This window comes from Xanthomonas arboricola (genome assembly GCF_003353015.1).
In the GTDB taxonomy this organism is placed as follows: domain Bacteria; phylum Pseudomonadota; class Gammaproteobacteria; order Xanthomonadales; family Xanthomonadaceae; genus Xanthomonas; species Xanthomonas arboricola_E.
The window spans coordinates 1-57,671 of the sequence record NZ_QREM01000011.1 but is presented as its reverse complement, the minus strand read 5'-3'; the positions used below and the strand labels follow the sequence as shown (position 1 = coordinate 57,671).

At 66.4% G+C, this 57,671-nt stretch carries 36 protein-coding genes and 2 pseudogenes (1 of these 38 running past the window's edge); 15 read left to right on the top strand and 23 right to left on the bottom strand.

Annotated features, from left to right (window positions below; translation table 11 throughout):
* The 4 genes from C0541_RS20450 to C0541_RS20435 all read right to left on the bottom strand — a co-directional run.
* Positions 1-1,442 carry the 5' portion of a tryptophan halogenase family protein gene (locus C0541_RS20450; RefSeq protein WP_115051240.1) on the bottom strand. The gene continues 79 nt to the left of window position 1, outside the view, so the window shows 1,442 of its 1,521 coding nt (coding positions 1-1,442); it begins with the start codon at positions 1,440-1,442; its stop codon lies beyond the left edge, outside the window.
* A gap of 110 nt (positions 1,443-1,552) precedes the next feature.
* Entirely contained in the window at positions 1,553-4,585 is a 3,033-nt protein-coding gene (locus C0541_RS20445) for a TonB-dependent receptor (protein ID WP_115051222.1), read from the bottom strand.
* A gap of 327 nt (positions 4,586-4,912) precedes the next feature.
* Entirely contained in the window at positions 4,913-7,948 is a 3,036-nt protein-coding gene (locus C0541_RS20440) for a TonB-dependent receptor (RefSeq protein ID WP_115051221.1), read from the bottom strand.
* Positions 7,949-8,114: 166 nt separating this feature from the next.
* Positions 8,115-9,167 carry a LacI family DNA-binding transcriptional regulator gene (locus C0541_RS20435; RefSeq protein ID WP_115051220.1) on the bottom strand — a complete coding sequence of 351 codons (1,053 nt, stop codon included), beginning with the start codon at positions 9,165-9,167 and terminating at the stop codon, positions 8,115-8,117.
* A 405-nt stretch (positions 9,168-9,572) separates the two neighbouring features.
* On the opposite strand from C0541_RS20435, the gene C0541_RS20430 reads away from it, so the two are divergent.
* The 3 genes from C0541_RS20430 (at position 9,573) to C0541_RS20420 (ending at position 15,100) form a co-directional block, all read left to right on the top strand.
* Positions 9,573-10,550, top strand: a complete 978-nt coding sequence (locus tag C0541_RS20430; RefSeq protein WP_161960197.1) for a hypothetical protein — start codon at positions 9,573-9,575, stop codon at positions 10,548-10,550.
* Positions 10,550-13,219: a glycerol-3-phosphate 1-O-acyltransferase PlsB gene (plsB, locus tag C0541_RS20425; RefSeq protein ID WP_115051218.1), complete on the top strand. Its 2,670-nt coding sequence runs from the start codon at positions 10,550-10,552 to the stop codon at positions 13,217-13,219. Before C0541_RS20430 ends, plsB begins: the two co-directional genes overlap by 1 nt.
* Positions 13,220-14,119: 900 nt before the next feature.
* Positions 14,120-15,100, top strand: a complete 981-nt coding sequence (locus tag C0541_RS20420; RefSeq protein ID WP_115051239.1) for a zinc-binding dehydrogenase — start codon at positions 14,120-14,122, stop codon at positions 15,098-15,100.
* A gap of 412 nt (positions 15,101-15,512) precedes the next feature.
* On the opposite strand, the gene C0541_RS20415 is transcribed toward C0541_RS20420, so the two are convergent.
* Positions 15,513-15,716 carry a YdcH family protein gene (locus C0541_RS20415; RefSeq protein WP_164738977.1) on the bottom strand — a complete coding sequence of 68 codons (204 nt, stop codon included), beginning with the start codon at positions 15,714-15,716 and terminating at the stop codon, positions 15,513-15,515.
* Between the two features lie 156 nt (positions 15,717-15,872).
* On the opposite strand from C0541_RS20415, the gene C0541_RS20410 reads away from it, so the two are divergent.
* Positions 15,873-16,445, top strand: coding sequence for a hypothetical protein (locus tag C0541_RS20410; RefSeq protein ID WP_115051217.1), 573 nt, complete (start codon positions 15,873-15,875; stop codon positions 16,443-16,445).
* A gap of 320 nt (positions 16,446-16,765) precedes the next feature.
* On the opposite strand, the pseudogene C0541_RS21155 reads toward C0541_RS20410, so the two are convergent.
* Positions 16,766-17,450: pseudogene (locus tag C0541_RS21155) on the bottom strand (transposase); the annotation flags it as partial.
* A gap of 461 nt (positions 17,451-17,911) precedes the next feature.
* On the opposite strand from C0541_RS21155, the gene xopAE reads away from it, so the two are divergent.
* Complete coding sequence (gene xopAE, locus C0541_RS20395; protein ID WP_238601382.1) at positions 17,912-19,546, top strand: type III secretion system effector XopAE; 1,635 nt, start codon at positions 17,912-17,914, stop codon at positions 19,544-19,546.
* 399 nt (positions 19,547-19,945) lie between these two features.
* Positions 19,946-20,299 (top strand): ribonuclease E inhibitor RraB, encoded by a 354-nt coding sequence (locus C0541_RS20390; protein WP_115051216.1) that lies wholly within the window; start codon positions 19,946-19,948, stop codon positions 20,297-20,299.
* 81 nt (positions 20,300-20,380) lie between these two features.
* On the opposite strand, the gene C0541_RS20385 is transcribed toward C0541_RS20390, so the two are convergent.
* The 4 genes from C0541_RS20385 to C0541_RS20370 all read right to left on the bottom strand — a co-directional run bounded on the left by C0541_RS20385 (position 20,381) and on the right by C0541_RS20370 (position 27,000).
* Complete coding sequence (locus C0541_RS20385) at positions 20,381-20,914, bottom strand: lipocalin family protein (protein ID WP_115051215.1); 534 nt, start codon at positions 20,912-20,914, stop codon at positions 20,381-20,383.
* A gap of 346 nt (positions 20,915-21,260) precedes the next feature.
* Positions 21,261-22,295: a glycoside hydrolase family 43 protein gene (locus C0541_RS20380; protein ID WP_115051214.1), complete on the bottom strand. Its 1,035-nt coding sequence runs from the start codon at positions 22,293-22,295 to the stop codon at positions 21,261-21,263.
* A gap of 33 nt (positions 22,296-22,328) precedes the next feature.
* On the bottom strand, positions 22,329-23,816 hold the full coding sequence (locus C0541_RS20375) for an MFS transporter (protein WP_115051237.1): 1,488 nt from the start codon (positions 23,814-23,816) through the stop codon (positions 22,329-22,331).
* Between the two features lie 241 nt (positions 23,817-24,057).
* Complete coding sequence (locus C0541_RS20370) at positions 24,058-27,000, bottom strand: TonB-dependent receptor (protein ID WP_161960196.1); 2,943 nt, start codon at positions 26,998-27,000, stop codon at positions 24,058-24,060.
* 465 nt (positions 27,001-27,465) lie between these two features.
* Here C0541_RS20370 and C0541_RS20365 point away from each other — a divergent pair, with 465 nt between their 5' ends.
* From C0541_RS20365 to C0541_RS20340, 6 genes are all read left to right on the top strand, one after another.
* A complete protein-coding gene (locus tag C0541_RS20365) occupies positions 27,466-28,791 on the top strand; it encodes an MFS transporter (RefSeq protein ID WP_161960195.1) in 1,326 nt (441 codons plus the stop codon).
* 10 nt (positions 28,792-28,801) lie between these two features.
* Positions 28,802-29,794 (top strand): endo-1,4-beta-xylanase, encoded by a 993-nt coding sequence (locus tag C0541_RS20360; RefSeq protein WP_115051235.1) that lies wholly within the window; start codon positions 28,802-28,804, stop codon positions 29,792-29,794.
* Positions 29,795-29,845: 51 nt separating this feature from the next.
* Positions 29,846-31,267 carry a glucuronate isomerase gene (gene uxaC / locus C0541_RS20355; protein WP_115051212.1) on the top strand — a complete coding sequence of 474 codons (1,422 nt, stop codon included), beginning with the start codon at positions 29,846-29,848 and terminating at the stop codon, positions 31,265-31,267.
* Positions 31,268-31,428: 161 nt separating this feature from the next.
* Positions 31,429-34,128 (top strand): beta-galactosidase GalB, encoded by a 2,700-nt coding sequence (galB, locus tag C0541_RS20350; protein ID WP_238601381.1) that lies wholly within the window; start codon positions 31,429-31,431, stop codon positions 34,126-34,128.
* A 239-nt stretch (positions 34,129-34,367) separates the two neighbouring features.
* Positions 34,368-35,552 carry an endo-1,4-beta-xylanase gene (locus C0541_RS20345; protein ID WP_115051211.1) on the top strand — a complete coding sequence of 395 codons (1,185 nt, stop codon included), beginning with the start codon at positions 34,368-34,370 and terminating at the stop codon, positions 35,550-35,552.
* 76 nt (positions 35,553-35,628) lie between these two features.
* Positions 35,629-36,666, top strand: a complete 1,038-nt coding sequence (locus C0541_RS20340) for an SMP-30/gluconolactonase/LRE family protein (protein ID WP_115051210.1) — start codon at positions 35,629-35,631, stop codon at positions 36,664-36,666.
* 145 nt (positions 36,667-36,811) lie between these two features.
* Here C0541_RS20340 and C0541_RS20335 read toward each other — a convergent pair whose 3' ends face one another.
* Both C0541_RS20335 and C0541_RS20325 read right to left on the bottom strand, forming a co-directional pair.
* Complete coding sequence (locus C0541_RS20335) at positions 36,812-37,858, bottom strand: Kelch repeat-containing protein (protein ID WP_115051209.1); 1,047 nt, start codon at positions 37,856-37,858, stop codon at positions 36,812-36,814.
* 559 nt (positions 37,859-38,417) lie between these two features.
* Positions 38,418-39,098 carry a hypothetical protein gene (locus C0541_RS20325; protein ID WP_238601380.1) on the bottom strand — a complete coding sequence of 227 codons (681 nt, stop codon included), beginning with the start codon at positions 39,096-39,098 and terminating at the stop codon, positions 38,418-38,420.
* 582 nt (positions 39,099-39,680) lie between these two features.
* Between C0541_RS20325 and C0541_RS20320 the strand changes: the two genes are divergently transcribed.
* Entirely contained in the window at positions 39,681-40,103 is a 423-nt protein-coding gene (locus C0541_RS20320; protein ID WP_115051208.1) for a hypothetical protein, read from the top strand.
* Positions 40,104-40,169: 66 nt separating this feature from the next.
* On the opposite strand, the gene C0541_RS20315 is transcribed toward C0541_RS20320, so the two are convergent.
* The 4 genes from C0541_RS20315 to C0541_RS20300 all read right to left on the bottom strand — a co-directional run bounded on the left by C0541_RS20315 (position 40,170) and on the right by C0541_RS20300 (position 43,843).
* A complete protein-coding gene (locus C0541_RS20315) occupies positions 40,170-41,792 on the bottom strand; it encodes an L-lactate permease (protein WP_115051207.1) in 1,623 nt (540 codons plus the stop codon).
* A gap of 38 nt (positions 41,793-41,830) precedes the next feature.
* Complete coding sequence (locus C0541_RS20310; protein WP_115051206.1) at positions 41,831-42,835, bottom strand: 2-hydroxyacid dehydrogenase; 1,005 nt, start codon at positions 42,833-42,835, stop codon at positions 41,831-41,833.
* A gap of 225 nt (positions 42,836-43,060) precedes the next feature.
* Positions 43,061-43,219 carry a DUF2256 domain-containing protein gene (locus C0541_RS20305; protein ID WP_115051232.1) on the bottom strand — a complete coding sequence of 53 codons (159 nt, stop codon included), beginning with the start codon at positions 43,217-43,219 and terminating at the stop codon, positions 43,061-43,063.
* Positions 43,220-43,543: 324 nt separating this feature from the next.
* A complete protein-coding gene (locus C0541_RS20300; protein WP_238601379.1) occupies positions 43,544-43,843 on the bottom strand; it encodes a SymE family type I addiction module toxin in 300 nt (99 codons plus the stop codon).
* Between the two features lie 461 nt (positions 43,844-44,304).
* Between C0541_RS20300 and C0541_RS20295 the strand changes: the two genes are divergently transcribed.
* Positions 44,305-44,691, top strand: coding sequence for a bleomycin resistance protein (locus tag C0541_RS20295; protein WP_115051204.1), 387 nt, complete (start codon positions 44,305-44,307; stop codon positions 44,689-44,691).
* A 160-nt stretch (positions 44,692-44,851) separates the two neighbouring features.
* Here the strand turns inward: C0541_RS20295 and C0541_RS20290 are convergent, their stop codons facing one another.
* The 6 genes from C0541_RS20290 to C0541_RS20265 all read right to left on the bottom strand — a co-directional run bounded on the left by C0541_RS20290 (position 44,852) and on the right by C0541_RS20265 (position 55,024).
* Complete coding sequence (locus C0541_RS20290; RefSeq protein ID WP_115051203.1) at positions 44,852-46,315, bottom strand: mannitol dehydrogenase family protein; 1,464 nt, start codon at positions 46,313-46,315, stop codon at positions 44,852-44,854.
* A gap of 109 nt (positions 46,316-46,424) precedes the next feature.
* A complete protein-coding gene (locus C0541_RS20285) occupies positions 46,425-49,064 on the bottom strand; it encodes a glycoside hydrolase family 3 protein (RefSeq protein WP_193725983.1) in 2,640 nt (879 codons plus the stop codon).
* Positions 49,065-49,261: 197 nt separating this feature from the next.
* A complete protein-coding gene (locus tag C0541_RS20945) occupies positions 49,262-49,423 on the bottom strand; it encodes a hypothetical protein (RefSeq protein ID WP_161960194.1) in 162 nt (53 codons plus the stop codon).
* A gap of 170 nt (positions 49,424-49,593) precedes the next feature.
* The gene (gene manD / locus C0541_RS20275) at positions 49,594-50,853 is read right to left on the bottom strand and encodes a D-mannonate dehydratase ManD (RefSeq protein WP_115051231.1); all 1,260 of its coding nucleotides are present in this window, start codon (positions 50,851-50,853) and stop codon (positions 49,594-49,596) included.
* Between the two features lie 11 nt (positions 50,854-50,864).
* On the bottom strand, positions 50,865-52,817 hold the full coding sequence (locus C0541_RS20270) for a sialate O-acetylesterase (protein ID WP_115051200.1): 1,953 nt from the start codon (positions 52,815-52,817) through the stop codon (positions 50,865-50,867).
* Entirely contained in the window at positions 52,814-55,024 is a 2,211-nt protein-coding gene (locus C0541_RS20265; RefSeq protein ID WP_115051199.1) for an alpha-glucuronidase family glycosyl hydrolase, read from the bottom strand. Before C0541_RS20265 ends, C0541_RS20270 begins: the two co-directional genes overlap by 4 nt.
* A 161-nt stretch (positions 55,025-55,185) precedes the next feature.
* Between C0541_RS20265 and C0541_RS20260 the strand changes: the two genes are divergently transcribed.
* Positions 55,186-56,259: a LacI family DNA-binding transcriptional regulator gene (locus tag C0541_RS20260; protein WP_161960193.1), complete on the top strand. Its 1,074-nt coding sequence runs from the start codon at positions 55,186-55,188 to the stop codon at positions 56,257-56,259.
* A 69-nt stretch (positions 56,260-56,328) separates the two neighbouring features.
* Here the strand turns inward: C0541_RS20260 and C0541_RS20255 are convergent.
* A pseudogene (locus C0541_RS20255) lies at positions 56,329-57,671 on the bottom strand (hypothetical protein); the annotation flags it as partial.

The following is a 57,671-nucleotide window of genomic DNA, read 5'->3' as shown; positions in this document are numbered from 1 at the left end:
GTCTGCGCCACGCTGGCCAGGAAGCCCTCGGCATCGCGGTCGGGCACCTGGTCCACCAACGGGTGGTAACCCTGCGGCAGGATGCCCTGGCCCACCATCACCTGCACCCAGCTGATCTCGGCGAACATCTCCTCGGCATTGCGGTAGAAGCGCCCGCTGTCGCGGAACAAATCCAGGGTGGTCTGCAGCTCCGGGGTGATCGGCATGGTGCGGCAGTGCCGCCAGAACGCGCTGTCGTCGCGTTCGGTGGCGTGGTAGTGCAACAGCAGGAAATCGCGGATGCGGTCGAACTCGAACGCCAGCCGGTCGTTGTAGCGCTGCACCAGCACCGGGCTGATGCCCTCGCGTGGGAACAGCTCCAGCAACCTGGAAATGCCGGACTGGATCAGATGGATGCTGGTCGATTCAAGCGGCTCCAGGAATCCGCTGGCCAGCCCCAGCGCGACCACGTTGCGATTCCAGAACTGCTTGCGCCGCCCGGTGGTGAAGCGCAGCGGGCGGGGGTCGCCCAAGGGCTTGCCATCCAGGTTGGCGAGCAGGCTGGCGGCGGCTTCGTCGTCGCTGATGTGCGCGCTGGAATACACATAGCCATTGCCGGTGCGGTGCTGCAGCGGGATGCGCCATTGCCAGCCGGCCGCGCACGCAGTGGAGCGCGTATACGGCGTGGGCGGGCCGATTTTTTCGCAGGGCACCGCCAGGGCGCGGTCGCACGGCAGCCAGTGGGTGAAGTCGTGGTAGCCGGTGTGCAAGGCTTCTTCGATCAACAGCCCGCGGAAGCCCGAGCAATCGATGAACAGATCGCCGCTGACGACCTGTCCGGAGGCCAGCTGCAGCGATTGCACGTGGCCGGTATGTGCATCCAGCTGCACCTGTTCGACCAGGCCCTCGATGCGGGTGACGCCGCGCTGTTCGGAGTAAGTGCGCAAGAAGCGCGCGTACAGCGAGGCATCGAAGTGATACGCGTAGGCGATGTTGGCCAGCGGCGAGTTGGCCGGCACATCGCCGGCCGAGGTCATGAACTTGCCGCGCGCGGCGGCCACGGTATTGAGCGTGTAGGCGCCCAGCGGCTGCGCCTTGCCGCGCGCGTGCTGCTTGATCCAGTACTGGTGGAATGGCAGCAGCCCGAGCGGGTGGCCGATCTGGGTGCCGAAGCCATGGATGTAGGAGGTGCCCGGGCGCTGCCAGTCGACGAACGCGATGCCGAGCTTGAAGCTGCCCTGGGTCTGGCGCACGAACTCGGCTTCATCGATGCCGAGCAGGTTATTGAAGGCCTTGATATGCGGCACGGTGGCCTCGCCGACGCCGACGGTGCCGAGCTGTTCGGACTCGATCAGCTGCACGTTGAAGGTGGGGCCAAGCACGCGCGCGAGGGCGGCGGCCGCCATCCAGCCAGCGGTACCGCCGCCGACGATGACGATGTTGCGGAGTGGAGCGGGGATCATGCGGCGTTCGATCCTGTACAAACGTGGAAACCGCCAACAAGCGGACGGGGCCTGCTGGCCCCGTCCGGGTCATCTGCCTGCACAGCGCAGTCAGATGGCGTTGGGCTGCATCAGAACTTGGCGCCCACTTCCAGCACGACACTGCGTGGCACGTAGCTGATTTCGCCGTTGTCGACCACGGTGATGTCGGGCTGCAGGCGTCCATCGCTGCCGAAGCTGTTGTACTGGTACTGGGTGAAGTTCTTGAAGTTGAAGGCGTTGAGCACGTTGATGCGCGCATTGAGCTTGAAATCGCCCACCACCGTGAACTCCTTGTTGGCCTGCAGGTCCACGGTGCGGTAGCCCCAGATCTTGCCACCGAGCAGGAACTTGCCATTGCCCGGCGGGGTCACGCCCACGGCCTGGCAGGTGCCGCCATCGGGATCGGTAAAGCCGTAGCAGGCGATCGTGTTGATCGGCTCGGGCGTGGCCAGCACCAGCTTGGCGCCGAAGGTCACGCCCCACGGGCCATCGATCGAGCCGGATGCAACAAAACGATGCGCCGAGACGGCATCGGACTTCACGAACGGGTAGTCGCGAATGGTCGCCTTGTCGAACGCGAACGGCTCGTCGATGGTGCGGTTCTGGCGCGCGCTGGTGTGGGTGTAGGACAGGTTCAAGCCCCATCCCGATTCCTTGGTATAGGGCTTCTCTGCCGACAGCAGCACCTGGCTGCTGCGTTGCTCAAGACCGTTGTACCCCAGGATGGTGTTGCGATACCCCGGCACCGGCTCGCCCCACGGCACGCTGCCGGTGGCATCGAAGTACGCACCGTTTGGATAACGGTTGACCAGGCTCATCACCAGGCCGTCATAGGCCAGCACGCGCTGGAAGGTGACGTCGGTCAGCCAGTCGCCCACCTGGTTGCTGATACCGATGCTGTACTGGTCGCTGTACGGAGTCTTGAGCTTGTTCTTGAACATGAAAAGCTCGGAGCTGTCGCTGGTGCCATCGATCGTATTGAGCTGATCGATGCCGGTGAAATATGCCGGGTTCCACGCCGTGCACGCGCGGTCGTCGCGGAAGCAGGGCTGTCCGCTGGCGGCATCGCTGAAATACACCACCACCGGCGACAGCGCCGCCTTGACCGATTCCAGTGCGAGCTGCTCGAACAGGTTGCGATCGTAGGAGCGACCGGCGCCGCCATGCAGCACCGCGCGCTCGTCGCCGAAGAAGTCATACGAGAAGCCGAAGCGCGGTGCCCAGGCATCCTTGAAGTTCTTGCGGTTGTTGCCGGTGCTGATGTAATCGGCCACGTTGATGCCGCTGGGCAGCAGGCGGTTGGCCCACGGCTGACCCGGGTTGTCGGGGTCGTCCGAGTACAGCGCATTGATGAACGGCTGCGAGGTCACGAAGTCGGTGTAGGCCGGGGTGTCCTCATAGTCGTAACGCACGCCGATGTTGAGCATCAGCTTGTCGTTCACTGCCCAGTCGTCCTGCAGGTAGATGCCGTACTGCTTGGACGGCGATTCCACCACCGGCACCTGACCGGGATTGTCGAACGCACGGATATAGCGCACCTGGAATGGAACCGGCGCAACACCGTTCTGACCGACTTCATAGCTGAACTGCGGGTTGAGCGAACTGGACTCACGCGAGGTCAGCTTGATGTCGCGATAGGTCACACCGGTCTTGATGGTGTGCTCGCCATGCCACTGCAGTGCGTTGAAGGTCAGATCGTTCTGGAACGACCAGCCCTTCTGGCTACGTAGCTTGAAGTCTTCGCCGCTGGCGGCGCCGGTGTTGAGGAAGACCCACTGGCGCGGATCGGCCTGCGTCCGGTCGATGTAGGTATAGATGGAGCCGTTGCCGGTACCGCGTGGTGTCGGCACGTTGCGCGAATCCTCGGTGGTGAGGATGGCTTCGTTGAACCAGCTGTCGGCGCTGTGCTGCCAACGCAGGCTGGTGCGCTTGTCCTTGTTGATCTTGTCCACGGCGCGGACGGGCGCATTCTGGCCGCCGACGTTGCTGACCTGGGTTTCGTCGCGGTACTGCGTGGCCAGCTCGATGCGGTCGTTATCGGTCGGTTCGAAGTCGATCTTGCCGAAGTACAGGTCTTCGGTGAACGGCATGTTGGACGCACCGTACTGGTCGCGCAGGTTGGACGGCAGCAGGCCAATGAACGGCGCGGCCTCGGCGCTGGGCTGCACGCTCTTGGGCGCCACGTTGTCCTTGCCTTCATAGGCGAAGAAGAAATGCATGCGGTCCTGGATCAGCGGGCCGCCGATCGCAACGCCGTACTCCTTGGTCTGCGAGTCCACCTTTCCATCTTCTTCGTCCGGACGCTTCTCACGCAGATCCTGATTGGTGAAGCGATAGAACGCCTCGCCATGGAACTCGTTGGTGCCGGACTTGGTGGCCGCAGTGATCGCCGCGCCGCTGATCTGGCCGTACTCGGCCTTGTAATTGGAGGTGATCACCTTGTACTCGCCGATGGCGAGCTGCGGGAATGGATTGCCCTGGGTCTCGTCCTGCCCGGCAATACCACCGCCGGAAACGTAGCTCTTCTGGCTCACGCCGTCGATGTACAGATTGCTGGAGCTGGCATTGGAAGCGCCACCGCGCAACTTGGTGTTGCCATCCTGGTCGATCGTGAACACCATGCCCGGCACGGTATCGGCGAACTCAAGGAAGTTACGCGTCGCCTGCGGCAGCTGTTGGATCTGACGCAGAGAGACCGTGTTGCCCACCTCCGAGGTCTTGACGTCGCGAATCATCGGCGCGCTGACCGTCACGGTGTCCAGCGTGGTCGCATCGCCGGCGGGCGCGGCCGCCGTCTCCGTGCCGAGATCGACGGTGGCGCTGGAGGCCACCGACAAGGTCACCGTGCGGCTGACGCCGTTGGATTCGACGGTGTAGGTGCCCGGCTGCAGACCGACGATGGTGTAGTTGCCGTTCGCATTGACCGGTGCGCGTCGCACCGAGCCGGTGGCGACATTGGTGACGACCACTTCGCTGCCACTCTGCGCGGAAGCGACCTGGCCACGCAAGGTGGCGTTGCTGGACTGGGCCATGGCCGGAGTGGTGGCGAACAACGAGGCGGCCAGGGCGCAGCACAACAGGCTGCGCGCCGGCAGGGTGGAGACGGTGCGGTGGGTCTTCATGACTTTCCCCCTCCCAGGGGTAAAGCGCGACGCAGTGGAGTGACTGGCGCGTTGGGTTGGTGCTTTTTGGGGTGGAACACGGAACGGCAGGCAACAACAGCCGCAAGGGCTGCAAGCACGACAAAGGTCTGCGGTGACGGGCGGCTGCTCCTTCAGGCACGGGTCGAGACGGGTAAACAATGGCGGCGCGTGGCCGATGCAGCGCATCGGCGGTCACCGGGCAATGCACACGCTGGCGATGCGCCAGCGCGCGTTCCATGTGGGCTGCCAGCACGGGCGCTTGCCGGTTGCTGGCGTCGTAGGCCGAGCTGGCGTTTCCTTATCGCCTTACCAGATGATGCGCGCGCTCAGGAACAGCGTGCGCGGCGGCGTGGACAGCGCGCCGTACTGGTTGATGCTGGCGCGCGGGTTGAACCCCCCGCCGTTGCCCCAGTCGATGGCGTACTGATCATAGTTGCGGAAGTTCAGCGCATTGATCAGATCCCCGCGCACCTGCACGGTGAGCGCATCGGTGACGTGCATGTCCTTGGACAGCGACAGATCCAGCTGGCGCGTGCCGAAGATGTCGCCACCGGCCAGGAACTTGCCGCCCGGTGCATCCACCGAGACGATGCGGATGTTGTCCGACGGCGGGCCACCGTATTGATCGAAGGAGACCGCTTCGTTGCGCGGCGGCACCGTGGCCAGGGTCAGCTTGGCCGAGGCGCTGATGCCCCAGAACAGGTCGTAGATGCCGGTCAGCACCAGGCGATGGCGCGGCACCGAATTCAGGTCCAGGAACGGATAGCTTGCGATGGTGGCCGCATCGAACCCGTACTGTTCGTCGTTGCCGCGGTTGCCGCGCGCGCGCGAGAACGTATAGGCCGCGGTCAGGCCCCAGCCGCTTTCCTTGGTGTAGGCCTTGTCGGTGGAGAGCAGCAGTTGCGCGGTCTTGGTCTCCACACCGTTGTTGCCGATGATCAGCGAGCCGAATCCCGGCGGCGGCTGGGTCCACGGCTGTGCGCCGACCTGGAAGAAGTCGCCATTGGGATAGCGGTTGCCCAGGGTGAGGATCAAGCCGTCCTTGCTGTGGATATACGACACCGTGGCCGAGTTGCTCCATTCGCCCACCCGCGTGCGCAAGCCCAGCGAATACTGGTCCGAATACGGGGTCTTCAGATCGTTGTTGAGCAGGTCGATCTCGCCATTGCGCACGCGCGCATTGACCAGCCCGCCCAGGCTGTCCGGGTTGCTGAGATAAGCCGGGTTGAAGTTGGTGCAGGTGCCTGGCGCCGGCGTGCAGTCGAAGGATTCGGCAAAGCGGATGGTGTACTGCGACAGCGCCGACTTGACCTGTTCCAGGCCCATGATGTCGAACAGGTTGCGGTCGTAGCTGCGCCCGGCTCCGCCGAACAGCACCAGCGATTCGTCCCCGCGGAAATCGTAGGAGAAGCCCAGGCGCGGCGCGAAATTGTTGTTGTCCTGTTTGCGGTTGCGGCCGTTGCTGATGTAGTCGTTGATGTCGACCCCGCCCTTGGCCAGTTGCTCGGCGTAGGTGGCGCTCACGGCCGGGTCGGTGCCCGGGCCGTTCAAGGCGGCGATCACTTCCGGCGGCGTCACGTTGTCCAGGTAGGACGGGATCTTTTCGCCATCCCAGCGCACGCCCAGGTTCAACTGCAGCTTGTCGTTGACGTCCCAGTCGTCCTGGATGTACAGGCCCAGCTGCTTGCTGGTGGTGGTCACCGACGGCGCGGCACCGGCAAACGGCAGGTTGAAGCGCACCTGGTAGGGAATCGCTGCGGTGCCCTGTCCATCGCCGACCGCATAGTAGAACGAGGGATTGGCCGCCGAGTTCTCGCTCTGGGTCAGCTCCACTTCCTTGTACTTCACGCCCATCTTGATGACGTGGCTGCCGTGCCAGTCGATACTGTTGAAGGTCAGGTCGTTCTGGAAGCTCGGACCTTTCTGGCCCTTGCGCTGGATCGCCAGGCCGCTGGTGGCGTCGTCGTTGAGCAGGACGTCGTCTTCGGCGATACCGCGCGTGTACACCGTCTGGCTGCCGATCGTGTAGGCGGTGGGGTTGAACAACACGTCCTCGTACGACAGCCGCGCTTCGTTGATGTAGTTCTCGCCGAAGTGCTGCCAACGCAGGTCGTAGCGTTCTTCGGAATTGAGGTTGATCTTGGCGGCGATGGCGGTGTTCTGGTCGCCCACGCTATCGCGGCTTTCTTCGTCGCGGACCTTGGCGGTGAACTCCAGGCGATCGTTGTCGCCGATATCCCAGTCGATCTTGCCGAAGTACAGGTCTTCCTTGAACGGACGGGTGACCGAGCCCAGCCGGCTCTGCACGCCGGCCGGCAGGTCGTCGCTGAGGCTGCTGAACCGGTCCGGCACCGCGACCGGGTTGGCCGACACCTCGAAGCCCTTGCCTTCGTAGCTGAAGAAGAAGTGCGCCTTGTCCTTGACGATCGGCCCGCTGAAGGCCATGCCGTACTCGTCCTGGTGGGTCTGGCGCTTGTTGCCATCGGCATTGGGCGCACCGGCGCGCTCGTCGGCCTGGCGCGCACGGAAATCGGTATTGGTGGTACGCCCGAAGATCTCGCCGTGGAACTCGTTGCCGCCGGACTTGGTGGATGCCACGATCGCCGCCGACCCGACCTGGTCGAACTCGGCCTTGTAGTTGGAGGTGATGACCTTGTACTCACCGATCGCCAGCTGCGGGAACGGGTTGCCCGCGCTCTGCTGCTGGCCGGACACGCCGCCGAACAGATAGCTCTTCTGGCCCACGCCGTCGATGTAGACGTTGACGGCCGAGCTGGCCTGCGCGCCGCCGCGGATGCGGCTGTTGCCGTTCGAGTCGGTCTCGAACTGCATGCCCGGCACGGTATCGGCAAACTCCAGGAAGTTGCGCGTCAGCTGCGGCACGGTGTTGATCTGCTTCAGCGAGATATTGGTGCCCACCTCGGAGGTCTTGACCTCCTGCAGCGTGGTGGCGGTGACCTGCACCGCGTCCAGCGTTGTCGCCTCACCCGCCGGTGCCGTGGCCGTCGTGCCGCCGCCGCCCAGGTCCAGGCTCACCGACGAGGCCACCGACAGGGTCACCGTCTTTTCCGTGCCCGGACCTGCATCCACCTTGTAGGTACCGGGCGGCAGGCCGACCAGGGCATAGCTGCCGTCCGCCCCGGTGGCCACGCGTCGGGTGGCGCCGGTGGCGACATTGGTGGCGGTCACGGTGGTGCCGGTCTGCGCGGCAGCGACCTGGCCTCGCAGGGTGGCGTTGCTGGACTGGGCCATGGCCGGGGCCGACGCCAGCAGGGAAGCGGCAAGGGCACAGCACAGCAGGCTGCGCGCCGGCAAGGTGGAGACGGTACGGTAGATCTTCATGACTTCCCCCTCCCAGGGGTAGGGCGCGTACCGGCGGAGTGGTCGGCATGGCGCAGGTGGTGCGTTGTTTCAAGGACGGCAGGACAGCGGCAGGCAAACGGCAGACGTTATAAAAAACACAAGAAACCGCAAAGAATTCGTGAAGGCCGGGCGCGGCGCATGCATGTCACCCCTGCGCCGCCGCACGCGGCGCGCTGGATGCGCGCACGATCAGTTCGGGCACCATTTCTGAAAACGCCGGGGGGGCGGCATCGGCGGGCGGGGCAGGCGCATCGGCCAGCTGCTGGCCCAGCAGCAACTGCAAGGCGCGCGCGCCCAGCCCGGCGATATCCACCCGCATGGTGGTCAGTGCCGGCAGCACGTAGCGCGCCATCGGCACGTCGTCGAAGCCGGCCAGCGCGATGTCCTGCGGCACCTTCAGCCCGGCATGGCCGAGCGCGAACAGGCAGCCCAGCGCCATCATGTCGTTGGCCGCGAACACCGCATCCGGGCGCGTGTCCTGCGCCAGCGCCTGGCCGGCGCGGTAGCCGGACTCTTCGTCGAAGTTGCCCGGCAGCACCCACGGCTGCGCGTCGGCATCCAGCGCCAGCTCGTCGCGGTAGCCGCGCAGACGCTCGTGCGCATCGAAGTTGTCGGCCGGCCCGGCGATGAAGGCGATGCGGCGGTGGCCGCTGTCGCGCAGATGCCGCGTCATCATCCGCGCGCCGCCGTAGTTGTCCACGTTGAGCACCGGGCGCTGGCTGGCGGTGCCGGCGCAGTTGAGCAGCACCGCCGGCAGGCCGCCGGGCAGGGCGTCCTCGTGCACGCCGGAGTCGCCCAGCGAGGGCGACATCACCACCACCCCGTCCACCCGCCCGGGCAGGCGTTCCAGCGCCTTGCGCTGCGCCTGCGGGTCGCCGTGCGAGCTGGACACCAGCAGGTGGTAGCCCTGCTCGCGTGCCACCTGGTCGATGCCGCGGATCAGCTCGGAAAAGAACTCGCCATGCAGGTCCGGCAGCACCACCCCGATGGTGTGGGTGCGCCGGCTGCTGAGGCTGCGTGCGGCGTGGTGCGGGATGTAGTGCAGCGCCCGGGCCACCTGCAGCACGCGTTCGCGCACCGATTCGGCCACGTGCTGATGCCCGTTCATGGTGCGCGAGACGGTCGCCACCGACACCTGCGCTTCGCGCGCGACGTCCTTGATGGTGACGCTGCCGCCTTCGGAGCGTGGCCGACTCATGGCAAAACCTCCAGGACAATGCGGTTGCCGGCGCGCGCCGGGGAGGGGCGCACGGTCCGCTGGCGCAGAACGTTCGTGTCACACATGCACATGAATGACATCGGCCCCAACCGATGGCGACCTCGGAGCGAGATGGCGCGCACGCTAGCAGGATCTGCAAGCGCTTACATGATGCGCTGCACCATTGGGCCAAACGCAGCTGGCACAAGGACTTGGCGGCATCGCCTGGACAAGTTTGTCCGGAAGGGACAACGACAGTCAATGTCGGACACCGGACGACATCATGCATGGAACTACGAAAACATAACGTTCTGGACCGTACTCGGGCGCACGGTTGTTGCGCGCCTTGCCGCCAGTGCATTCAGACAGCAAGATGCGCCGATCGATCAGGGGAACAGCGTGCGCATGTCGCCATCCACCGTCCGCGCCGGCCGGTTCCAGTCCATCGCGTGGGTGCTGCTGGCAGCGCTGTGCGTCAGCAGCTGCCAGCGTACGGACAAGACCGCCGCATTGCCGGGCGCCAGCGCCGAGCCGGCCGCGGCGATGCAGTCGATGACCCTGCCCTTGCGGCGCAACGATCTGGTTGCCTATGCGCGGATCCGGGTCACCCCTGCGCAATACACCCGGCTGGAAGCGGCCTGGCGCAGCGGTGCCAGCCGTTGGCCGCTGACCGAGCTGCCGCTGCCCAACGAGGTCGGCAGCCTGCTCGGGACTTTGTCGGCGCCCGGCGCCGAACGCCAGCTGCAGCAGGCCTTCGATGCACAGCTGGCTGGCCAGTCGCAGGGCATCCGCCAGGCCGCGCAGTCGCTGGGCCAGTTCGGCGTGCAATACCTGCGCAGCCGCAGCGACTACCAGCCCGAGCAGCGCGCCCATTACGTGCAGCTGGTCGATGCCCTGAGCGCCTGGGCCGCCACCGCGCCGCTGGCCGATCGCGCGCGCGCCAAGGCCAGCATCACCGACCTGGTGAGTGCCGCCCGCGCCACCGGCATCGGCTCGGACGCCGACCTGCAGCGGCTGGGGATGGAAGAGAGCCTGCGCCGGCTGGGGCCGTTCTGGGCCGCGGCCAAGCAGGTGCTGGCGCGTTACGGCCTGTCGCTGGACAGCAGCCTGGATGCACTGCGCACCGGCCTGATCAGGCAGGACGGCGACCGCGCCCAGGTGCGGTTGCGCTATCCGCTGGCCGCGCACGACATCGACCTGAGCATCGCCCTGATCAAGCGCGACGGCCACTGGTACCAGCAGCAGACCCAGGACGAGATACAGGCGCTGCTCGACGCCGCGCCGCCGGCCGTGCCCGTACCCGATGCCGCGGCAACGCCTGACACCCCGGCGGCCGCGCCCGCCACGCCCGCCGCCACCGGGCAGCGCCCGGCTGGGCGATAATGACCGTGATGCCAGACCAGAATCCCCTGCCGTTCCCGGACGGCCAGCCCGCCCCGCCCAGCGCTGCCGCCGCCGATCTCGGTGCCACGGCCGCCGCATTGCCGACCGCCACACCGGTTCCGCCGGAGGTTGCGCCGTCGATCGCGCCCGCCGTCGCCGCCGCCCGCAACGCCAAGCGCCCGTGGTGGGCGCGCCTGCTCGGCCGCCTGGCCGACCCCTGGCTGAGCCTGACCATCGAACCGGACCAACCCAGCCGCTACGACGACGGCACGCCGGTGGTCTACGTGCTGGAGGACTACGGCCTGTCCAGCGCGCTGATCCTGGACAAGGCCTGCCGCGAGGCCGGGCTGCCCTCGCCGCTGGTGCCGCTGCCGGGCGACCCGCTGCAGCGCAAGCGCGCCTACCTGGCGCTGTCGCGGCGCAGCAGCAGCAACTCGCTGATCCCCGAGCAGCGCGGCGGCAAGACCCATTCCGATTCGCTGGCCAAGCTGCTGCAGGCGCACCGCGTGCGCGCCGACCTGGACGTGCACCTGGTGCCGGTGTCGATCTTCGTCGGCCGCGCGCCGGACAAGCAGAGCGGCTGGTTCGCGGTGCTGTTCTCGGAAAACTGGGCGCTGGTCGGCCGCTTCCGGCGCCTGCTGGCGGTGCTGCTCAACGGCCGCACCACCATCGTGCGCTTTGCCCCGCCGATCTCGCTGCGCCAGACCATGGCCGAGGGCCTGCCGCCTGAGCGCACCCTGCGCAAGCTGCAGCGCGTGCTGCGCACCCATTTCCGGCGCATCCGCGAGGCGGTGATCGGGCCGGACCTGTCCACCCGCCGCCTGCTGGTGGACCAGGTGCTGGCCGCCGACTCGGTGCGCGAGGCCATCGCCACCCAGGCCAGGCGCGACAACTCCAAGCCGGTCGATGCCTGGCGCAAGGCGCATGCCTACGCCTGGGAAATTGCCGCTGACTATTCCAGCCCGGTGGTGCGCTCGGCCAGCTTCCTGCTCACCCACGTGTGGAACCGCATCTACGCCGGCGTGCTGGTGCACCACCTGGACAAGCTCAAGCAGGCCGCGCCCGGGCACGAAGTGGTCTACGTGCCCAGCCACCGCAGCCACATGGATTACCTGCTGCTGAGCTACCTGCTGTACGAACGCGGCATCGTGCCGCCGCACATCGTGGCCGGCATCAACCTCAACCTGCCGGTGGTGGGCACGCTGCTGCGCAAGGGCGGGGCGTTCTTCATCCGCCGCTCGATCAAGGGCAACGCGCTGTATTCGGCGGTGCTGAGCGAATATGTCGCCCAGTTGGTGGCCGGCGGCTACTCGATCGAATACTTCGTCGAAGGCGGGCGCTCGCGCACCGGGCGCCTGCTGCAGCCCAAGGGCGGCATGATCGCGATGACGCTGCGCGCCTACCTGCGCCAGCCGCGCAAGCCGGTGCTGTTCCAGCCGGTCTACATCGGCTACGAGAAGCTGATGGAAGGCAACAGCTACCTGGACGAGCTCACCGGCCGGCCGAAGGAAAAGGAATCCATCTGGGGCCTGCTGTGGTCCATCCCCAAGGTGCTCAAGCAGAACTACGGCCAGGTGGTGGTGAACTTCGGCGAGCCGATCGCGCTCAACGACGTGCTGGCCAGGCACGCGCCCGACTGGGACGGCCAACCGCTGCCCGACGACGAAAAACCCACCTGGCTGGCACCGGCGGTGGACACGCTGTCCACCCAGATCCAGACCCGCATCAACTGCGCTGCCGACGTCAATCCGATCAACCTGCTGGCGCTGGCGCTGCTGTCCACGCCCAAGCATGCGATGGGCGAGGCCGACCTGATCGCGCAGATCGAGTTGTGCAAGAAGCTGCTGGCGGAAATGCCGTACTCGGACCGCGTCACCGTCACCCCGCACACCCCGGCGCGCATCATCACCCACGCCGAAGAAATCAACGTGCTCACGCGCGTGTCGCATCCGCTGGGCGATGTGCTGAGCGTCAGCGGTGACACCGCGGTGTTGCTGAGCTACTTCCGCAACAACGTGCTGCACCTGTTCACCGCGTCCTCGTGGGTGGCCTGCTGCTTCCAGAACAACCGCCGCATGAGCCGCACCGGCCTGATCCGCCTGGGCCGCACGGTGTACCCGTTCCTGCAGGCCGAACTGTTCCTGCCGTGGAGCGAGGACCGCTTTGCCGAACGCATCGAACAGACCATCGAGATGTTCGTGCGCGAAGGCCTGCTGCTCAACGTCACCGACGACGATGGCGGCATCCTGGCGCGCAATACCGGGCAGACCGATGAAGTGTTCCGCCTGCGGGCGATCGGCCATTCGCTGCAGCAGGCCTTCGAGCGCTATTACATCGCCATTTCGGTGCTGGTGAAGAACGGCCCCGGCGTGCTCGGTGCCGGCGAGCTGGAAAGCCTGTGCCAGCAGGCCGCGCAACGCCTGAGCCTGTTGTACGCCCCGGCCGCCCCGGAGTTCTTCGACAAGACCCTGTTCCGCAGCTTCATCCAGAAACTGCGCGAGCTGCGCCTGGTGTGGCCGGACGAGAACAGCAAGCTGCTGTTCGACGAGCGCCTGGATGCCTGGGCCAAGGACGCCAAGTTCATCCTCGGCCGCGAACTGCGCCACACCATCGAGCGGGTCAGCCCCGAAGCGGTCAAGCCGGATGTGGTGCTGCCGCCGGCCGAGTAAGACGGCGGCGCGACGGCGGGACAGCAGGGCTGGGCACAGAGGTGCTCCCCATGCCGACGACGCCTTCCTTCTCCCTTTGGGAGAAGGTGCCCGAAGGGCGGATGAGGGCCAGTCAGCGAGNACGCCTTCCTTCTCCCTTTGGGAGAAGGTGCCCGAAGGGCGGATGAGGGCCAGTCAGCGAGCAACAACGTGATGCTGCCGCCGGCTGCGTAAGACGGCGGCGCGATGGCGGAGCAGCAGGACCGGGCACAGAGGTGCTCCCCATGCCGACGACGCCTTCCTTCTCCCTTTGGGAGAAGGTGCCCGAAGGGCGGATGAGGGCCAGTCAGCGAGCAACAACGTGATGCTGCCGCCGGCTGCGCAAGACGGCGGCGCGATGGCGGCGCAGCAGGACCGGGCACAGAGGTGCTCCCCATGCCGACGACGCCTTCCTTCTCCCTTTGGGAGAAGGTGCCCGAAGGGCGGATGAGGGCNGCAGCAGGACCGGGCACAGAGGTGCTCCCCATGCCGACGACGCCTTCCTTCTCCCTTTGGGAGAAGGTGCCCGAAGGGCGGATGAGGGCCAGTCAGCAAGCAACAATGTGATGCTGCCGCCGGCTGCGCAAGACGGCGGCGCGATGGCGGAGCAGTGGCAGGGCAGAGCGGCGATCGCCGACACCGACGCCGCTCCCTTCTCCCCCGGGAGAAGCTGCCCGATGGACGAATGAGGGCGGTCAGCACGCAGGTCATCCAGCCTCGCAGCCAACCGAATTGCTGCCGGCGCGATCCAAGCGCCACCGCAGCTTCACACAACAGTTCCGCCCGTTTCATCCCCCGCTTGCGGCCCTGCCGCTAGCATCGCACCACCTTTCATTACGATCGGGTGCGTTGGACCACACGCGTGCCCGCCAGGAGATCCTGATGCGCGCAGCCATCCACACCCAATTCGGCGACCCCGCCAAGGTGCTCGAACTCGGCGAGCGGCCCACCCCGCAGCCCGGCAAGGGCCAGGTGCGCATCGCGATGCGTCGCTCGCCGATCCACAACCACGACCTGTGGACGGTGCGCGGCAATTATGGCTACAAGCCGGAGCTTCCCGCCATCGGCGGCAGCGAAGCGGCCGGCGTGATCGATGCCCTCGGCGAAGGCGTCCAAGGCCTGCAGACAGGCCAGCGCGTGGTCGCCGCCGGCGTGCACGAAAGCTGGGCGGAGTACTTCCTCGCCGACGCCTCCGGCGTGGTCCCGCTGCCCGACGCGCTGGACGACGACCGCGGTTGCCAGTTGATCGCCATGCCGCTGAGCGCGCTGATGCTGATCGAGTTCCTGCAGGTCGAAAAAGGCGACTGGATCGTGCAGAACACCGCCAACGGTGCGGTCGGCAAGACCGTCGCCATGCTCGCCGCCGCGCGCGGCATCAACGTGATCAACCTGGTGCGCCGCGATGCCGGCGTGGACGAGTTGAAAGCGCTGGGCATCGGCAATGCAATCTCCACCGCGCAGGAAGGCTGGCAGGACACCGCGCGCGCGCTGGCCGGCGACGCACCCATCGTGCGCGCGATCGACTCGGTCGCCGGCAGCGCGGCCGGCGAACTGATGGGGCTGCTGGCCGAAGGCGGCGAGCTGGTCTCGTTCGGCTCCATGACCGGCGAGCCGCTGCAGATCTCCAGCGGCGATGTGATCTTCAAGCAGGCCAGCGTGCGCGGCTTCTGGGGCAGCAAGGTCATGGCCGCCACCAAGCCCGAAGACAAACGCCGCATGATCGGCGAACTGCTCAAGGCCGCCGTCGATGGCAGCCTGGCCCTGCCGGTGGAAGCGGTGTTCGACCTGGAAGATGCCGCCAAGGCCGCCGCGGCCAGCGCCGAGCCGGGCCGCCGCGGCAAGATCCTGCTGCGCGCAGGCTGAGCGCTGCACACAGGAGTCTGATTGTGTCGCCTTGGCGCTTCCTTCTCCCGCTTGCGGGGGGGAGGTGCGCGAAGGGCGCATGCGGGAAACGCAGCGACAGTTGCCCAACGTCTGCGGACTCGCAGTCAGGCGGTCACGTGCGCGCAACGCCACGCCAAGGCCACGCTTGCTCAACCAGCCATGACACGCCGCGTGCCCCATCGCGACTCACATGGCGCGCATTCGCACCCGGCCAGCCAATCTGCTTACAGCCACCGTAGGAGCGCGCCTGAGCGCGACGGGCCTTCCAGGGAACAGGGAAACCCCTCATCGCGCCCAGGTGCGCTCCTACGCAGGGGATTGGCCCAAGAGCGGGCAGACGCCGCGATCAGCGCGCGGGTGTCGACAAGCGAACCCAACTGCAGGCACAACCTCACGCCGGCTCGTCAGGCACCAGCTCCATCTCCAGCCGCGTGATGCAGTCCTTGAGATGCAGCTTGCGCTTCTTCAGGCGCTTCATCTGCAGTTCGTCCTCCAGGTTCGCGGGCACGCGCTGGATCTCCTCGTCCAACGCGCGATGGGCGCGTCGCAACTCGGCAATCTGCTCGGCGATCTCGGCGGGTGAGAGGGTCTCCACGGCTCCGAGCATACACAACCACGGGCCGCCCGCGTCACCTGCGCTTGCCAAGCCGCCCCCGGCTGCGACAATACCTGCGCGCCGCCGGGGGAACGGCCGGCACACCCGATCCCATCATTGCCGCGCGGCCACGGCCGTCGAGAAAGGAGTCTTACGATGCGTTTGCGTTCTTCCCTGCTGGCCCTGAGCCTGCTCACCGCCGCCAACCTGGCCAGCGCCGCCGACGTCGCCAAGTACGATGGCTTCTTGTGCTGCAACCTGCGCACCGATGGCAGCTGGATCAGCGACAGCAACTACGCCGAAGACGGCAAGCGCGTGCTCCCGGTCGGCACCCCGGTCAGCGTCACCGGCTTCGGCCGCAACCGCGTCAACCTCAAGATCGCCGGCGAAAAGCAGTCCATCGGCAACGACTACAGCCGCGACCTGGACAACGCCGCCTTCGCCGCCCGCTATGTCGTCACCGCCGACCCCAAGCTCAAGCTGGCCGGCTTCCCACCCAAGATCCGCCAGGCCATCAATGACGGCAAGCTCACCGGCGGCATGACCCGCGAACAGGTGCTGATGGCGGTCGGCTACCCGATCAGCAGCGAAAATCCGAATCTGGAAGCCTCGCTATGGCGGTACTGGCGCGACAGCTTCTCCGAGTACCAGGTGCAGTTCGGCCCCGGCGGCAAGCTGGTCAAGGTCACCGCGGACCCGCAGTTGATGAATCTGGTGTGGGTGCCATAACAATCACTGGCGGAGGCGACAGATGCCTCCGCCTTGGTTTTTACTCAGACGCTGGCGTATCGACTCAAGAACAGGATCGAGAAAGTCTCCCAACGATTGGGTCGGCCGCGCCTGCCTTGAATCAGGCCACAAGGGTATGTCGTATAGAAACCTGAGTGGCTTTTAATAATCGAGGGCGAGGCTGCAGTTGCGTGCCGGTCACCTAGGGATGCTCCGATCAATGAGACCTGAGGACGCGGGACGTGCATTCCTCCAAGGAGCTGCGTCTGGAGCGTCAGAAGTTGCACCATTTTCGGCGCGATCCGGACCTCATCTCCCGATTACAGGCGCACGCTCCCCGCGGCGGACAGTAACTGCTTTCGCTTCATCCACGGGTTTGACAGCGCAAACAATGTCGGCACCTGCGCCGTGTTCCCGGCCAAGCCGTGGTAGCGCACCCTGGTGTAGCCGAACTGGCGCTTGATCACGCCAAACGGATGTTCCACCGTTGCACGCGCACTGGCCTTGACGTGTTCCCGATGTTCTTCCCGGGCACGCTCGCGTTTGTTGGCAATGGCTTGCATCGTCGAGCGTTCAGCGGCCATGAAAAATGCAGCCTTGCAGGTCTGCAGTTCTTCCCNGGCACGCTCGCGTTTGTTGGCAATGGCTTGCATCGTCGAGCGTTCAGCGGCCATGAAAAATGCAGCCTTGCAGGTCTGCAGTTCTTCCCGTTTGTCTGCACCTCTGGCCCTTGCGCGCCAGATGCGCGTTGACGGCGTCCCGCATCTGCGCGGCAAGGCCATGGGTTTCCAGTAGCCGGCGAACGTTGGGAATCGGGGTCGTGTCAGGAACATTGTCCAAGCCACCGAGCCGGGCAAAACGCCGCAAGGTCGGGATCTGGTGCAACGCTTCTTCCATCGCCGGATCGTTCGATGCATGCCAATGCTGCAGCCGATGAATCCGCAACATCGTCGCCAGCGCGTAGGACTGCCGCCCAGGCCGCCCCGACATCGGATAGTGCGGCGCGCAAGGCAGGGTCTTTTTTGCAAGAAGCCCCTGATTCGCATAGCGCCGCCACATCTTCGCTTCCTTACAGCGATAGTCATCACGGGAAAGTAGCCTGCAGCTCAAGGGACCTATGTGGTCCCGCTGAAGCCGCCGGGTCTGTCTCCATGTTCATTGTGAACCGCTTCCTTCGCCATCGTCCGCGAACCGACACCATCGAACGCACACCTGCCGAAGACATGACGCCACGTGATCGGTCCGGTGCAGTGGATGGTTTACTGAGCCCGCTGCTCGCGCGGCCGCGGCGGCGCGAAGACACGGCAGCGGCAAACACCTTGCCTCCCACAAGCTCGGGGGCAAGACGCGTTTTAGGTTCACCTCTGCATTCATCGATGCAACCGGTCGCTCTGGCTGGAGCGTCGTCTGCATCACCTGGCAGTGTAGGGCGCGACATCGACGATTGGCTCACGCGCAGCCTGCCGATGGCAGAGCAGGTCTCAATCGGCTACAACCCGCAAACTGAAGAACGGGAAGGGATGCGGGGGATTCTGCGAGGCGTGGCAGACGCAATTCGCAGTGCAGGCGCCCGCCAAAGCGATAAGCTCGTACTCAACTACGGCATTCCTGCCACGACGCTACCTGATGCGATCGGCCGGCTCGAAGGGTTGAAAGAATTATCACTGGTCGGTACCGGACTTGAGTCTTTGCCAGAGAGTCTGGGACAACTCCGCCAGCTCCGCCAGCTGCAGGTGACCGCCACCCCGGGTCTGAAAAGGCTGCCGACGTCATTGACGAGCCTGCCCCATCTAGAGACCCTCCACTTGATGGCGATACCGTTGGAGGAGTTGCCGACCGACTTGGGGCGCCTGCAAAGCCTGAGCAGCCTTACGCTGGGTGGCGGATGCTATGAGCGCTTGCCGGCCAGCGTCATCCACTTGCGTCGATTGACCCAACTAAGCGTGTCGCACTCCTCGCATTTCCGAGAGTTGCCTGAAAACATCGGCGACATGCAGGGACTCAGGTCATTGAAAGTGGTATCGAACTCCAAACTAGAGCAACTGCCAGGCAGCCTGACCCGGCTGCACCGGCTGGAAGAACTCAACCTGTCCTCCAATTGCAGGCTGGCGCAATTGCCCGAGGACATGGGGCAATTGAGTGGCTTGATGAAGCTGTCGCTGAAAGACTGCGCTGCGCTCCGGCATCTGCCGGAGAGCGTGGGGGACCTCTCCCAGCTGCAACTTCTAGACCTGCGTGGCACGTGTCTGCAGACCCTTCCCCAGTCCTTGGCCCGGCTTCCCGCCACCTGCGAAATCAGGGTGCCGAATCATCTGCGTGGTCAATTGGCCCAGATCCGCAACTCGCAGCCCGCGCAGCGTGGGGCACAGCCGCTAGCCGCAGGCAGAATAGGGCCACCGGCGATGTCTTCGGCGAGGCAAGCCGGGTCATCGTGGAACCGCGTGCCAGAGTTCACACGTGCGTTGCTCAGCATTGATGCCGTTCTGGGGGAGCGTTTCGACAAGTGGATGCAGGGGCTGTGGCAAAACGCCATGATCTTAGGCGGATCCATCACGTCGGCCGACATGCCCCTGCTGGACAAGGTGGTGGCCGAGGCCATCTCCTCTCCCGAATTCCGAAGCAGCTTCGGCGAGTTTTTGAGCGAGCACACCGTCAAGACGCTGGACATGGATGGCATGACCCAGGTGGGCGGCGGCGGGCCGGTCGTGCGGGGGAATATCAAAACCGCTTTTTCGGAAATGCTCAAGCACAAGCTCATGCACACGCGGGACCAGGGGGCGGCGCTGAGCCTGCTGCAAGAGGCGATACAAAATTCCGATCTAGGTCTTTCCAAAAACAGCTTGCTCTACGGCTTCAACGCACTGCAGGGATGCCCGCAGATATGGCCGCCGCTGCGGGCCTACCTTTCCATGCACGATGTGGAGGGAAGGGCGGCGCAGGAAGCCGCGACCACGTGGGCTATGGCTCACTTTGAAGAAGCGCAGGAGGGTGTCATCGGGGAAGCAGAAGCCAAGCGAGAGTCAGAACAGGCACAGGCCAACGCGAATAGCTTCATCGAGCGGCGAGCACGTGCGCTGTTAGAGCAGTGGGGCATCCGGTAGGACAGTGGCGGGCTATGCCGACAGCTGCGGCGCCCTTTGCACGCATGCACTTTGTTGGGACTTAAGAAGCAGAGTTGATGCTGCTACGCTCCTCAAGGGAGTGTGCAATCGGCATGGAGGAGTCAAGATACAGGCCTGGAACTTCGCACGGTTTCGGTTGTCGATGCGGTGTCGCGGGGAGGTGGGGCATAAATGTCCAGATATTTCAATGCCGCGCGATACCCGATGAAATCGAATGCGTCAGCGGGTAAAAAAATGCTGCGATTTTCAAACCTGTTGTGGATGCGAAGGGCGATCTGACCCCACCCGATGCCGGGCCAGCCGTTAATGACTGGCACCACACAAGCGCGGCGCTAGAATTTGCCCTCGGCCAAGTGGCCGCAAGACATTGAAGCTCTCATGCAACGACATCCGGACCTGTATCCCAACGACGATAACGGCGACACCCTCTGGCACATTGCCCAGCAAGGGGTGGATCTCTCCAAGCCACGCGAGATTGCGTTCTCCGTGGTCTTCCCCACGAAGGAGTCGGCACTGGAGTTCTCGGTGACGCTGCTGCGCTTCGAGCAGAAGCTGCGTTGCTGCCACTACCCGGAGAACACGGCGTTTCCGATGGACGTGACGGTGTATCCGACCATGATCCCAACGTACAAGGCGATTTCGGCGTTCGAGGAAGAGCTGGCGACCGAAGCCAAGCCGTTGGGTGGCTTGAACGACGGGTGGGAATTTTCCGTGCACGACAAGGACGTCTGACGCGCACGGCATGCACGCGCCTGCGATGCGGTCACTGCGCCGCTGAGCGCGGCGCAGTGACCGCATCGGTGCCTTACTGCGTCAGCGCTGCGACTGCGGGACGCGGCGCAGCTGCGACACGTCATAGCCCATGGCGGCGATGCGCTGGACAGCCTGCTGATAGTCGGCCTCGGAGACCTGTGGCGTGCGCGCCATGTACCAGACGTAGTCGCGCTTGCTGCGCGCCACGATGGTCTGCGTGTATGCCGCATCGCGCCAGGCGATCACATACTCGGCCTTAAAGGGCCAGAAGAACTGCATGCTCCACAGCGCGCCATTGCCCTCCTCTGCCACCCGGCCAACCGGATGCATGGACTTGAGCGGCGCCTGGAAGCTGCCCTTGCGAAAGGTGAAGGTGGTCTGGATACGGCCGTCCGGTCGCAGCGCATAGCGCTCCACCGCATCGTAGGCCTTGCGCTCGGGACGGGTGGGAATATGCGCGATCACGTACCAGTCGCCCATGAAGCGCGGTACATCCACGCTGTCTGCGCGCGGCAGGGCGGGACGCGACTCGCTGCCGCTGGCACTTCCGTGAGCCGCGAGCGTCAGTAACAACAGCATCGAACCATGTCGCATGACAATCTCCACCTGAAAGAACTACGTGCATGGGCCTACGGAGGTGCCATGCGTCCGGATGCAACCCCATGCGACGCAGTTCCGCACTGGCGCACGCTGGCCTGCCGTGCCAGTGGGATGACGGTAACGTTCGACATGTCATGGCCGCGTTGAAGCGCCAGGCAGACGCGTTGCGCATGCCCGAAACGCCGGGTGACGGGGCTGCTGGCGCCGGGGCGATGATCGGCCGCTGGGAAGATCACGACGTGCCTGGAACGCGCTGCGGTGACAGGGCGTGTCAGTCAGCGCCGACGGTGGAGTCATGACGCGCTGGTGGACGTTCCGGGAACCAGGAACGCAACCGCAGTCACCAGGGCGACACCGCGTCTTCGCCATATGGATAAATCGTCGCGATCCTTCCGTCGGCATCGTGCTGCAACGCTGCCATCTTGATGCTGCGCAGATGCGTCTGCCCACCCGACAAGGCAGCGTCGTGATAGAACAGATACCACTGGCCTTCGAACGCACAGATGGAGTGATGCGTGGTCCAGCCGATCACCGGTGCGAGCAGCACGCCCTGGTAGGCGAATGGCCCGTACGGGGAGTCGCTGGTGGCGTAGCAGATCAGGTGGGTGTCGCCGGTGGAGTAGGACAGGTAGTAGCGGCCCGCATGGCGATGCACCCAGGGGCCTTCGAAGAAGCGGCGGGTGTGGTCGCCGGCGCGGAGCGGGGCGCCGTGTTCGTCGAGGATGACGATCTCGCGGGTGGGCTCTGCCAGTTGCGTCATGTCCTCGCGCAGGCGGGCGACGCGCGGGCCGAGCGCGGGCGCAGCGGCGTCAGGTTCCTGGTGGGTCGGCGCGTAGACATTGTCGCGGTAGTGCTGCAGCTGGCCGCCCCAGATGCCGCCGAAGTACAGGTAATGCGCGCCGTCGTCGTCGGCCAGGACGGCCGGGTCGATCGAGTAGGTGCCGACAATGGGCTCGGGCTCGGCGACGAACGGGCCTTGCGGGCCATCGCCGACCGCCACGCCGATCTGGAAGATGCCGTCGGCACGTTTGGCGGGAAAATACAGGTAGGTCTTGCCGTTGCGCTGCGCGGCATCCGGTGCCCACATCTGGCGCTGTGCCCAGGGCACGTCGCGCACGTGCAGCACCTGCCCCAGGTCTTCCACCGGCGCGTGCGGATGCGCCATGCGCAGCACGTGGTAGTCGGCCATGTCGAAGTGCGAGCCGTCGTCGCTGAAGGCTACGCCGGCATCGATGTCGTGCGAGGGGTAGATGTACAGCGCGCCGTCGAACACGTGTGCGGACGGGTCGGCGGTGTAGAGGTGGGTGACCAGCGGTGCGGAAATGGCGGTGCGCGCCAGCGCCTGCAGTGCAGCGGTGTGCAGTTCATCGGACATGCGCGTACCTGTGCATGAGGTGGGAGGAGGGAGTCAGGGCGAAGCGAGTGGTGCGGCCTGACGGCGCAGGCCCAGCGCGTGTTCGATGCGGGTTTCCAGCGTCTTGTCGATCTCGTACAGCGCCAGCAGTGCGGTGCCGAGCAGGAACGGGATCGACGCATACACGCTGATGGCCAGGCGAATGCCGCTTGTCACTGCTTCGCCTTGCAGCGGCAGGGCGGCGTCGTAGCCGTAGAACGCCAGGATGCCGGCGACCAGGGCGCCGCCGACGCTCAGGCCGATCTTCAGCCCGCACAACATCGCCGAGAAGATGATCGCGGTGGCGCGGCGGTGGTTCTTCCACTCCGAGTAGTCGGCCACGTCGGCGATCATCGCCCACAGCAGCGGGATGGTGATGCCGTAGAAGAAGCCATGCAGCACATAGGAGGCGAACACCCAGCCGATCGCCGCCGGCGGATACAGGTAGAACACCAGCAAAAACAGCGTGGAAACCAGCAGCGCGCCGCCGAACACATTGCGCTTGCCGTAGCGGTCGGCCAGGCGTTTGGAAAAGCCGATGCCCACGATCATCGCCAGGATGCCGCCAGCGCTGAACACGCTGAAGGCCGAGGTCGGTGCGTCCTGCGGCCATTGCAGCGCGCTCATGCCGGCGCCGGTGAGCACGCTGTTGATTGCAGCAATAAAGCGGTTGAAGCCGGCATTGTCGAGGAACTGCGCCAGCGCGGCGGCGTCGAGGTAGTACTTGAAGTAGTAGATGTACATCCCGCCCTTCATGGCGAGATTGATGAAGACCAGGATGGTCAGCGCCAGCATCACCAGCCAGGGCTTGTTGCGGACCAGATCGCCCAGGTCCTGGCGCACGCTGCTGCGTTGTTCGCTGATCGGCAGCACCCGCTCGCGCGTGGTGAAGAAGGTGATCAGAAAGCACAGCGTGCCGACGGCGGCGAACAGCGCCATGGTGTTGCGAAAGCCCTGCGCCTTGTCGCCATTGCCCAGGATCAGCACCAGCGGCAGCAGCAACACCTGGATGATGAACTGCGCGAAGGTCACCGCCAGGAAGCGATACGCCGACAGGCTGTTGCGCTGCTCCATGCTGCCGGTGAGCACGCCGCTCAATGCCGAATAGGGCAGGTTGTTGGCCACGTACACCAGCATCAGCAGCGTGTAGGTGGCGAAGGCGTAGGCGATCTTGCCCTGCTCGCCGAGGGCGGGCGTGTTGAACGCGGCCAGCGACAACGCACCGAACGGCACTGCCGTCCACAGGATCCACGGGCGGAACTTGCCCCAGCGCGTGCGGGTGCGGTCGGCCAGGATGCCGATGATGGGCGTGAACACGAACGCGCCAAGCATGCCCACCACGAAGATCAGCGTGGCGGCCACGCCCGCCGGGATGCGGAACACATCGGTGTAGAAGAACGCCAGGAAGGTGACCAGCGTCTGGAAGATCAGGTTGGCCGCCAGGTCGCCCAGGCTGTAGCCGATCTTTTCGCGCAGGGAGAGCTGTTGTGACGGATCGTTCATGAGGTGGGGCGGGCTCGAGGAGTGCTGCGGGAAACGCCGCGGCGCGCGCCATGCCGCCGACCGCGATCGGTCCGGATCGCGGCAGCGGGCATGGCGGCTGAAGTGTCCGGCAAAACCGCGCGCGCCGTCGCCGGGCAGGCGGCGGCGATACGCGGTGCGCGGGCCATGCGGCAAGGCCATGCGCTCCCCACGGGTCGGCCACACCCGCCTGGCGCCTGCGCGGTCGTGTCGATGACCACGCTCAGAACGTGCCGCGGATGCCGAGCATGACCGTGCGGCCGGGCTCGTACAGATCGTAGGTGGCGTTGGGCCAGGCGTAGGTGGTGCGCAGCGGTTCGTCGGTGATGTTGGTGACGTTGAGGGTGAGCTGCGGCTTGGACGGCAGCCAGTCCAGCGCATAGCTGGCCGACAGATCCAGCTGGCCGCGGGCATCGGCGTTGAGGCGCGCATACGGGATGCCGTTCTGGTTGGCGCCGGAGATCACCATGTCGTCGTTCCAGGTGTAGGACAGGCGCACCGAGGCGGCGTCCTTTTCCCAGTACACGGTGCCGTTCCACAGATTGGGTGCCACGCCGACCGCCACCGCCGGTACGCCTTCGCCTTCGGACGACTGATTGACATGCGTGTAGTTGACGCTGAAGCCCATGCCGTCGACCAGCCTGTCCAGCGGCTGCACCCAGATCGCCTCGGTGCCGCGGATGTTGAGCACGCCGTCGGCGTTGACCTGGGTCTGTACGTCCACCGTGGCCGCATTCGGGCCGCCGCGCTGGTCCAGGCCGGCCTGCTGGATCGGCAGCAGGCTTTCGTACGGTACGCCCAGGTCGTTGAAGGGAATGCGCCGCACGCCGTTGACGGTGAAGCCGCTGATGCGCTTGTTGAACAGCGTCAGGCCCACATAGCCTTCGCCGCCGGTGTACCACTCGCCGCCGAAATCCACGTTGGTGGACAGATACGGCGCCAGCTCGGGATTGCCCTGGGTTGCGGTCTGCGCGGAGGGGTCGCTGAAGTTGGTGTTGGGCAGCATTGCGCTGGGATCGGGCCGGGTGAGCGTGCGCGAGCTGGACAGGCGCAGCACCACGTTGTCGGCCACGTCCCAGGCGGCATTGAACGAGGGCAGGGTTTCCTTGTAGTCCGAATCCAGCACCTGGATGCGGCGGATGCCGTTGATGGTGACCGGGCCGGTGATGGTCTGGTCGGTGGTCACGTAGCGCACGCCGGCGTTGAAGCGCAGCGTGCGGTTCCACACTTCGGTTTCGGCGTTGGTTTCGATATAGAAACCCCAGTTCTTTTCGCGGATGCCGCCGGCCGAGGCGCCGGTGTTGGCGGAGTTGGTTTCCGGGGCGGAGTCGCGCAGCGCGTAATAGTTGGTGTCGCCGAGGAAGCGGTTGAAATCGGCGGTAATAAAGCCGTCCGGACCGGGCCGCAAATAGCCGGCCAGGGCAGCATTGGGCACCGCCGAGCCAGGGCCGCCGTTGCACACATTGCCGCCGCCACCGCGGCAGACCACCTGCTCCCAGGCGATGCTGTTGTCGAAACCGCGGATGGTGCGCTCGGCCTGGTCGTAGGCGGCGCCGATCTTGATGTTGCGCTTGTCTTCGCCGAACTGCAGGTCGGCACGTCCGCCCCGGGTTTGGGTGATGCGTTTTTCGTTCTGGATATTGACCCGGCCACCGTTCCAGCCCCAGCCCAGATTGGGGTCGTTGAGATCGAGCGGGCTGCTGATCGACGGGCGGTCGCCGCCCTGGTTGCGATAGTCCACGGTGGTGAACGGCGAAGTGACCAGGATGCTGGGGGACTCGCGATCCAGCCAGCTGCGCGTGGCATTGGCCTGCACGTTGAGCTTGATGTCCTGGTCCGCGCCGAACAACAGCTCGGCACCCGGGTTGACGCTCCAGAACTTGACCTCTTCGCGGTACGGGCGCGCTTCCAGGAAGTACTGCGCATTGGCGAAGGTGGCGCTGGTGACCACGTTGTTCTGGTCCAGCTGCATGCCCAGCGGGATCATGTTGCCGTTGCGGCCGATCAGATTCATGCTGATCCGCTCGGTGGTGCGCTTGGCTTCCGAATACAGCGTATCCAGGTAGAAATGCATGCTGTCGGAGGGGCGCCATTCCAGCGACATCACCGAGGCATCGCGGTCGCGATCACCATTCATGTAGACGCTGCGGCCCAGCCGCGGAATCAGTGCGTCGCTGATCTGGTCGATGCCCAGGCCCGGGTTGCGCGCCAGCAGCCAGGCTGCATCGATGGTCTCGCCGGTGGTCAGGCCGCTGCCGGCGGTGGCCGGCACGCGGTCGGGAATGCGCCAGTTGCCGCCGCCATTGACGTTGCAGGCCGCCGGTTGATTGGTGGCCGGCGTGCCGGCAGGCGGGGTGAGGCCGCACTGGGTGTAGGTCAGGCCGGGGTTGGTCCAGCCCACGCTTTCAAAGCCGCGCACGCCGAGCTTGCCGCGCACCGAGGCCACGCCGAACAGTGCGCCGAAGGTGCCTGCTTCGTTGGTCCAGCTGCCCATGAAGGCGCCGCGCGGGGTGGTCTTTTCGCTGGTGCTGTTCCAGTCGGCCTGGGCCTGGTAGGTGAAGTGCACGCCGGGGCGATCGAACGGGCGCGCGCTGCGCATGTCCACCACGCCGGAGACGCCGCCTTCGAGCATGCTGGCGGTGGGCGTCTTGCTCACGGTGAGCTGGGTGAAGAACTCGGTGGGAAACAGGTTCAGATCGACTTCGCGGTTCTGGTTCTGCGCGTTCAGGCCGATCGAGGCGGTGGCGATGCTGGCGCCGTTGAGCGTGGTCTTGGTGAAGCTGGTGCCCAGGCCGCGGATGGCGATGTTCAAGCCCTCGCCATTGACGTCGCGCGAGAGCTGCACACCGGGGATGCGGTTGAGCGACTCGGCGATATTCATGTCCGGGAACTTGCCGATGTCCTCGGCAAACACGGTGTCGGCAAAACCGACCGAGTCGCGCTTGGCATCGGTGGAGAACTGGATGCTGCGTCGGTAGCCGGAGACGGTGACGGTATCGAGCTGGGTCACCGCATCGCCGCCGGCAGCAGTGGCCGGTGGCGATTGTGCGGCAGCTGCGGCGCTGCTGGCGTCGCTGGACTGTGCCCAGGCGGCAGTGCTGGCCATGCCCAGCAGGATGGACCCCAACGCGCAGGACAACGCGGTTCGTGCGTAGCTGTTCTTCACCGTAATTCCTTCCCTAACAGGTGAGCAGATGTCCCACGCATCGCCCCTGCGCAGGGAGTGCCGCTGCCGGTAGCGGCGCGGCGATGGTGCGGTGGGGAAGAACGGGCGATCAGTGGCGCTGGATGTTAGCGCTACCAAATTCAGAACATCACGCTGCAGGGCAGCATAGGCGGCGGGGCGTCGCGGCGGCGGGCAACAACGGCGCTGATCGAGACCGTGCCGGCTGCACGGCACGCACTGGCGTGCTGCACTGCGCGATGGATTTTGCCGGAAGCCGTGGTAATGGTAGCGCTATCACCCGTGGCGCAAGGCCACCTTCGTGCAGGTGCAGTGCTCGATGAATCGAACCGAAGAACGCGACAGCGAGATGCCGGGCTACTGCGGGCATGCGGCAGCGCCTTGCCGTGGTCGCTGCGCGATTGCCCAGCGCATGCTGCACGCTGCAGCGCAACGGCGCGCGTGCCCATGAGCCAGTTGCCGCACGCCGCAGCGCCCGCCGGCACGCTGGCGCGCCTGGGCCGCATGCGTTGGCGCGTGTGCGCACTGCTGCTTGCCGCCACCACCATCAACTATGTCGACCGCCAGGTGCTGGGCGTGCTGGCGCCGTTTCTGCAGACCCAGATCGGCTGGAACGAGATCCAGTACGGCTATATCGTCACCGCCTTCCAGGCCGCCTACGCGCTGGGGTTGTTGTGCAGCGGTGCAGTGATCGACCGCTTCGGCACGCGCGTCGGCTACGCGCTGGCGATCGGCATCTGGAGCCTGGCGGCGATGGGACATGCGCTGGCCACCAGCGTGGTGGGCTTTGCGATCGCGCGCTTCTTCCTGGGGCTGGGCGAGTCCGGCAACTTCCCCGCCGCGTTGAAGACGGTGGCCGAGTGGTTTCCGCGTCGCGAGCGCGCCCTGGCCACCGGCATCTTCAATTCCGGCTCCAACATCGGTGCCATCGTCGCGCCGTTGCTGGTGCCGCTGATCGCCACCGCCTGGGGCTGGCAGGCGGCCTTCCTGTTCACCGGCGTGCTCAGCGCCACCTGGCTGCTGGTGTGGTGGCTCAGTTATCACCCGCCCGAGCAGCAGCCCGGCCTGTCGGCGGCAGAGCTGGCGCATATCCGCAGCGATGCGCACGAGCCGGTGCAGCGGCGGCTGTCGTGGTTGCAGGTGCTGCGGCACCGGCAGGCCTGGGCGTTCGTGCTGGGCAAGTTCATCACCGACCCGATCTGGTGGTTCTTCCTGTTCTGGCTGCCCAAGTTCCTGCATGCCGAATACGGATTGAGTCTGTTGCAACTGGGCGCGCCGTTGATCGTGATCTTCGTGCTGGCCGACATCGGCAGCATCGCCGGTGGCTGGGTCGCCGGGCGCTTCATCGCGCGCGGCTGGAGCGTCAACCGCGCACGCAAGACCGCGATGCTGATCTGCGCCGTCTCGGTGGTGCCGATCGTGTTCGCTGCGCGCGCCGACAATCTGTGGCTGGCGGTCGGCCTGATCGGCCTGGCCACTGCCGCGCACCAGGGCTGGTCGGCCAACCTGTTCACGCTGCCCTCGGACATGTTTCCGCGGCATGCGGTGGCCACGGTGGTCGGCATCGGCGGCTTTGCCGGGGCGGTCGGTGGCATGCTGATCGCCACCTTCATCGGGTTCCTGCTGCAGGCCACCGGCAGTTATGTGCCGGTGTTCCTGATGGCAGGCTCGGCCTACCTGCTGGCGCTGGCGGTGGTGCACACGCTGGTGCCGCAACTGGAACCGGCACACTTGCCGGCAGACCCCACGCCGGCGGCCAAGGCATCTTCCTGAGGTGATCATCGTGCACAGACACACTCTGACGGTTGGGTTGTTGTTCGCAGCGAGCATCGCGACGGCGGTGCACGCCGCACCGCTGGCGTCAGGCGCGTCCAAGTTCCTGGGCAGCGCCTATAGCCCGCACCAAGCGGCAGGATTCACCCAGTACTGGAACAAGCTCACACCCGAAAACAGCGGCAAGTGGGGCAGTGTGGAAGCAGTGCGCGACCAGATGGACTGGAGTGGGCTCGATACCGCCTACAAGCTGGCCAAGACCAACGGCATGCCGTTCCAGATGCATGTGATGGTGTGGGGCAACCAGCAGCCGGAATGGATCAAGACCCTGCCACCGGCCGAGCAGCGCCGCGAGATCGCGCAGTGGTTTGCTGCGGTTGCGCAGCGGTATCCGGACATCGACCTGCTGGAAGTGGTCAACGAACCGCTCAACGACCCGCCCAGCAAGGACGACACCGGCGGCGGGAATTATCTGCAGGCACTGGGCGGCAACGGTGCCAGCGGCTGGGAATGGGTGCTGCAGTCGTTCCGGCTGGCGCGCCAGCACTTTCCGCGTGCGCGGCTGATGATCAACGACTACAGCATCACCAACAGCGCCCAGGCCACGCAGAAGTACCTGCAGATCGTGCAGCTGCTGCAGCGCGAGCAGCTGGTCGATGCGATCGGCGTGCAGGAGCATGCCTTTGAAACCACCCCGAACGTTGCGATGTCGGTGCATCGTGCCAATCTCGATGCACTGGCCGCGACCGGCCTGCCGATCTACATCACCGAGTTCGATCTGGACGGCCCCAGCGATGCGCAGCAGCTGGCCGACTACCAACGCGTGTTCCCGGTGTTCTGGGAGCACCCCGGCGTACGCGGCATCACGCTGTGGGGCTTTCGTCCAGGCCTGTGGCGCGACAAGGAAGCGGCGTACCTGATCCGTGCCGATGGCAGCGAACGGCCGGCGCTGACCTGGCTGCGCGATTACGTTGCCAGCCATCCCGGCACGCCCGCGCCATGACACGGGCGGCCGCTGGATTTCGTTCTCAGTCTCTTTTGGTGCATTGATTCCATGTCCACGCCTTCGCCCCTGACCCTGCACGACGACCGCTTGCTGCCCGTCGACCCCGGCACGCGCGCGATCGCGCGCCGTCTGTATGCGCAGATTTCCGCACTGCCGATCATCAGCCCGCACGGCCATACCGACCCGGCATGGTTCGCCACCGATGCGCCATTCGCCAATGCCACCGAGCTGTTGCTGGTGCCGGACCACTACGTGTTCCGCATGCTCTACAGCCAGGGCATCGCGTTGGACGCATTGGGCATCCCGCGGGCCGACGGGTCGCGCGCGGCGGTGGATCCGCGCGCGGCGTGGCGCGTGTTCGCCGCGCACTACACATTGCTGCGCGGTACGCCGTCAGCGTTGTGGTTGAATCATGTCTTCCATGACGTGTTCGACCTGCGCATCCGGCTGGATGCCGGCACTGCCGATCATTACTACGACCACATCACCGCCGCCTTGCAGACAGCGGCGTTTCGCCCGCGGGCCTTGTTCGAGCGTTTCAACATCGAGGTGATCGCCACCACCGAGTCGCCGCTGGACACGCTGCAGCACCACGCGGCCATTCGCGCCAGCGGCTGGAAGGGACGCGTGCTCACCGCGTACCGGCCGGACCCGGTGGTCGACCCCGAACACGAACAGTTCGCCGGCGCGCTGCAGCAGTTCGGCGCCCTGACCGGCGAAGATGTGCTGACCTGGCAGGGCTATCTGCGTGCGCACCGGCAGCGCCGTGCGTTCTTTGCCGCGCACGGTGCGACGTCGACCGACCACGGCCACCCCAGTGCGGCCACCGCCGATCTACCGCCGGCCGAGGCGCAGCGCCTGTTCGAGACGGTCGTGCGTGGTGCGGCGACACCCGCGCAGGCAGAGCTGTTCCGCGCGCAGGTGCTGACCGAGATGGCGGCGATGAGCCTGGACGATGGCCTGGTGATGCAGCTGCATCCGGGTTGCTTCCGCAATCACAACCGGCAGCTGTTCCAGGCCTTCGGGCGCGACAAGGGCGCCGATATTCCGATGCGCACCGACTACGTGCACGCGCTCAAGCCGCTGCTGGATCGCTTCGGCAACGATCCGCGCCTGCGCCTGATCGTGTTCACCCTGGACGAGACCAGCTACAGCCGCGAGCTGGCGCCCCTGGCCGGGCATTACCCGTCGCTGTTGCTGGGCCCGGCCTGGTGGTTCCATGACGCGCCGGAGGGCATGTGGCGCTTCCGCGAGCAGACCCTGGCCAGCGCCGGCTTCTGCAACACCGTGGGTTTCAACGACGACACCCGCGCCTTCCTGTCGATCCCGGCACGCCATGATGTGGCGCGGCGCGTGGACAGCGCGTTTCTTGCCAGGCTGGTTGCCGAGCACCGTCTGGATGAGGATGAGGCGTTCGAGGTGGCGATCGATCTGGCCTACCGCTTGCCCAAGCGGGCCTACCACCTGTGAAGGTGGGTGAGGCAGCAGGCAGCGATGCCCACACGTGCACGAAGGGCGGATATGCCGTGCGTGCATAGACGGCAGAAGGGTGCCGTGCCATGACGCGTGCCGGCAGGCACGCACCGGTGATGCACGATTTCCGAGACTGCGCGCGCCTTGCACGTGCGGCAATGCTCTGCATCTTCATCGTCATGCCCGCGCTGGCAGCACCACCGGCACCTGCCGAACTGCCACGTGAGCGGGTCTCGCTCAACGCGCAATGGCGCTTCCATCGCGGCGACCCTCCCGGCAATCGCCAACTCCTGGATTACGACGTCCGCCCGCAGGTGCTACGCAGCGAAGACGGCAAGGCGGCCGATGCCCGGCCCGAGCAGGCGCAGCACCTCGATGCCGCCGCAACACGCGGGCTCAAGCCGTGGATCCTGCCCACGGCCAATGCGCTGATTGCAGATCCGGCCAACCGCCACGTCCGCCCGCCCGGGCATCCGGGCAGCAACGTGGCCTTCGTGCAGCCGCAGTTCGACGACAGCGGCTGGGAGCGCGTGGATCTGCCGCACGATTGGGCCATCGCCGGGCCGTTTCTGGCCGATGGCCCGTACGGCGGCATGGGGCGCCTGCCGAGCTGGGGCGTGGGCTGGTATCGCAAGACGCTGGACATTCCGGCCGGCGATCGCGGCCGCTCGCTGTTTCTGGGTCTCGATGGTGCGATGGCCTATGCCACGGTCTGGCTCAACGGCAAGCTGGTCGGCGGCTGGCCGTATGGCTACAGCTCCTGGCGCGTGGACCTGAGCCCGTACGTGGTGTCTGGCGCCAGCAACCAGCTGGCGATCCGCCTGGACAACCCGCCCGACTCGGCGCGTTGGTATCCCGGTGGCGGGCTGTATCGCCATGTTTGGCTGACCAGGACCGCGCCGCTGCATGTCGCGCACTGGGGCACGCAGCTGACCACGCCGCAGGTGTCTGCCGACAGGGCGCAGGTGCAGCTGGCAGTCACGCTGGACAATGCCGCCCGCAGTGCGGTGCAGGCGCAGGTGAGCACCGCGATCTATGTACTCGACGTTGCGCACGGCACGCGCAGTGGCGAGCCGGTTGCGCGCATTGCGGCCATGCAGGTTGCGGTTGCCGCGGGTGGGAGCGCACGCGTGCAGGGCAGCACGCAGATCGACCATCCACGTCTCTGGGGCCCGCCGCCCACCCAGCGCCCGCATCGCTATGTCGCAGTGACCGAGGTCCGCCAGGACGGGCACGTGGTGGATCGCTACGAAACGCCGTTCGGCATCCGCAGCATCGTGCTCGATGCCGACAAGGGTCTGCTGGTCAACGGCGAACACGTGCCCATTCGCGGCGTGAACAATCATCACGACCTCGGCGCGCTGGGCGCGGCGTTCAACGTGCGCGCCGCAGAGCGGCAGCTGCAGTTGCTGCAGCAGATGGGCGCCAATGCCATCCGCATGAGCCATAACCCGCCCGCGCCGGAACTGCTGGAACTGACCGATCGCATGGGCCTGCTGGTGGTGGACGAGGTGTTCGACAGTTGGCAGATGAAGAAGACCCCGCTGGATTTCCACCTGGTGTTCCCGCAATGGCACGAGCCGGACCTGCGCGCGATGCTGCGACGCGACCGCAATCATCCCTCGGTGATGCTGTGGAGCGTTGGCAACGAAGTCGGCGAGCAATACACCGGCGAGCAGGGCGCGGCGATCGCTCGCACACTGCACGCGATCGTGCATGAGGAAGACCCCTCGCGCCCGGCCACGGTGGCGATGAACTACGCCTCCCCGGACATGCCGCTACCGGCTGCGCTGGATGTCATCAGCCTCAACTACCAGGGCGAAGGCATTCGCGATACGCCGGAATTCGCAGGTACCGAACGCATTCGCAAACAACCGCAGTATCCGGCGTTCCATGGCAAGTTTCCGCACAAAGCGATTCTCAGCAGCGAGACCGCCTCGGCCTTGAGCAGCCGCGGCGTGTATCTGTTTCCGGTGACGCCGGACAGCAGCGCGCCGGTGCGCGACGGGCGCGGCGGCGACTCGGTCGCGCACCAGGTCAGCGCCTACGAGCTGCATGCGGTGGACTTCGGCTCCAGCGCCGACAAGGTGTTCGCGGCACAGGACCAGCATCGGTATGTTGCCGGCGAATTCGTCTGGACCGGTTTCGATTATCTGGGCGAACCCACGCCGTACTACAGCTCGCGCAGTTCCTACTCGGGCATCTTCGATCTGGCCGGTTTTCCCAAGGATCGCTACTGGCTGTATCAGTCACGTTGGCGCCCCGACCTGCCGATGGCGCATCTGCTGCCGCACTGGACCTGGCCCGGCCGCGAGGGCCAGGTCACGCCGGTGCATGTGTTCACCTCCGGCGACGAGGCCGAGCTGTTCGTCAATGGCGTGTCGCAGGGGCGCAAGCGCAAGGGCCCGCTGCACTACCGGCTGCGCTGGGACGATGTGGTCTACCACCCCGGCGAGCTGCGCGTGCAGGCCTACAAGGCCGGCAAACCCTGGGCCAGCGACCGTGTGCAGACCGCCGGCAGCGCCGCGCGCATGCAGGTGACGCCAGACCGCAGCAACATCCGTGGCGACGGGCAGGATCTGAGTTTCGTCACCGTGCGTTTGCTCGATCGCGCCGGACGCCCTGCACCAACCGCGGGCGATCGTCTACGTTTCCGCATCGAAGGACCGGGCGAGCTGGTTGCCACCGACAACGGCGATCCGACCAATCTGGAATCGTTCGTCTCGCCGCAACGCAACGCCTTCAACGGGCTATGCCTGGCGATCGTGCGTGGCAAGGCCGGCGCGCCGGGCACGATCACGGTCCACGTCGAATCCGATACCTTGCAAGCGGCCAGTGCGCAGGTGGTGGTGGAGTGATGGGTCTGCTGCTTGGCACTTGCGTGAGGCGTGCATGTGAGGTGTCGCGTTCGGATAGCGATGAGGTGCTCGCACCCAGCAGATACGATCGATGCAACCGCGCTACCGATAGCGCTAGCGCGGCTGCTGGATTCAAACGCACCTGGCCACACGTAAGCTGCAATCGAGCATTGGCGCGCATTGCCATTCACGTTCACCCGCGAAGAGAACAGAACACGCATCCGATCAGGAAGCCTGTCATGCAAGAAAACAGTACGCGCGCAGCAACATGCCTGGGCATCGCGTTCGCTGCCATCGGCACCATCGCCGCACTGCCAGCCTTGGCAGCCTGCGACACCCGCAGCACGTCGCTCCAGCGTGCCTATGCCGACGGCTTCCTGATCGGCACCGCCGTCAATGCGGACATCGTCTCCGGCAAGGATGCCGCCTCTTCCGTGCTGGTCGCCTGCCACTTCAACGCCATCACCGCCGAAAACGTGATGAAGGCTGAAGTGCTTGCGCCACGTCCGGGCGTGTTCGACTTCAGCGCCGCCGATGCCTTCGTCGCCTACGGCCGCCGTCGCGACATGTTCGTGATCGGCCATACGCTGGTCTGGCACAACCAGACGCCGGACTGGTTCTTCGTCGATGCACAGGGCAAGCCCAACACCGCCGATGCGCAGCTGGAGCGCATGCGCGCGCACATCGCGCAGGTGGCAGGGCGGTATGCCGGCAAGGTGCAGGCCTGGGACGTGGTCAACGAGATCATCGACGAAGACGGCAGCTATCGTTCCACCAACTGGGTGCAGCGGGTCGGCGACGGCGACACCGTGGTGCGTAACGCCTTCGCCTTTGCCCAGCGCTATGCACCGGATGCGCAGCTCTACTACAACGATTTCAACGCATGGCGGCCGAGCAAGCGCGACGGGATCGTGCGGATGGTCAGGATGCTGCAGCAGGCCGGCATCCGTATCGACGGCGTCGGCATGCAGGGACACTGGGGGCTCAACTACCCCAGCCTGCGCGACATCGAAGACGCCATCGATGCCTACGCCGCGCTCGGCATCAAGGTCATGATCACCGAGCTGGATATCGACGTGCTGCCGCTCACCCGGGAAGGCCAGGTCATCGGCACCGGGCTTGCGCACACGCAGTTCCAGTTGCCGGAATTCAAGCGCTTTCTCGACCCCTATCGCGATGGCTTGCCACCTGAGGTGCAGGCGCAACTGCGTGATCGCTACGCCGAGTTGTTCGCGCTGTTCTGGCGCAAGCGCGACAAGCTCGCCCGCGTCAGTGTCTGGGGCGTCACCGACGGCATGTCGTGGAAGAACGACTACCCCGTGCCGGGGCGTACCAATTATCCGCTGCTGTTCGATCGCCAGCACCAGCCCAAGCCGGCCTTGCGTGCGGTGCTGGCAGTGCCTGCGGCGGCTGGCGGGCGCTAGCGTGGTCGCCAGCGTGCGCAGCAAACCTGCACACGCATGGTGGCATCATGGCTCGACTTCGTTACTGGACTGACCGATGCGCTTACCGCCCTATCTGCTGTTGGCCGTTCCGCTGCTGGCGATCCTCGCCGCCTGCACCAGGAAGGAGGTGCCCCCGCTGCGCTTTCCCGCGATCGGGCATTTGACAACCTTCGATCGCAACTTCAGCGACGTGGTCGCCAGCGACGCGCGCATCGAGAAGCTTACCGAAGGCTTTACCTGGTCCGAGGGCCCCGCATGGGTGCGCAAGGGCGGCTATCTGTTGTTCACCGACGTGCCGGAAAACAAGCTCTATCGTTGGTCCGAAGATGCCGGCTTGTCGGTGTTCCTGTCGCCCTCCGGCTATAGCGGCCCGGAGCAGGCGACCTTACGCGAGGCCGGCGCCAACGGGCTGTATGCCGAACCGGGCGGCACCGTGCTGCTGGCCGATTCCGGCACGCGCATCGTCGCCAGGCTCGACCCGGCCACGCGCAAGAAGACGCCGCTGGCAACGCAGTTCGAAGGCCACCGTTTCAACAGCCCCAACGATCTGGTCCGCCGCAGCGATGGCGTGGTGTTCTTCACCGACCCGCCGTATGGTCTCAAAGGGATGAACGATTCGCCGGTCAAGGAGCTGCGCTTCAACGGCGTCTATCGCCTGGATACCGATGGCAGCGTGCATCTGCTCGATGACAGCCTCAGCCTTCCCAACGGCATTGCGCTCTCGCCCGACGAGCGCACCCTGTATGTGGCCAACTCCGATCCGCAGCGCCCGATCTGGATGGCCTACGCGCTCGACGCCGACGGTGCGGTGACCGGCAAGCGCGTGTTCGCCGACGCCTCCGATCTGGTTGCAAAGGACGCGCCCGGCCTGCCCGACGGCATGGCGGTTTCCGCCGACGGCCACTTGTTCGCCACCGGCCCCGGCGGCGTCATCGTGTTCGCCCCCGATGGCCGCCGGCTGGGCCGCATCGAAACCGGCGAAGCCATCTCCAATTGCGCCTTCGGCGACGACGGCCATACCCTCTACATGACCTCGCACGCGATGCTGACGCGGGTGCGCGTCAAGGCGCGTGGCCTGGAGTTTGCAAGGTAGCGTCGATCGGGACCTCAGCTGATCCAGTCGCCGCCCCTGTAGGAGCGGCCCTGGCCGCGATGGAGCGTTACCGAAAGACCCGCACGACAAGTCGCTTTCCCTTCGAGCCAAGACTGCGATCCGGCTCGGATGCAGCCCACCTCGCTTAGCGTGTGGCTTCTGCCCCACCCGACACCAACACATCATCCAGCTCCGGCCCGCCGCCACGGTTGCCGCTGCCCGCAACGATGTACAGATCGTCGCCGACGGCGGCAACCTGGGTGCCATGCCGCCCTTGCGGCAATGCTGCCAGCGTCGTCCAGGTGGATGCGGCTGGGTCATAGGCTTCCACCTCGTCGTGCGCCTTGACCTGCCGCATGCTCTCGCCACCGATGACCAGCAGGCGGCCATTGCGTGCGATGGCCGCAGCGCCTGCGCGCTGCGTCGGCAGCGCGGCCGGTGCTACCGACCACGTACCGCGCTGGAGGTCATACACATCGACGTCGGGAATCGTTTGCGCCAGGGTATTGCCGCTTTCATGCGCCGACCTGCGGCCACCGGCGGCGTAGAGTTTTCCGTCGAGCACCACCGCATGGAAATGGTCGCGCGCGTGCGGCGCATCGGCCAGTTGGGTCCATTGCTGCGTTCTGGTGTCGAAGGCATCCAGCCATGGCACATAACCGCTCATATGGCCGCGCGTATTGCCGCCGACCAGGTACAGCACGCCGTCGTGCTCCACCGCGCCTGCCGCGCCGCGGCGGCGATGCTTGGGAATCTCCGGCCCCACCTGCCAGCGGTCGGTGCGCGGATCGTAGATCAGCAGATGGCTCAGCGACGCTTCCTCGGGATAGTCGCCGGTGAACCCGCCCACGAAGTACAGCTTGCCCGACGACACCACCGCCTGCGCGTGGCTTACCATCAGCGGCGGCGCACTGCCTTGCGACCAGCGACGCGTGCGGGTGTCGAAGATCTCCAGCGGGCGCTGATCGCGTCCGCCGACCAGATACAGGCGATCGCCGATGGCCACCAGGCTGTTCTCATGGCGCGCATGCGGTTGGCTGCGTGTGCCCAGCGCCTGCCACGTGGGCGACTGTGTCGATTGCCCCGGCGTGGATGCCGGCGCCGCTGCGTCGGCAGCCTGCGCAACTGCGGGGAGCATGCCGATCGCGGCAGCGAGCAGGCCCGCGTGGAACGAGGTCTTCAACAGGCGCATGCAGCACTCTTGCGATAGCCGTGGCAGGCCAGTGTAGCGACACATGCACGGCGATCCAGCTTCCCAAGCAGGCTGATCTGCAGCTGCAGCTGTGCCAGGCGCGGCGGATGTCGCTTGCCGGTGCGTGCTGGGCGAGAGTTCGCCTTGGCGACAGCGCAAGCGCGCGCCGCGTGACCTGCCTGCATGTCACCGAGTCACCTCCATCGGCGTGTGGCGTGCGCAGGCCCGGCTGCCAGCCTCTTCACATGCAGCAGCATGGCGCATGCGAACACTACGGCAACTCGATGCGACAGGAGCAACCCGTGCCACGCACACCAGCAAAGCAGGCGATTTCCACACTGCCACCCAGGAACGTTGCCAACGCAGCGGCACGCGGACTGCGCTTGCGCGAGCAGCACGGGCGTGGCGGCACCGCGATCGGCGTTGCGCGTGCACGCGACCTCTCGGCACAGACGTCGCTGTCCACCCAGACCATCCGGCGCATGCATGCGTACTTCGCGCGCCACAGCGTGGACAAGAACGCCAAGGGCTGGGCCGATCGCAGTGCGCCGTCTGCAGGCTACATTGCCTGGCTGCTCTGGGGCGGCGATGCCGGCCAGCGCTGGGCGACGCGGCTGTACCAGCGTCTGCAGGATGCAGCCAGCGCGAAGACCAAAGCAGGAAAGGGCACAGGCACCAGCAGCACGGCCGCCGCCGGAGCCAGCGATACCACGACGCGCAGCGCCGGGAAGACCGCAGCACAACGCACTGCAAGGAAGACTGCTGCGAGGAAGGCCGCAAGGAAAACCGCAAACAAAACTACCCGAACGCCCGCCGCGAAGAAACCTTCGGCCAGGAAAGGTGCAGCCAGGACAGCAGTGGCCGGTAGCGCGGTGACACCAAAGCCCAGGTCTTCGAGCGGCGCCCGCAAGACGAACGGCACGACCGCAGCCAGGAAGACGGCTGTGAAGAAAACCGCTGCAAAGAAAGCCGCAGCAAGGAAAACCGCAGCAAGGAAGACCGCAGTCAGGAAAGCGACGGCGAAGAAAACACCTGCAAAAAAGACAGCCACAAAAAAGACCGCCACAAAAAAGCCCGCCGCCCGCCGCCCTGCGGCCAGCAAGAGCGCCGCCACACGCAGCACCGCGAAGAAAAGCCAGGGCAAAGCTTCGGCGCCATGGAACAAGCCGAACCCCAAGCGTGCCTCGCGCTCAAGCCCGCTTTCTCCAGCGCAGAAGACCCAGGCCAGGCGGCGCGCCAAGGCAGCGGGCCGGCCCTATCCCAACCTGGTCGACAACATGGCCGTGGCTCGTAAGGGCAGCGCTGCCAAGCGGGCAGGCGGAGCGGGCGCTGCGAAAAAAGCCGGCAAGGGTTAGCTGCAATCGGGCGTGGGAGTGGCCGCTTCCGGTTGGCCCGGATGCTACGAGTCGCGCGCCTCGCCGGGCGCGCGTGACAGCAGACTACCGTGCCGGGTGATGCCGCCCGCTGGCACCGCGGCAGCGATCCGGGCGAGACGTCACCGCGTTCCCCACCCGCTCCTGGCGCCGGTGAAGCGGCCGCCCGCAGTGAATGGCTTACCGCCGCCGACAAGCACTGTTGCTGTGGGCTGCCATGGCCGCGTCGGGTCCTGGAGCTGTGCGCTGATGGTTCGGGCATGTCATGGCGACGCTTGAAGCAACGCCCCTGCTGCCCCGCCCACTACGCCACGCACCGGCAGGTTGCGCAGGGCGCCGGTGAAAGCTGCGCGCGCATTGTCTATAGTGGGCAAGCTCGCCCGTGCAGATGCGATCCGGGGCTCCGGAAGGGCACAGGCACGCTCGCCTCATCCTGGACAAGGACGCTCGTGAAATTTTTTCTACCCGTGTTATCGGCCCTGCTGTACGGCGTTGCGCTGTGCCTGCCTGCATTGCATGGCGGCAATGATCAGCTGGGCGGCTTCGTCATCCTGCTGCTTGGCTGGATGCAGGTGGTCGATGGCCAGTGCGTGGCCTGGATGAGCAATCCGTTGTTCTTGCTGGCGTGGCTGTGTTACCTCTTCAAGGTGGACAAGGTGGCGGCGGCGCTGTTGGTAGCGGCGTGCCTGATCGGGCTGGATACCTTTCGCGCCACCCGGTTCGACAAGAACGAGGCGGGCCACCAGGTCATGATCGACCACGTGGGTATCGCGTTCTATGTGTGGGAGTTGAGCTTTGTTGTGCTGCTCGTCGTGGTGCTGATGCGCCTGTTCGGCACCGCTGGCGCCGTGCAGGGGCAGCAGGCGAAGTGATCCGCAAGCAGTCGAAGATGCCTGGGCAATGCGGATATTCGTCCGGCCGGCGCGTCGCCACCGGCATCAGTGCAGCAGCATCGACAGCAGCCACGTGCAAAGGCAGACATACGCCAGCAATCCCAGGCTGGCGGCCAGGGTGGTGCGCATGATCGCCGACTCCTGACCCACCAGCTTGACCGCAGCGGCGGCGATGGCGATCGACTGCGGCGAGACCAGCTTTGCCATCACGCCACCCGCAGTATTGGCCGCCACCAGCAACGGCGCGGACACGCCGATCTGCGCCCCCGTCACCGCCTGCAGATGCGCAAACAGCGTATTGCTGTTGACCACAGAGCCGGTGATGAACACCCCCATCCAGCCGATCACCGGCGACAGTAGCGGGAACACGCCACCGGCCTGCGCCAGCGCCAGACCGATGCTCGACGACGCGCCGGAATAGTTGGTGACATAGGCCACCGCCATCACCAGCGACACGGTAGCCAGCGGTCTCCACATTTCCCTCGCCGATTGGGCCAACTCGCCGGTTGCCGAGCGCAGGGTCAGGCGCGGCGACAGCAGCACCGTGAGTACCGCGGCGATCAGGATCGCCGTGCCGGACGCGTTGAGCCAACCGACATGCCACACCGCAGGCAGCGTGCGCACGCTGGCCACCAGTGGCGGCACTTCCTGCACGCGCTGATCGAGCAGGCCGATGGGCAGATGCATTACCGTGGCGGCGAGCGCGCCGTCTGCGGTAAACAGCGCCTTGAACGCAGGCAGGCTCCATAGCAGGATCGCGCCGGTGAGGATGTAGAACGGCGACCACGCCCGCAGCACCTGGGCGAGTGTCCAGCGCTGGGTGGAGCTTGGCGGCGCCTGTGCTTCGCGGTAGATGCGCCTGGGCCGCCAGACCTGCATGAAGATTGCCAACCCGCCCATGCCGGCCAGCGGGCCGAGAATATCCACCAGTTCCGGACCCAGCAGGTACAACGTCAACGTCTGCACGCCGCTGAACACCACGCTGACAAACAGCAGCACCGGCCAGGTTTCGCGCACGCCGCGCCAGCCATCGAGCATCGCCACCAGCCCCGCCGGCACCAACAGTGCGCACACCTGTACCAGCGCGATCAGCATCAGCGACATCTCGTCCAGGCGCACGCCGCCCTGCTGCGCGCCCACCAGCACCGGGATGCCGATCGCCCCGTAGGCGCCCGCTGCGCCGTTGGCCAGCAGGCACAGCATTGCCGCCTTGAGCGGACGGAAGCCCAGTTCCACCAGCAGCGCCGCGCAGATGGCGATCGGCACGCCAAACCCGGCTGCTCCTTCCAGAAATCCGCCGAAGCAGAACGCGATCAGCAGCACCTGGATGCGCTGGTCTTCGGACACCGTGGCAATGCTGCCGCGGATCACCTCGAACTTGCCGCTGCGGATCGCCAGCTTGTACAGCCACACCGCCATCAGCACGATAAAACCGATCGGGAAGAGGCCGTTGGCAATGCCCAACAGCGCGGCGCCCACGATGCTGGCCATCGGCATGCCGAACACCAGCGACGACACCGCCACCGAGACCAGCACTGCCAGCGACGCGGCAGTCAGCCCCTTGAGCCGCAGCAGCGTCAGCGCCAGCAGGAAGAACAGCACCGGCAGCGCGGCGAGCAAGGCCGAGAGATTGGCGTTACCGAGCGGGTCGTACAGTTGTTGCCACATGGTCGGACCTGCGCGAGTGATGAGCCGGGAGCGTGGGGTCAGGCAATCGGGATGAGATTCGGGCAGGCGGTGCCTGCCGCAAAATGGGCAAGGTTCTGCAGGGTGATCTCCGAGATTTCCTGCAGCGCCTCGGCGGTGAAGAAGCCCTGGTGCCCGGTCACCAGGACATTGGGGAAGGTCATCAGGCGCTGAAACACCTCGTCGTCGATGATCTCGCCCGAGCGGTCCTGAAAGAACAAGGCGCTTTCCTGCTCGTAGACATCGATGGCCAGATGGCCGAGCTGGCGGGACTTGAGCGCACGGACCACCGCATCGGTATCCACCAGTCCACCGCGCGAGGTGTTGACCAGCATCGCCCCCGGCTTCATCGACGCCAGCGCGGCGTCATCGATCAGGTGCTGCGTGGCCGGTGTCAGCGGGCAGTGCAGCGAGACGATGTCCGAGCGCGCGAACAGCGCCTCCAGTTCCACCCGCTGCCCGATCGCGGCGAAGCCGGGTGTGGGAGACGGGTCGAAGCCCAGCACGTCGCAGCCCATCCCCTGGAAAATACGCGCAGTCGCCAGCCCGATCTTGCCCAGCCCGATCAAACCCACCGTCTTGCCGTGCAAGGTGCGGCCGAGCAGGCCATTGAGCATGAAGTTGCCTTCGCGCACGCGGTTGTAGGCGCGGTGCGTCTGCCGGTTGAGCGTCATCACCAGTGCCAGGGTGTGCTCGGCCACCGCTTCGGGCGAGTAGGCCGGCACGCGTGCCACGAACAGGCCAAGCGCCGTGGCCGCGGCAAGGTCCACATTGTTGAAACCAGCACAGCGCAGCAGCACCGCGCGCACACCGCTGGCATGGAGTGCCTGCAACACAGCCGCATCGAGCTGATCGTTGACGAACACGCACACCGCTTCGCACCCCTGCGCCAACGCGGTTGTCTGCAGATCCAGCGATGCCTCGAAGTAAACGAACTCGACGGAAGAATCCATGTCCAGGTGGAGTTTCGCTTCATCGAGAAAGCGCTTGTCGTAAGGGCGCGTGCTGAAGACAGCCATTTTCATGCAGGAACCTCCATGGATGCGCCACTACGGTAGCGCACCCAGCCAGCGCCTTCCAACGCGTGCGGCAGCTTGTCGCAGACGGTCAGCAGTGGCGATGCGGACATCACGCCGGAGCAGGGGCCACTTCTGCATGTCGTGCACCAACACGACGCGAACGGACCTGTGTGCGACGGGGAGGCGTTGGGCGCGGGCCGATTTTGCTCGGCAACGCGCACCGCGCGCCGGTCACGGAGCCGGACGCATCCGCTTGCTTTCGCCACGGCAGCGGTCGGAGCAGTACTTCACCTGGTCCCACACGCGCTCCCATTTCTTGCGCCAACGAAACGGCCGCCCGCAGTGCATGCAGGGTTTCTCAGGCAACTCGTGTTTCTTGCGCATGGCCATGCGGCGCGTAAGCCTAACCGGAGGGGGGTGGGACGTGGATGAGGCCAAGCATGTCATGTCGCGCGGTGCCCTGCAGATGCCGGTGCAGGCAACACGCTTTGTGCCGCTGGCGACCCACGCGCGACGCGGCGTTGCTTCGCTGCCCCGCCTCGGAACAGACACGTTGCTCTGGCGTGCAGATGGCCCAGGCAGCCTTCTGTCTCCAACGCAAGCAGGATCGGGCAGGCTTCCTGCTCCAATCGGGACCAGGGCAGTAAGCGCACCTGCTCCTATGCAGGGAGCAGGTTCCGCAAGCGCCGCATGACGGCGCTCGACCCGCGCGCGTCACCTTCGGCGTGATTTCACCGCAGGCAGCGCAGGTGCCACGCGGCTGATCAACAGCACGCCGCGTCCCACCGTGACCTGCAGCGCATCGCCAACCGCGAAACCGCAGTGCTCCAGCCAACGTCCGGACAGCCGCAGCTTGGGCACCGCGCAGCCGACCACATCTTCTGCCCGCCGCACATCGTAGTGCTGGCAGCTCATGGTGACCCGCTCGGGAATACGGAAGCCGGGCTTGCGCAACGGTGGGGTGGGCGCTGGCGATGGATCTGCCGCCGACTCCATGTCGGTCACGACGGACACCGAGCGCTGCCTTGATCCGGTACGTGCGACAACAGGGCGCTTGGATGGCGATGCAGGGCGTGCAGGTGCGCTTACGTGGGGACGGGTCATAGCGAACTCCTTGTGCGATAGAGAGGCCCGCCACATCGCTGTCAATCAAGGTGGCGGACGGTGTGCGGTTGACAGACCGGCCACAAGGTACCGGCAGACCTTTCGGTCTCCGCACACCGCCCGCCATAGAGCGAGCACGCCCCATACATGACATCGGGCAAAGAAAAAGCGCCGACATCGTGCAATGGGCGCTGGTGCGCCTTGTGTTTTCGGACTGTCAAATCCGGCTGCGGAATATGCCGCAGCAAGGAGATCTTGCGACTCGCCATTGGAGCGAGTCAAGACAGGACGGCACGGCGCTCAACCGATCTGTCGGATATGGCGTATCGTTGCGCCCGACGGCGACTTCGTTCTCCCACCACGAGAAAGCGATGACTTCCAGTGCCCAGGCGCCAGACCGTACGATTCCGCTGCTACCGGCTCGCTCCATCGAGCGCACCGTCGCCTTCTATCGGCGGCTGGGCTTCGTTGGCGATGCGCATCCGCACGATGCAGGCTACGCGATCCTGACGCGTGGCGAGGTGGAGCTGCATTTCTTCGCGCACCCGGACCTGGATCCTGCTGCCTGCTATGCGGGGTGCTACATCCGGGTTGGCGATGTCGATGCGGTCTACGCCGCCATGCATGCGGCGAAGCTTCCGCTGCACGGCATCCCCAGGCTCGATCCTGTCGGCGACAAGCCCTGGGGAATGCGGGAATTTGCGCTTGTCGACGAGAGCGGCAACCTGCTCAGGATTGGGCAGGTGATCGGCAAGTAGGCATTCAATCGCCCGCTGCATCTGCGTGCCTGCCTATCCGCAACAGGCCGTGGATCGGGTAGCTCGATGGGCGGTGTTCTGCGCATTGCTGCCCGCCAATCGCCCCCTGCAGACATCGGACCTTTGCATGCGATGTCATCGGGCGATGCAGGGCGACGCATCACCCCAAGTCAATGGCCCGCTGTATCTCTGCTGGCATTGCTTCGCCTAGCGCAGCGTAGGCAGCGTGCAGCGCCTGCACGAAACGCGCATCGCCGGAAAGCGGCGCGAACACCGCATCTACGGTGAGGAATGCCGCGATGTCATGGGCAGCATCGCCGGTGGCCGAGCGGCCGATGTCGCTTAGCTCTTCGCTCAGCGGATCGACCAGGGACGCTCCATGACCAGCCTGCCTGCGCACGAACTGCAACCAGGCCGCTAGTGGAATGCAGAGCCGGTCGATCCGCCGCCCGGCAGCCAGCGCATCGCCGATGACGGCGAGCAGGCGTACCGGGATCTTCTGCGAGCCGTCCCAGGCGATCTGGGCGAGCAGGTGGCGGATGGCGGGGTTGCCGAAGCGGGCCAGGATGGCGTCGATGTAGTGCTGCGCATCGAAGCCTTGCATCGGGTGCAGGGTGGGGGCGATGTCTTCGCGCATCAGGGCTTCGACGAAGGCGGCCAGTGGCCGGTGGCGCATGGCATCGGCGACGGTTTCCAATTCGAGCAGGCTGCCGAGATAGGCGAGTGCGGAGTGCGGGCCGTTGAGCAGGCGCAGCTTGGCACGTGCATAGCCGGCGATGTCGTCGCTGAGGATCACGCCGGCACGCTCGAAGGCGGGGCGGCCGTTGCAGAAGTGGTCTTCGATCACCCACTGGCTGTAGCGCTCGCGCTGGATCGGCCAGGCGTCGTGCAGGCCGGTCTGCGCGTGCACGTTTGCGCGCAGCGCGTCGTCGGTGGCGGGGGTGATGCTGTCGACCATCGAGCGGGGGAAGGTGGCGTGCTGGTCGATCCACGCCGCAAGCGCTGGATCGTGTTGCTGGGCGAGCCGCAACACCGCGCGGCGCAGCAGGCTGCCGTTGTCGGGCAGGTTGTCGCAGCTGAGCACGGTGAACGGCGCAATACCTTGCTGCCTGCGCTGGTGCAGGCCGGCGACGAGATAGCCGATGGCGCTGCGCGGTGTGCCGGGGTGGGCGATGTCGTGCGCGATGTCGGGGTGCGCAAGATCGAGCGTGTCGCCGGCCAGGCAGTAGCCTTTTTCGGTGATGGTGAGGGTGACCAGCCGCACGGCGGGATCGGCCAGGCGCGCGAGCACGGCGGCTTGTTCGTCGGCGGCGCACAGCACCTCGCGGAGGGCGCCGATGATGCGCAGTTGCGGGTGCTCGTCGAGCAGGGCGAGGGTGTACAGGCCGTCCTGTGGGCGCAGCGCGTCGCGCACGCCCGGGCTGTGCAGGGAGACGGCGCAGATGGCCCAGCTGGGGTCCTGCGCGAGCAGGTCATCGATGTAGACGGCCTGGTGGGCGCGGTGGAAGGCGCCTGCGCCTAGATGGACGATGCCGATGGTGATTGTTGCTGGATCGTAGCCGGGTTTCAGGGTTGTTTTGGGTAGGTGGGGAAGGGTGGTTAGGGAGAGTTGTGGGATTGGCATGGTCTTGTTTGAAATAGTGGGGTGCTCCACGTTCGCGTGATGACCGTACCCTCACCCCAACCCCTCTCCCGAGGGGAGAGGGGCTTTTGGTCCATGGTCTGGGGCGAGATTACTTGTCTGTCACGGTAAAGCGTTGCCTGCTGCGGATGTCTGCGCTGGAGGCGCCGATCTGCACCTCGTAGGCGCCTGGATCCACTGCGTAGGCCTTGCGCTGGTCGTCGTAGATGCGCAGCGCGTCCTGCGCCTTGAGCGTGAAGCGCAGCTGGCGTTGTTCGCCTGGCTGCAGGGTGATGCGTTGAAAGCCGCGCAGCTCCTTGCCGGCGCGTTCGCGTTGCGGCTTGAGCGGATGCAGATACAGCTGCACCACTTCATCGCCTGCGCGTGGTCCGGTGTTCTTCAACGTGACCGTGGCCGTGAGCGTGCCATCGGCTGCAACCGTGGTGCGATCAAGGCGTAGATCCGAATACGCAAATTGCGTGTACGACAGCCCATGGCCGAACGGATACAGCGGCTTGCCGGCGAAGTAGCGATAGGTGCGCCCGCGCATGGCGTAGTCGTCGAAGGCGGGCAGGCGTTCGTCTTCCTTGTAGAAGGTGATCGGCAGACGACCGCCGGGGCTGGCCTGGCCGAACAGCACATCGCCCACCGCGCTGCCGCCGCGCTGGCCGGGGTACCAGGCCAGCAGGATGGCGGGCACATGCTGTTGCGCCCAGTCGATGGCCAGTGCCGAGCCGGTGGTCAGCACCGCCACCACCGGCGTGCCGGTGGCCTGCAGCGCCTGCAGCAACTCGCGCTGCGGTTTGGGCAGGCGGGTGTCGGTGCGATCGCCCCCGGCAAAGCCGGGATAGGTGACGTCCATTTCCTCGCCTTCGACATCGCCGGTGAGGCCGCCGACGAACACCACCACCTCGGCATTGCGTGCGGCGTCCACCGCCTCCTGCAGCGGCGGCTTGGCGCCGGGCATGCGCCAGGCCAGGCGCACGCCGGCATCGCGGGTGGCCTCGTAATACTCCACACGCAGGTCGTAGGCCTTGCCGCCTTCCAGTGCGACGCTGGCATTGCCACCGCGCATGCGCGGCGCATCGCTCCATTGATCGATCAGCAGCTTGCCGTCCAGAGACAGGCGCACGCCATCGTCGGCGGCAATCTGCAGCTCGTAGCTGCCCGACACCGGCGGCAGCAGCTGGCCATGCCAGCGCACGCTGAAGTCGTCCTTGGCCAGCGCACGGTCTGCCTGCAGTTCACCGCGGCCCACTGCATCATCGGTGGGTGCGTTGCGGTCCCAGCGGAAGGCGATGCGCGGGTCGATGCGGGTCAGCACCGGCTGGCCGGCCAACGCACGTCCACGGAAGTACTCGCCGGTGAGGCCGTTCTGTTTGGCATCCGGCGACGGGCGCAGGTAGCGCGTGTCGATCGGTGCGGCGGCGTTGGGGTCTTCGCGCCCCTCCACCAGGTCGCTGCCGCGCGCGTAGACCACCTGCGCCTGCGGTGCGGCATCGCGAATGCCCTGCAGGATGGTGACCGGCGCAGCAGGCGTGCCGTAGTAGTTGCCCAGCAGCGACATCGGGTCGTCGGCGGTGGGCCCAATCACGGCGATGCGCTTGAGCGTGGGTTCGAGCGGCAGCAGGCCCTCGTTCTTCAGCAACACCAGCGATTCGCGCGCGGTGCGGCGCGCCAGTGCATCGTGCTGCGGCGATTGATTGGCCGAGGGCGGAATCTGCGCCCACGGCACCTTGGCCGGCGGGTCGAACATGCCCAGCCGCATGCGCGTGGTCATCAGGCGCTTGAGCGCGGTATCGATGCTGGCTTCGTCGATCAAGCCGGCACGCACCGCCTTGGGCAACGCGGCGTAGGTGTCGCCGCAATCCAGGTCGGTGCCGTGCCTGACGCCGAGTGCGGCGGCGGCCTCGGGCGTGGGCACGATCTTGTGGTTCTGCCAGATATCGCGGATCGCGGCGCAGTCGCTGACGATATAGCCGTCGAAGCCCCAGTCGCGGCGCAGGATGCCTTCCAGCCGCGTGCTGGCCGAGGCGGACTCGCCGTTGACGCGGTTGTAGGCGCCCATCACCGCGGCGACCTTGCCTTCCTGCACCAGGGCCTGGAAGGCGGGCAGGTAGGTCTCATACAGATCGCGTTCGCTGGGATGCACATCGAAGTGATGGCGGTCGGCCTCCGGGCCGCTGTGCACCGCGAAGTGCTTGGCGGTGGCATCGAGCTTGCGGTACGGGCCCTGCTGCGCCTGCAGGCCCTGCACGAAGGTCACGCCCATGCGCGCGGTGAGGAACGGGTCTTCGCCGTAGGTTTCCTGCCCGCGGCCCCAGCGCGGGTCGCGGAAGATGTTGATGTTGGGCGACCAGAAGGTGAGCCCCTGGTAGCGCTTGTGCTCGCCGCGCGCCAGGAACGCGTGGTGCTTGGCGCGCGCTTCGTCGCCGATGGCGGTGGCCACCTCGGCCATCAGCGGGGTGTCGAAGGTGGCCGCCAGGCCGATCGCCTGCGGAAACACGGTGGCGCCGCCGGCACGCGCCACGCCGTGCAGCGCCTCGTTCCACCAATCGTATGCGGGCACCTGCAGGCGCGGGATCGCCGGGGCGGCGTTCTGCATCTGCGCGGCCTTTTCCTCCAGCGTCATGCGCGCCACCAGGTCGGCCGCGCGCGCGTCGAACGGGCGCTGGGTGTCCAGGTATGGCGGCGGCGTTGCGGCCTGGGTGCCGGTGGCGGCAAGCGCCATCGCCAGCAGTAAGCCGCGCATAAGTGGGCGACGTGGGGCGGCGGCGAGGTGGGCGGGGTGCGAATGCATGGTCAGTCCTCCTGGGTGCGGTGCGGTTCCAGCTGGGCAAACGGCCCGATCATGCTGCCGACGAAGGCGCCGGCCGGTGTGGTGCGGAGCATGCCTGCAGCGTCGTTGCGGTGTGGCGATTGCCAGGCCATCGCGATCGGCCACGCGCGTCACGCCGGGATCCGGGTGGTACCCGGCCAGCACCGGGTTGCGGTCATGGCCGGCAACAGCATGGCCAACACCGCCTCGTTGCCGCGAGAGGCGAACCAGTCGAAGGCGACAGCGGCCTGCGCTCGTGCCGTGGCGGGCGCGGCGATGGCGATGACAGCCACCAACCAGGCCTCGTGCGCCGGCACCAGGGGAGCGCAGGCGGCACGCAGAAGCCGCAGTGCCGGCCTTGCAGATGCGGGTTGCGCACAGCGGCCAGGCTCGTCTGGCCGCTGCACAGCGCCTGCATCTGCTGCATCTGCGCGCGTTGCATGGGCGCCCATGACGGCCCGCATCACCAGTCCCACATCGCGCCGTCTTCCAGCCGCGCCACCGGCAACTGCTTGGGCACGTACGGGTACTTGGCGGCCAGGGCCTCATCGATGTCCACGCCATGCCCGGGTGTTTCGCCGCAATGCAGGCGGCCGTCGCGGAACACGTAATCGTGCGGGAACACCGCGTTGGCCTCGTCGGAGTGGAACATGTATTCCTGGATGCCGAAGTTGGGCACCCAGGTGTCGAAGTGCAGGGCCGCGCCCATGCACACCGGCGACAGGTCGGTGGCACCGTGGAAGCCGGTGCGCACCTGGTGCAGGGCGGCGAAATCGGCCAGCCGGCGCACGTGGGTGATGCCGCCGGCATGGACGATGGTGGTGCGGATGTAGTCGATCAACTGCTGCTCGATCAGGTGCTTGCAATCCCAGAGCGAATTGAACACCTCGCCTACCGCCAGCGGCGTCACCGTGTGCTGGCGGATCACTTCGAACGCACGCTGGTTTTCTGCCGGCGTGGCGTCTTCCAGCCAGAACAGCCGGTATGGTTCCAGGTCGCGGCCCAGGCGCGCGGCCTCGATCGGGGTGAGCCGGTGATGCGCGTCGTGCAGCAGTTCGATCTCGTCGCCGTGGTCGCTGCGCAGCTGCTCGAACAGCTTGGGCACCACGCCGAGATAGCGCGGCGTGGACCACACCGTTTCGGTCGGCAGTTCGCTTTCGGCCGGCTCGTACGGCTTGCCGCCGCTGGAAATGCCATAGGTCTTCTTGATGCCGGGCACGCCGCACTGCGCGCGGATGGCGATGAAACCCCGCTCGCGAAAACGGCCCACCTCATCGCTGGTTTCGGCGATGTCGCGGCCATTGGCATGGCCGTACACCAGCGCGCCCTCGCGCGAGCGCCCGCCCAGCAGCTGATACAACGGCAGGCCGGCCATCTTGCCCAGGATATCCCACAGCGCCACGTCCACCGCGGCGATGGCGCTCATCGTCACCGGGCCGCGGCGCCAGTACGCGCCGCGATAGAAGAACTGCCAGATGTCCTCGATGCGGCCGGCGTCGCGGCCGATCAGGTTCGGCACCAGGTGTTCCTGCAGGTACGCCGCCACGGCCAGCTCACGGCCGTTGAGCGTGGCATCGCCCAGCCCGGTGATGCCCGAGCGGGTGCGGATCTTCAAGGTGACGAAGTTGCGCCCGGGGCAGGTGACGATGACGCGCGCCTCGACGATCTCGCGATCGCGGGCCGAGCCTTGCAGCGGGGCGGGGGAATCGGGGGTCTGTGACATCGGGGTCTGCCTCATGGGGAAAGGTGGGCGGTGACAGGAAGTTCGAACGGGCCGGCCGGCAGGCCGCTGCGGTCGTAGAGGGTGCACACCGGGCTGTCGGCCCAGCAGTAGCGCACGCGCGTGGCGGCGATGCCCGAAGGAAGGCGCAGGCTGACAGCGCGCCCCTGCAGCGTGGCGCTGGTGTAGCGGCAACTGTCGGCTGCCGCAGCGCAGACTTCAAAGCCGATCGGTGCGTCGTTGCCATAGCTCCGCAATGCCGCATCCACATCGTCGAAGGCGACGCGGATGGCATCGCCCTCGCGTTGCGCGCTACGCGGCACCGGGCCGGAGGGCGCCATCGCCTCGCCATACACCACATGCCGCGCCGCGCGTGCCAGGCGTCGCCCAAGTTCCTGCTTGTTGGCCGGATGGATGTCGTAGCGGTCGCCGATGTCGATGGCCACCGCCAGGCCGGCATGCGCATCGTCGGCGACGAAGCGGCGCTGCGCCTCGCGTAGCTGCGCCCAGCCGCTTTCCACCGGTTGCGTGGGCGGCGCGCCATAGTTGGCCAGTTGCACGATCAGCAGCGGCAACTGCGCACCGAAGCGCTGCCGCCAGTCGCGCTGCCACGCCTGCAGCAGCGCAGGGTAATGCATCGCATCGCCGGCGTTGGATTCGCCCTGGTACCACAGCACGCCACGCAGGCCGAGCTGGCCGAGCGGGGCGATCATGCCGTTGTACAAGGTGGTCAGCCCGGCCGCCGACGACCATGGCGCGCGCGGTGGCGAGCCCAGTTGCGGCGGCACGATGCGGTACTGCCAGGGTGCATCCAGCGGCAGCGTGCTGCCATCGGCGAACTGCAGCGCACGCGATGGCGCATCGCCCAGCAGCCCGCCACGCCGATAGGTGTTGAGCACATTGAGCACGATGCTGTTGCGCCCGGCGTGCAGGCGCCCGCGCGGCAAGCGGTAGCGGCGCGGCTGATCGGCGCCGTAGCTGCTGCCCACGCCGCGCCCGTTGACCCAGGTCTGGTCCAGCTCGTCCACCGGGCCGAGCAGCAGGCTGGCGTCCTGCGCGGCCTGCGCCTGCGTCAGCTCCACGCTGGTGCGGTACCAGACCATGCCGTTGAAGCCGACCAGCTGCGGCACGCCCCAGTCGTCCCACGCGCCCAATGCCGCCGGTGCGGTTTGCCAGGCGCCGGGCGCATCCGCCTGCCAGGGCTCGCCTTGGCCGTGCGCCTGCCACCAGGCTTCCCAGAGCGCGGCCCAACGCGGCGCCGCGTCCACCGGGTCGACGGCGTACCGCGCCAGCACATCCAGTGCCGGGCCATCGTCGCCGGCGGCACGCAAGGCTGTCTCGCCGATCCAGGCCTGCAGTTGCGAGCCGCCCCAGGAGGCGTTGATCAGGCCCATCGGCACATCGACGGTCTTCTGCAACTCACGTGCGAAGTAATAGCAGGCGGCAGAAAACTCCTTCACCGTCTCCGGCGTGGTGCGCTGCCACGCGGCAGCGCCACCGAAGCCGCGCTGCGGCGTCGGGCTGGACTGCGCCGGCACCTTGAACATGCGGATGCGCGGGTTGTCGGCATCGGCGATCTCGCTGCGTGAATCCAGCGTGCGATGCACCGGCAATTCCATATTCGATTGGCCCGAGCACAGCCACACATCGCCGATCAGCACGTCGTTGACCTGCTGCGTCACGCCCGTGCCGGTGCGTGCGCTCAAGGTGTACGGGCCGCCGGCGGCGTGCGCAGGCAGGCGCGCTTCCCAACGGCCCTGCCGGTCTGCGCGTGCCTGCACCTGCTGCGTATCCAGTTGCACGCGCACGCGCGCGCCCGGGGCCGCATCGCCCCACACCCGGATCGGCGCATCGCGCTGCAGCACCACATGCTCCTGAAACAGCGCATGCAGCAGCGGCGCATCGGCCGCGTGCGCCAGGGGCGGCAGCAGCGCTGCCATGACGGCCAGCAGCGTACGCACGCTCATTTCGGATTTCCCGGCGCATACGGAAACTTCAATGCCTGGTAATACGCCAGCGGATGCGCCGGCGGCGCCGTGCCGGCAGGCAACGGCCGCCCGGACACGCTCTGGAAGTAGGCGATGCTGGCATCGCGCCACCATTGCGCTTCGTCCTGCTGGATCGCCAGGAAACTGGCCACCTGCCGGTAACGCGGTGCATCGATTCTGCCGGCCAGGCCCTGCCAGGTCGCGCGCATCGCACGCACCTCGTCCACGCCGTGGTCGTAATGCCATACCAGCTCGTCCCACAGCGGCCGTCCGGAGGCCATGCGGTGCTCCCAGGGCACATGGTGGAACCACAGCAGGTAACGCTCCGGCACGCGCTGCACATCGCCGAACACGCGCGCCACCGGCCTGGCGTATTGCGCCACCGCATTGCTGCCGCCGGCACTGCGATCGAAGCCGATGCCGTTGCGGTCGGCGCGGTGGTAGTAGACCGGGTCCCAGTCCGGGCGCTCGCTGCCTGCATCCCAGGGTGCCGGGCCGTAGTGATGGCCGCGCCCCATCAGGTGATGCAGGCCGAGCGGGGTCATGTAGTCCACCACCGCCTCGCGCGAGCGCAGCAGCATGTCGACCACCGGCGTCACCACGTCGGCATCGTTGGAGAAGCTCATGCGCACCCACTCCTGCGCGATGGCCTGCGGCGACGCCTGCGGATTCCACGCCAGCCGCCCGTAGGCGTACCAGTTGGCCTGGTCGAAGACCGAGCCGCTCCAGTTACGGTCCGCCCCGATGTTGGCCACCCCGGCGATACCGGTCAGCCGCGTGCGGCCGGCATCCTTGAACAAACTGCCATCCACGCTGCTGGCCACTGTCGAGCCCTTGCCGCGCGCGTAGGTGTCGGCCTGCAGGGTTTCGGCAAACAGCGTGCCCAGGTAGGCCAGGTGGGTGGAAAAGCCCAGATACTCCTTGGTGATCTGGAATTCCGGCATCAACGGCGTCTTGCGCATCGCGCCGAACAGTGGATGGAATGGCTCGCGCGGCTGGAAGTCGATGGCACCATTTTTGACCTGCACGATCACGTTGTCGCGGAACCGGCCATCCAGCGGCAGGAACTCGCTATACGCCTGCTTGGCGCGATCGTCCGGCTGCTCATGCGAATAGACGAACGCGCGCCACATCACCACCCCGCCATGCGGTGCCAGCGCATCGGCCAGCAGATTGGCGCCATCGGCATGGCTGCGCCCGTAGTCCTGCGGGCCGGGCTGGCCCTCGGAATTGGCCTTGACCAGGAAACCGCCAAAATCCGGAATGCGCGCGTAGATGGCGTCGGCGGTGTCGCGCCACCACCGCTGTACCTGCGGATCCCGCGGGTCGGCGGTCGTCAGGCCACCGATCTCGATCGGCGCGCTGAAGCGCGCGCTGAGAAACACCCGGATGCCATAGGGACGAAACACGCTGGCCAGTGCCGCCGCCTTGTCCAGGTACTGCGGCGTCAGGCTCCAGGCCTTGGCATTGACGTTGTTGAGCACGCTGCCGTTGATGCCCAGCGATGCATTGGCGCGCGCATAGTCGGTGTAGCGCGGATCCAGATACCCGGGCAGGGTCTGCCAGTTCCACAGGGACGCACCGGCATAGCCGCGCTCGACCACCCCGTCCAGGTTGTCCCAGTGATTGAGCAGGCGCAGCTGCAGCCGCGGCGACTCGCGCAGGTCCAGCGCGGCCAGCGATTGACCGGTCTGCAGCAGGCGCAGCAGGTGGAATGCCCCATACAGCGCACCGACATCACTGCCGCCGACGATGGCGGTGGCGCGATGCCCGTCCACGCGGACACTGCGGATCAGATAGCCGTCGCGGCCCAGGCCGGTGGTCTGCAGGTGCAATGCCGCGATCTGTGGCGCGGTGGCTGCACCCAGCACGACCGCACCATCGCGCGTGACATTGGCGGACGACGGCAGCGCAGCACCAAGCAGGCCCGACAGCCCGCGCTGCAATTCGTCGCGTGCGGCCTGCAACGTGGGCGAGTCGCCGGCGACGATCAATTCGCTCGCATTGCCGCGTACTTGCGCCGCGTTGGCCAGCGGGTGGTAGCGCAACCATAAGTCGTAGCCGTCTTCGGCGCGCGCATTGGCACTGGCCAGCACCAAGCCGGATAGCAGCAGCACCGCCAGCAACCATGGACGTGCCAACCCACCGCAATACGCCATGCAACGCTCCGTTGCACGCGCGCTCATGCAGCGTGCTCCATCGACATCCACGTACACGGCGGCGTATCGCCGCTCTGCCTGCTTCCCGGTACCATGCGTCGCATCGTCGTGCACGCAGCGGGCGCTTGCGTTATCGCAGCGGGTTGTGTGCATCGTGCAGGTTCGCCACCCACTTGAAGAGGCCACGCTTGGAGAAGGTCAGGAAATCGGTCCGCCGCACCAGCCGCGCGACCACCATCGACGAGGTGGCGGCGCTGGCGAAGGTCTCGCCGATGACGGTCTCGCGCGTGGTCAACAACAACGGCAGCGTGCGCGATGCTACCCGCGCACGCGTGCTGCGCGCGGTCGACAAGCTGGGCTACACGCCCAACCTGGCGGCCAGCGCCCTGGCTGCCGCGCAGAGTACGCGCATTGCGTTGATCTACAGCGACCCCAGCGGCGCCTACCTGCGTGAGCTGCTGCTGGGCGTGTTGCGGGTTGCCTCGCGCACGCCGATCCAGCTGGTGATCGACTGCTGGGACGACCTGGATGCCGATGCTGAACGCCGTGCCGCGCGCAAGCTCGCCAAGGGCGTGGCCGGGGTGATCCTGCCGCCGCCGCTGTGCGAATCCAAGGCCGCGGTCCTGGAACTGGTCCGCGCCAAGGTGCCGGTGGTGGCGATCGCCTCCAACCATTTCAGTCCGGATGTGGCCTGCGTGCGCATCGACGAATTCGCCGCCGCCAAGGAAATCACCGAGCACCTGATCGCGCAGGGCCACACGCGTATCGGCTACATCGCCGGACACCCCAACCTGTCGGCCAGCACGCGTCGCTTCGAAGGGTTCCAGGCGGCGCTGGCCGATGCCGGCCTGCGGCTGGACCGGCATCTGGTGCAACCGGGCGACTACACCTACAAATCCGGCCTGGTCGCCGCCGAAAAACTGCTGGCGCGCAAGCGTCGCCCCAGCGCCATCTTCGCCAGCAACGACGATATGGCCGCCGCTGCAATCTCGGTCGCGCATCGGCGCGGGCTGGATGTGCCACGCGATCTGTCGGTGGTCGGCTTCGACGACACCTCCGCCGCCACTGCGGTCTGGCCCGAACTCACCACCGTGCAGCAGCCCATCGCCGCCATGGCCGACGCCGCGCTGGACATCCTGTTGAAGACGATACGCGCCAAGGAGCGCACGGCGAAGATGGTCGATCATGTGGTCGCGCACCTGCTGGTCAAGCGGGATTCGGTGGCCGCACCGGCGGCGCCGGATGCAGCGGAACAGCCCTGACGCTGCACGCAGAAACGCGCGCAGGCCGCCGGTGATCGCCTGCGCGTGCAGGCGGTCACCGGCACGGCATCAACGCGTCAGATACTGGTTGATCAGGTTCTCGTAGGCTTCCTGGCGGCCGCTGAGCTGCTTGGGCGCGTTGCCGGCTGCGTACTGGGCCAGATCCACCAGCGTGCTGCTGCCGTTGGCAAACGCCGCACCGGCGCCGCTGTCGAAGCTGGCGTAACGCTCGGCGCGCCACTGCTCCAGCGGCGAGGCGGTCAGCAGCGCATTGGCCACTTCCAGCCCGCGTGCGAACGCGTCCATGCCGCCGATATGCGCCAGGAACAGGTCCTGCGGGTCGGACGACTCGCGGCGCACCTTGGCATCGAAGTTCAGCCCGCCCGGTGCCAGCCCGCCCTGGCGCAGCACCACCAGCATCGCGCCGACGGTGTCGTACAGGTCGGTCNTCGAAGTTCAGCCCGCCCGGTGCCAGCCCGCCCTGGCGCAGCACCACCAGCATCGCGCCGACGGTGTCGTACAGGTCGGTCGGGAACTGGTCGGTATCCCAGCCGTTCTGCGGGTTGCCGCGGTTGGCATCGATGCTGCCGAGCAGGCCGGCATCGCTGGCAACCTGCAGGTCATGCTCGAAGCTGTGGCCCGACAACGTGGCGTGGTTGGCTTCGATGTTGAGCTTGAAGTCCTGGTCCAGGCCGTGCTGGCGCAGGAAGCCGATCACCGTGGCGCTGTCGAAGTCGTACTGGTGCTTCATCGGCTCNGAGCTTGAAGTCCTGGTCCAGGCCGTGCTGGCGCAGGAAGCCGATCACCGTGGCGCTGTCGAAGTCGTACTGGTGCTTCATCGGCTCCATCGGCTTGGGCTCGATCAGGAAGTTGCCTTGGAAGCCGATCGCACGGCCGTAGTCGCGTGCCAGGGTCAGAAAGCGCGCCATGTTGTCCTGCTCGCGCTTCATCTGGGTGTTGTGCAGGCAGGCATAGCCTTCGCGGCCGCCCCAGAACACGTAGTTCTCGCCGCCCAGCTCGACGGTGGCATCGATCGCGGCCTTGACCTGCACGGCCGCACGCGCCACCACGTTGAAGTCGGGGTTGGTCGATGCGCCGTTCATGTAGCGCGGGTGCGAGAACAGGTTGGCGGTGCCCCACAGCAGCTTGANGGCCGCACGCGCCACCACGTTGAAGTCGGGGTTGGTCGATGCGCCGTTCATGTAGCGCGGGTGCGAGAACAGGTTGGCGGTGCCCCACAGCAGCTTGACGCCGGTGTCGGCCTGGCGCTGCTTGGCGATACCGACCATGTGGGTGAGGTTGCGCTCGTACTCACCGATGTCGTCGGCATCCGGCGACAGGTCCACGTCGTGGAAGCAGTAATACGGCACGCCGAGCTTGGTGAAGAATTCGAATGCGGCATCGGCCTTGGC

Bases quoted from the DNA above. Each gene is read 5' to 3' on its own strand.
- C0541_RS20445 (WP_115051222.1), bottom strand. From the start codon at position 4,585: ATGAAGACCCACCGCACCGTCTCCACCCTGCCGGCGCGCAGCCTGTTG.
- C0541_RS20440 (WP_115051221.1), bottom strand. From the start codon at position 7,948: ATGAAGATCTACCGTACCGTCTCCACCTTGCCGGCGCGCAGCCTGCTG.
- C0541_RS20435 (WP_115051220.1), bottom strand. From the start codon at position 9,167: ATGAGTCGGCCACGCTCCGAAGGCGGCAGCGTCACCATCAAGGACGTC.
- C0541_RS20430 (WP_161960197.1), top strand. From the start codon at position 9,573: ATGTCGCCATCCACCGTCCGCGCCGGCCGGTTCCAGTCCATCGCGTGG.
- plsB (WP_115051218.1), top strand. From the start codon at position 10,550: ATGACCGTGATGCCAGACCAGAATCCCCTGCCGTTCCCGGACGGCCAG.
- C0541_RS20420 (WP_115051239.1), top strand. From the start codon at position 14,120: ATGCGCGCAGCCATCCACACCCAATTCGGCGACCCCGCCAAGGTGCTC.
- C0541_RS20410 (WP_115051217.1), top strand. From the start codon at position 15,873: ATGCGTTTGCGTTCTTCCCTGCTGGCCCTGAGCCTGCTCACCGCCGCC.
- xopAE (WP_238601382.1), top strand. From the start codon at position 17,912: ATGGCAGAGCAGGTCTCAATCGGCTACAACCCGCAAACTGAAGAACGG.
- C0541_RS20390 (WP_115051216.1), top strand. From the start codon at position 19,946: ATGCAACGACATCCGGACCTGTATCCCAACGACGATAACGGCGACACC.
- C0541_RS20385 (WP_115051215.1), bottom strand. From the start codon at position 20,914: ATGCGACATGGTTCGATGCTGTTGTTACTGACGCTCGCGGCTCACGGA.
- C0541_RS20380 (WP_115051214.1), bottom strand. From the start codon at position 22,295: ATGTCCGATGAACTGCACACCGCTGCACTGCAGGCGCTGGCGCGCACC.
- C0541_RS20375 (WP_115051237.1), bottom strand. From the start codon at position 23,816: ATGAACGATCCGTCACAACAGCTCTCCCTGCGCGAAAAGATCGGCTAC.
- C0541_RS20365 (WP_161960195.1), top strand. From the start codon at position 27,466: ATGAGCCAGTTGCCGCACGCCGCAGCGCCCGCCGGCACGCTGGCGCGC.
- uxaC (WP_115051212.1), top strand. From the start codon at position 29,846: ATGTCCACGCCTTCGCCCCTGACCCTGCACGACGACCGCTTGCTGCCC.
- galB (WP_238601381.1), top strand. From the start codon at position 31,429: ATGCTCTGCATCTTCATCGTCATGCCCGCGCTGGCAGCACCACCGGCA.
- C0541_RS20345 (WP_115051211.1), top strand. From the start codon at position 34,368: ATGCAAGAAAACAGTACGCGCGCAGCAACATGCCTGGGCATCGCGTTC.
- C0541_RS20340 (WP_115051210.1), top strand. From the start codon at position 35,629: ATGCGCTTACCGCCCTATCTGCTGTTGGCCGTTCCGCTGCTGGCGATC.
- C0541_RS20335 (WP_115051209.1), bottom strand. From the start codon at position 37,858: ATGCGCCTGTTGAAGACCTCGTTCCACGCGGGCCTGCTCGCTGCCGCG.
- C0541_RS20315 (WP_115051207.1), bottom strand. From the start codon at position 41,792: ATGTGGCAACAACTGTACGACCCGCTCGGTAACGCCAATCTCTCGGCC.
- C0541_RS20310 (WP_115051206.1), bottom strand. From the start codon at position 42,835: ATGAAAATGGCTGTCTTCAGCACGCGCCCTTACGACAAGCGCTTTCTC.
- C0541_RS20305 (WP_115051232.1), bottom strand. From the start codon at position 43,219: ATGGCCATGCGCAAGAAACACGAGTTGCCTGAGAAACCCTGCATGCAC.
- C0541_RS20295 (WP_115051204.1), top strand. From the start codon at position 44,305: ATGACTTCCAGTGCCCAGGCGCCAGACCGTACGATTCCGCTGCTACCG.
- C0541_RS20290 (WP_115051203.1), bottom strand. From the start codon at position 46,315: ATGCCAATCCCACAACTCTCCCTAACCACCCTTCCCCACCTACCCAAA.
- C0541_RS20285 (WP_193725983.1), bottom strand. From the start codon at position 49,064: ATGCGCGGCTTACTGCTGGCGATGGCGCTTGCCGCCACCGGCACCCAG.
- manD (WP_115051231.1), bottom strand. From the start codon at position 50,853: ATGTCACAGACCCCCGATTCCCCCGCCCCGCTGCAAGGCTCGGCCCGC.
- C0541_RS20270 (WP_115051200.1), bottom strand. From the start codon at position 52,817: ATGAGCGTGCGTACGCTGCTGGCCGTCATGGCAGCGCTGCTGCCGCCC.
- C0541_RS20265 (WP_115051199.1), bottom strand. From the start codon at position 55,024: ATGAGCGCGCGTGCAACGGAGCGTTGCATGGCGTATTGCGGTGGGTTG.